Origin of the sequence: Flavobacterium arabinosi, assembly GCF_048158725.1 — a bacterium.
GTDB classification, from domain to species: Bacteria; Bacteroidota; Bacteroidia; order Flavobacteriales; family Flavobacteriaceae; genus Flavobacterium; species Flavobacterium arabinosi.
In genome coordinates this window covers 1-57,671 of the sequence record NZ_JBLNKX010000010.1, presented here as the reverse complement: position 1 = coordinate 57,671, position 57,671 = coordinate 1, and the positions used below count along the sequence as shown (strand labels likewise).

Here is a 57,671-nt window from a genome sequence, read left to right as displayed (position 1 = left end):
TGTTCCAATACCAGGCACGACACAGATGGCACACATGCTTGAAAATATTGGAGCTGAAAATATAAAATTTACGACAGCTGAACTAAAGGAATTCAATAAACAATTGGATGCTATTCAAATTTTGGGTGAACGATTACCTGCCTTTGTTCAAGCTTTTTCTGATGTGGAAGCACCGTTAAAGAAAAAACAGTAAAATTAAAAAACATCATTACACTTTAACTTTAAATTAGATCATATGAAAATAGTAATTGTGGGGCTGTTTGTAATAGCTAGTTTACAATATTCCTTTGCTCAAGAAAATAAAACAAGTACTGTCGTTACGAATTACACAGACACTGAACAGGAAATTATTCAACTCTCGAAACAAAAATGGCAGTGGATGGCCGATAAAAATGTAGACAAACTTGAACCACTCTTTGACAACAAATCCAAATTTGTCCATATGAGTGGTACTTGGAAAAAGGACGAGGAACTCGACATTATTAAAACGGGTAGAATTTGGTACAAGAATACTAAAGTCCATGATGTAGCAGTAGAAATTTTCAAAAAAACGGCAATCGTTTGGAACCGAATTACCCTAGAGGCTATAGTCCGAGGAAGTGAGGTCGTCACTGAATTTACTGTAACAGAAATCTATCAAAAACAAGGTAAAGATTGGAAATTGTTAGCTTTAACATTCAGCAGTGTTAGAGATACTCATCAGATTCAGAAATAATAATAAAAATACATAATACTAAATTTACTACTATGAAAAAATCAATCTTTGGACTACTTCTTCTTGTTTTATTTACAACTAATACTTTTTCACAAAATACTGATAAACAGGAAGTGATTCAACTTTCAAAACAAAAATGGCAGTGGATGGCCGATAAAAATGTCGATAGACTTACACCTTTGTTTGATGATAAATCTGTCTTTGTTCATATGGGAGGAAGTTGGGGAAAAACCCAAGAAATCAATGTGATTAAAAGTGGAGGAATTCATTATAAGAAAGCAGATGTTCATGAAGTGTCAGTAAACATTATCGGTAATACGGCTATACTTTTAAATAAAATTACACTATTAGCAGTAGTTGGAGGGAATGAAGTAACCAATCCGTTTATTGTAATGGAAGTATATATAAAAGACAATGATGGTTGGAAACTCGGCTCATTGTCGTTCACTAAGCTCATGACACCAGGACAATAAAAATTTGAAAAAATGAAAAAAATATGGATTGTAATTGTATTATTTTATTGTACTGCCCAGGTAAACGCGCAACAAGCGGTTTCACAAAGTTCTACAAGGCAAGTTAGTACGAATTCAGGAATTGTTCGTGGAGTAACAGAAGGAGGTATTTCTATATTCAGAGGTATTCCTTATGCGGCACCACCAGTGGGTGCAAATTGTTGGCGGCCTCCACAGCCAGTGACTGCTTGGAAGGAAGTGAAAGATGTAAGTAACTTTTGTGCTGATTGTCCGCAAGCGAGTTGGCCTCGTGGTGCCGGCATGTCGCAAAATTCATCTGAAGATTGTTTGTTTCTCAATATCTGGACACCTGCTACAGCAACAAAAAAATCAAAATTACCTGTTATGGTTTGGATTCACGGAGGCGGATTTGTAGGAGGCAGTGGTGGTGGAAATGGGTTTACAGGAGCATCATTTGCAAATCAGGATGTTATACTAGTTTCTTTTAATTATCGTTTAGGGCGTCTTGGTTTTTTTGCGTTTCCCGCTTTAAGTAAAGAAAACCCAAATGAATATAAAGGTAATTATGGCTACATGGATCAGATTGCTGCATTACAATGGGTTAAAAAAAATATCGTTGCGTTTGGAGGCGATTCCAAAAATGTAACCATTTTTGGCGAGTCAGCTGGTGGCGTATCGGTACATTCTCTTTTGACTATACCCGCAGCAAAAGGTTTATTTAAGAAAGCAATTATTGAGTCAGGGGGTGGACGAGATGGTGTACTAACGGGTCGTCCAATTGACAAAGAAAAGGCAGATATTCATTATCCAATATCGGCCGAAACTATCGGAGTTAACTTTACCAAAAGATTTAATATCGAAGGTGATAATGACGAAGTTCTCAACAAGCTAAGAGCATTAAGTACTGCTGAAATTATTGATGGCGGAGAGGAAACTGCTGGACAAGGTGGTCCTATAACGTATTCAGGACCTATACTTGATAGACGTTTGGTAACTGAGACTGCGGAGAGTTCTTACAAGACAGGAAAGCAACCAAATGTTCCTATTATTATTGGATCAAATAGTGCAGAAGTTCCTGCAGGCTTTGTTAACGCGAATTCAAAAGAGGAATTACTGTCATTGTTTGGCAACTATAAAGAGGAGGCAACTGCAGCCTACGACCCTGATGGCAATACTGATTTTGCTAAGATGTTAACCTTAGTTAATACCGATAAAGTTTGGGCAGAGCCTGCCCGCTTTACTGCTAGAGCATTTACTTCTAAATCGATACCTATCTATTTATATCTCTTCTCTTATGTACCCATCTCCATGAAAGACTGGATGCGATATGGTGCATCTCATGCCTCTGAGATTGCTTATGTATTTGATAATCTTGTGGAACGCAATGGCATTACTTTTACTGCGAAAGATAAAGAAGTAGGCAAAATAATGAATGCCTATTGGGTTAACTTTGCTAAAACGGGTAATCCAAATGGAAAGGGACTACCGCTTTGGCCGGTATATGATAGCTATAAAAATGAGGTTTTTGAGTTTAGGCAAGATGGGTCGGCAGGTAATTCTTTCGATCATAGAAAAGCAAGACTAGATGTGATAGAAAAGGCATTTGACAGCAATAAATAAAAAGAATTAGATTGCAAACTGGAAAATATAAATTAAATCACATTATAATGAAACAGAATATAATTAGATTGTGGAGTATACTTTGTTTGTTTTTGATGATCCAATCATCATTTTATGCACAAAAAAGCACGAAACAAAAACCGTTACTAATTAAAGAGCAAGGAAGTTTTGCTGTTGGAGGAACTATCATTACCAATTCTGGCACATTCGATCCCTACAAACCTACTCCCGAAGGACAAACTTTTCGTGGAGACCATGCCTATGTTTTTTATCAAATTCCTGTAAAGGCTCGTAAATATCCACTGGTGATGTGGCACGGTATAGGTCAGTTTTCTAAAACATGGGAAACCACACCCGACGGACGAGAAGGGTATCAAAATATTTTTCTCCGCAGAAACTTTCCTGTTTATGTGATTGATCAACCAAGAAGAGGTAATGCTGGAAGAAGTACTGTAGCGGCTACCATTAATCCAACTCCTGATGAACAGCAATGGTTTGATGTCTTCCGTGTAGGTGTATGGCCCAATTATTTTGAAGGTGTCCAATTTGCTCAAGATTCAAGTACACTCAATCAATACTTTCGGTCTATGACACCCAACATTGGTGCTATCGATAGTAATGTTAATTCGGATGCGGTTTCAGCATTATTCAACACAATAGGCCCTGCAATTTTGGTTACACATTCCCATTCTGGTGGTATGGGATGGCTCACTGCTGTAAAAAATAAAAACGTCAAAGCAATAGTATCTTACGAACCAGGTAGTGGATTCTTATTTCCTGAAGGTGAAGTACCATCATCTTTAACAAGTTCGGCTGGTTCCCTAGAAGCAAGTTCAGTTTCAATGAAAGAATTTATGCAACTTACTAAAATACCTATTGTTATTTATTATGGAGATAATATTCCTGAAAGTCCCTCAAAAAATCCTGGGGCTGACGGATGGAGAATACGCCTCAAAATGGCGCGTTTATGGCGAGATGCAGTCAATAAATATGGTGGAGATGTCACTGTAATACATCTACCGGAAATAGGAATTAAAGGCAATACACATTTTCCATTCTCAGATTTAAACAATGTTGATATAGCTAACCTAATGAGTCAATGGCTAAAAGAAAAGGGATTGGATAAGTAATAAGAAAATAATTATGAAGCAATTTAGAATTTTCGGTTTTAAAGTAATTGTATTAAGTTTTGCATTATTTTCCAATTACACAAAAGCACAACAGTTGGTAATTAATGACAGCTATTTAAGTATAAAGGAAAAAAGCATTATTACCATTGCATCACTAACAGCTAAAGGCGATTTAGTCCAACTAAAATCAGAGTTAAACAAAGGTCTTGAAGCGGGACTTACCGTGAATGAAGTAAAAGAAGTATTGGTTCATACCTATGCATATTGCGGTTTTCCAAGGAGTATCAGAGGATTGCAAACTTTTATGGAAGTGCTTAACGAACGAAAATCAAAAGGTATTATTGATGAACCTGGTAACGAAGCTTCTGCAATCAAAGAGGATGGCAACAAATATCAAAGGGGTAAAAAAATTTTGGAACAACTTACAAAAACGCCCCAATCGGATACCCTTACAGGATATGCAGCTTTTGCACCGGTAATAGATATTTTTTTGAAAGAACACTTATTTGCAGCTATTTTTGAAAGAGATGTTTTAACCTTCACTCAAAGAGAATTGGTTACGATTTCCGTTATCAGTGCTATTGGTGATGCTGAGCCAATGCTAAAAAGTCATTTGTTAATTTCTCTCAATCTAGGTATATCGCCTGAACAGTTAAAAGAATTTATAGGCGTTATCAAACCAATCTTAGGAAGAAAAAAGACTAAAGCTGCAAAAGAAGTTATAAACGAAGTGTTGAAAAACAGATAGGCTCAATAATTTTAAAATAAAAGAAATGAAAAAAGTATCATTAATAATCGCATTAGTAATGTCAATAGCAGCTATAGATATGTCAAATGCTCAAACTACTCAAAAGGCACATCAACAAAATCCTTATACCTTGGTATATGAGGGAGCAATTACTGAAAATGTTAAAGGGAAAGTAAACATCTATCCTGTCACCTATAAAATTAAAGAAATTACAATAGTTGCTAATGTTTACGCACCTGCTAACTTTGACTCATCAAAAAAATATCCTACTTTAGTTATTGCTCATCCTAATGGTGGTGTAAAAGAACAGGTGGCAGGTTTATATGCTCAACGTTTAGCAGAACAGGGCTATATTACTATCACAGCAGATGCAGCATATCAAGGAGGTAGCGGCGGAGAGCCTCGTAATGTAGATAAACCGGCAAACCGAATTGAAGATATACACGCAATGGCTGACTTTATTACTCAATATAAAGGTGTTGACACATCTAGACTTGGATTACTCGGAATTTGTGGCGGCGGCGGTTATTCTTTAAAGGCAGCCCAATCAGATAAACGATTTAAAGCAATAGCAACATTAAGCATGTTCAATTCGGGTGTAGTAAGACGTAACGGTTTTATGAACTCACAATTTTCAACGATCCAGGAACGATTAAAAGAAGCTTCTGATGCCCGTGCCCAAGAAGCTGGAGGAGGTAAAATTATGTATATGGGAGATACTCAGCTTACGGATAAACAAATAGCAGCACTACCGTTTGATTTATATCGTGAAGGATTTGAGTATTACGGCAAAACACATGCTCATCCAAATTCTACATTTAAATACACTAAGAGTAGTCTTATGGATTTAATGACTTTTGATGCCAGTACTAATATGGACTTAATAAACCAGCCATTATTAATGATTGCAGGAAGTAAAGCCGATACTTTTTATATGACTGACGATGCATTTAACAAAGCTACCAATACAAAAAACAAAGAATTATTTCTTATTAATGGAGCTACCCATATAGAAACCTATTGGAAACCTGATTATGTATTGCAAGCGGTTAATAAATTGGTTAATTTTTATCAAATCAATCTTTAAAGTTTAAAAAGATGAAACTTAAAAATATAGCAGGAATATTTCTTATCGGAGTGTTTGCTTTTTCTTGTAAAGCACAAAATAAAGTAACACTTTCAACAGAAACAGAATCACAAAAATCAATCATTTTCCCCAAAGGAGAAAAAATTACCAATAGTAATTTCACAGGTATAGCCTATTTACAAATGCTAATGAAAAGTGACAGTCTCAATCCAACCTCAGTAGGAAATGTAACTTTTGAACCTGGAGCTAGAACGAAATGGCACATTCATCCGGGTGGTCAAATTTTGTTGGCCACCGATGGAGTTGGATATTATCAGGAAAAAGGGCAACCTAAAAAAATACTTCGTAAAGGAGATGTAATCAAATGTCCACCAAATATTCAACATTGGCACGGTGCCAGTGTTGATACGTATTTTGTTCAAGTAGCAATAACAAATACCCAAAACGGTGTGCCTGTTTGGTTAGAAGCTGTAACAGATGAAGAGTATAAACAAGTTCAAACAAATAAATAGAAACAGAAAAAATATAGCCAAAAAACTAGTTGCAAAAGCACATACCTGGAACTTTTAGAGATAATGATGTCAGAAAAATACTTGAAATTCAAATATTTCTTATTTGGGTCAAACAAATCCTGATTTAAACTACATTCAATAATATAAAAAAGCACTGTTGAATTTTTTAGTAACTTTCTCCTTCAAAACAGATGGCTAAGAGTTTCAAATCTTCGAGTAAAGGTTCGGATTTTGAACACTAAGGTTCAAAAAAACCGATACTTTAATTAGTATCGGTTTTTTTGTTTTTATATCTATTGTAAATACTTAATTTGTCTTATTTTTATAAAAAATAGTATTTATGACTCGCTACTTCAAATCATTGTTAATCTTTTGTTCTCTTTTTTGGATTGTTTCCTGTAAATCGCAATCGGCTATTACTGTTACTGAAGATAAAAAGAGTCCAATGATTGCTGATACTACATTTGTGAATTTAAAAGAATATAGTCAGAATTTTGTCTATGATATGAAGTATGCAACTTCTGATAATTTCCTAAAAGCAAAAGTGTATGATTGTGCAGAATGCTTTTTACGGTTAAAAACGGTTAATGCACTTGTTGAAGCCAATAAAAAATTCATGAAGAAAGGCTATAAAATAAAAATTTTTGATTGTTACCGCCCTTTAGATATTCAAAAAAAAATGTGGAAAATTGTTTCTAACCCAGAATATGTGGCTAATCCTGCTAAAGGTTCTATCCATAATAGAGGAGGAGCGGTAGATATTACTCTAGTCGACAATAACGGGAAAGAATTGGATATGGGAACTTCTTTTGATTATTTTGGAATTGAAGCCAGTCACAATTATTTAAACGTATCTCAAGAAATTAAACAAAATAGGGGATTGCTAAAAAAAATAATGATCCAAAAAGGGTTTAATTCTTTTGATTCGGAATGGTGGCATTATAATTTAAAATCCGCTTTGAAAGATAGTGTTTCTAATGCCAAATGGGATTGTAACTAATTTATTCGATACAACGTATCGAATTCATGAAATACGTTTCCGGTTGGTAAATCTCATCGTTTAATTCCGATTTAAATTCTTTTTTCAGCACATAATCTTCAGTATCCGTTAAATATTTGATTCTCATCATGGAAACGGGAGAGCTTTTTAACTCTGCAAAACTATCTTTCATAAACATAAATTGACCTGAAATGATTCTATTGTCAAAGCCTTTATCATCACGAAGCATCGTTCCACAATTCTCTTGATCGATATGTAGCAATGTTATTATTTTTCCATTATTTAACTGTAAAAATAATTTTGAGTTTTTATCAAAGCAATTTGCTTTAATGAATTCTTTGCTTTTTTGGATTAACTGCACATTAAGTGTTGGCAAGCCATCTGTTAAAGCTAAGGAATAGAAAATATAACTGGAATTTCCGGCAAAATTTTTCTCGCTAATCATGTATTCCTTTGTTGCTTTGTATGTTCCTATAGAATCGGTTACGTTTACGCTATAATCACATGTTTTTTGGGCAAATAAGCTAAGGCTGAATAAGAATAGTATGCTAGTAATTATAGATTTCATTTTTATTTTATTTTGGTGCAAATTAAAACTATTTTATGATTATTTTCATCAGTCGTAAAAAAACAATATACATTTCCACCGTCTTTTATTTTCCATTTTTTTCGAATGCTTTCTACACTGTCGGGAAAATTTCGGGTTGTAATATTGGCTTTGGTATTTTCTAAATACATTTTCATTTCCGTTTTGCTGTAAGGAACTGCATTTTGAATTTCAAAAACTCTTCCCGGAAAGGAAATTAAATGATCTGAGGTGTATAAATGAGAATGTTTGTGTAATTTGTTTAGGTTGTAAAATGAACTCACTTCATCAAACCCACCTGATTTCATTATGGCACTATTGGGTTCGTACAAATATTTTTGAGGTAAACCAAAGACTGGAAATGTAGTTTGGTCGTCTAAAATAAAGTCGAATGTTTCGTTTTTATCTTTTAAAAGGTTAATTGTTTTTATGTTTACAGTTCCAGAATAGCCTTTGTGTAATTCCCATAATAGTTCTTTTACTTCATTTTCGAGCGCCACTATATGAATCGTTTTGACATTTTGTAATTCTAATAATCCTGCTGAAATATCGAGTAGAGGAGCCGTCTTTATAAGAATAGCATTCGAATTATTGAAATAAAAGTCCAGATTCTCAGGAACATTGGGCAAGCAATCTTTGAGCATGAATACTTTTCCTTTAGCATCATTTCTTCTCGAAGGATCAATATAAATCCACTCCCATTTAGTATTTAAAGTTTTTAAAGTAGCCAAACTATCTCCCGCATAGCAACTGATATTTGTAGCATTTAATAGCTCAAAATTGTGTTTGACAAGATTAGATAGTTCTGGATTGATTTCGCAATGGACAACATTTTTTATTTTTTTTGCAAAATAATAATCATCGACTCCAAAACCTCCTGTCAAATCAATTAAATTTTCACCTGAAATAATGGAGGCTTTGTAAGAAGCTGTTTTTTCGGATGAAGTTTGCTCTATTGAGATTTTACTTGGATAAATAATATATTTGGTGCTAAACCAATTAGGCAATTTATCCTTTGCTCTTGTTTTGGCTTCAATTTGGTTCAAAATAGAAATCCAATCCACAGTTGGAAATGGATTTTTTTGAAGTGCTAATTTCGAAATGGGAATGCCAATATTTTTTCCTATAAATTCTTGAATTTCAGGATTTAGAATCATTAAATCCAAAATTAAATGTCTTTAGTTAATAGTTGAATAATTTTGTTCTCGGGAAAGAATTCTTTACCAATCACTTTTATTATCGTATATAAAGGAACCGCTACTATCATTCCTAGTATTCCAAAAAGGAAACCTGCAATTAATATCACAAGAAATATTTCTAATGGATGTGAGCTTACGCTTTTTGAAAAAATGATAGGTTGAGATAAATTATTATCAATGACTTGAACAATCCAGAAACCAATTAAAACATAAATTGTAGTTGGCAAAATTTCTGATTGAAAATCATTTCCTAAATTACTCATCATCGTTAAAATTGCAGCTAATATTGAGGCTATTAATGGACCGATGTAAGGAATAATATTTAAAACTGCACATAAAAAGGCGATGATAATTGCATTAGGAGCACCAAAAATAAGTAATACAATTAGGTATAAAATAAAAACTATGAATAATTGGAGTAATAATCCAATAAAATAGCGCGACAATAAGTAATTTATTTTGTCTAAAGAATTTAAAATTTGATCTTCGTGGCTATCAGGAATTAATTTTTTAGCTCCATTTTTAAATAATAACCGGTCTTTCAAGAAGAAAAAAGTAATAAAAAGTACGGAAGCCAATCCCATTCCAAAACTACTGATTGTACCTAAAATTGCATTTATAAAATTTGGAATAAAATTAAAATTTAATTTTGAGGCATAATTACTTTCTTTGAGCATTTTGGAGGAATCAATATGATGACTTTCCAAAAATGCTGATATCTGGTTAACCAATTGAATTATGTTTTTTTCAATTTCGGCAGTGTTCAAAAGCGATAAATTTTGACCTTGTGATGAAATCAAAGGAATAAACATCATTATAAATCCAGCTATAATAAGAACAAAAATCAATAATGTTGCTATTGTTGCAAATACATGTTTGAATTTTAATCTTCTTTTGAAAAAATCTAAAATTGGATTTCCTATTAATGTAAGAATTAATGCAACTATGAGATAAATCAGCACTGATTGAATTTGATACAGAAAATAAAGAGATAAAGCGACTATAACAATAGTACTTATTGCTCTTAAAATTCCATTAGCGATAATTTTTGATGTAATCATTTATATTTTTTAGGATATAAAGATAAAAAAACTCGCTAACAAGTAGCGAGTTTTAAATTCTAAAATCTAAAAATTATATCCCAAAACCGGCTCTTGCTCCACCAGAAACAAATAAAGCAGCCATTCTTGCTTTTTGACCATTAGTGAACATATACATTCCTCGATCGTCAGTATAATCCATATAATTCATAGTCATTTCATTATGAGTTGGTAAACAAGAGCTTACAAATGGGTATGTCGGGACACTAAAGTTTGCGGTTTTATGAACAGGAGTGTCAGCAACTAAATCGTTTCCACAAGAAGCGTCTCCCCAAATGTGACGAAGATTCATCCAATGGCCAACTTCGTGAGAGGCCGTTCTTCCTAGATTGTAAGGATAACTGTTATCACTTGATAAACCAAAATAGAATGAATCAATCACGACTCCATCAGTTGCTAATGAGCCACCAGGGAATTGAGCGTATCCTAAGATTCCTCCTCCTATAATACAAGCCCAAATGTTTAAAGTTGTAGTTGGCGAAGTAGGATCGATTCCACCTCTTTTTGAATTTTTCATAACATCTCTGGTTCCCCATGAAGTTTTAGTAGTCGATTTTCTATTGATTTTTACCAACTCGAAAGTAATGCCCACATTAGCCGCTACACCAGTAAACTCAGCCGGAATATTCCTGAAATCAGAGTTTGTAGCAGTGAAATCTTTATTTAATACATCAATTTGGGATTGTATTTGAGCATCAGAGATATTTTCAGCAAGTGTTCTGTAAAGCACATTTACGACTACCGGAATTATAATTTTGCCGTTTACTGAGCGGTTTGTCAACATTGCTTTTTGTGTAAAAGCTTCAATTTGATTCATTCTTAGAATCAATGTAGGATCTGCTTTTAATTGTTCCGCTAATACCTCTTGGGAAGCACATGAACGGTGTGTAATAGCATTTCTTGAAGAGGAAGTTAATTCTGTTTGGTCATTTTGACATGAAAAAAGCATTATAAATGCGACTGCGGATAGAATAATTTTTTTCATAATAGTAGTTTTTTACGTTATAAATTATTGTTTGTCAGTTTAATAACAAGCAATTTACAATTAATATTTGGCATGTATTAATGATTTACAATAATTTTCAATACTATGATGTTACCGATTATAGGATGGGTTTTAATAAAATTTGGATTGATTTAATTTTCAAAAAAAAACTCGCTAACAAGTAGCGAGTCTTAAATTCTAAAATCTAAAAAAATTATATACCGAAACCTGCTCTAGCTCCGCCAGAAACGAATAAAGCAGTCATTCTTGCTTTTTGACCATTAGTGAACATGAACATTCCTCTATCGTCAGTATAATCCATATAGTTCATAGTCATTTCATTATGAGCCGGTAAACATGTACTTACGTATGGATATGTTGGAACACCAAAGTTTGAAGTTTTGTGAACAGGAGTGTCAGAAACTAAATCGTCTCCACAAGATGCATCACCCCAAATGTGTCTAAGGTTCATCCAGTGACCTACTTCATGACTTGCAGTTCTACCTAAATTGTAAGGGTAGCTTGCAGCACTAGATAATCCAAAATAATTGGAATCAATTACAACACCATCAGTTGCCAATGAACCACCAGGGAATTGAGCATAACCCAATATTCCTCCGCCTATTGTACAAGCCCATAAGTTAAGCGTTGTTGTAGGTGAAGTTGGATCTAATCCTCCTTGTTTTGTTTTTTTCATGGCATCTCTGGTTCCCCATGAAGTTTTAGTAGTTGATTTTCTATTGATTTTTACTAATTCAAAAGTAATACCAACATTTGCGGCAACACCAGCAAACTCAGCAGGAGTACTACTGAAATCAGGGTTTGTAGCAGTGAAATCTTTATTTAATACGTCAATTTGAGATTGTATCTGAGCGTCAGAGATATTTTCTGCTGCAGTTTTATACAATACATTGACAACTACTGGAATTACAACTTTGCCATTTACTAATTTATTAGTTAGCATTGATTTTTGTGTAAAAGCTTCAATCTGATTCATTCTTAAAGCTAATGTAGGATCAGCTGCTAATTGTTCCGCTAATACATCTTGAGAAGCGCATGAGCGGCGTGCAGTAGCATTCGTTGCTATTGATTCTGTTTGGTCATTTTGACAAGAGAATAGCATCAAGAATGCTGTTGCAGTTAAAAGAATTTTTTTCATAATAATACTGGTTTTTTGTTATAAAAAATTGATTTGGGTTAATAATAATGCAATTTTATAACAAATTATTCAGCAAAACAAATTTTTTTAAATAAAATTTACGAACCAACTATAACGATATAGTTAATATGGCTTGAATGATTATCTATTGGATTTGTTTTTACTAATAAGCTCATACAATGCAATACTTGTAGCTTTCTCGACATTCATACTGCTGTTTTCTCCAAACATATCTATGTGTGCGATCTGATTTGAAATTGCTAAAATTTCGTTTATTTCGCTGTCTATTATTAATGCAACTTTTCTAAAATTGGTAATAATACTCTTTTTAATGGTTTACTTGTATTGGTAATTTCCAGGGAGATAATTTCGTAATCATCGCGAATTAAATAATCTAATAAATCATTTGGTTTCATCAATTACACAACATGAAGATGGCTACTTCGGGAAGTTTTATTAATTTTTCTTGGATTGAGAGGAATGTTTTCCCTAAGTAGATGATTTTTTCAACAATAAAAGCCTCGCTTATCCTAAAGAGTGAACCAAAATTCTATTAAAATAAATAGGATCACTTACTAATGTAATGGGGCAATTTTTTCTCTCAAAGGGAATAGCTGCATGATTTATATTAATTATTAAAGATATAATTTATAATATTAGCACCCATTTTTAGTGCTTTTTCGCGAACATCAGCGGGATCGTTATGTACTTCAGGATCTTCCCATCCATCACCTAAGTCACATTCGAAAGTATAAAGAAGGACTAATTTGTTTTCTATAAATATTCCAAAAGCTTGTGGTCGTTTTCCATCATGCTCATGTATTTTTGGTAATCCATTAGCAAAAAGATAGGGCTTTTGAAAAATAGCATGATTTGCAGGAATTTCGACCAAATCATTATTTGGAAATATTTTTTTTATTTCTTTTCGAATGTATTGGTCCATACCATAATTATCATCAATGTGGAGAAAACCACCAGCCAACAAATAATTTCTAAGATTAATTACATCAGTATCACTAAAAACAACATTTCCGTGTCCAGTCATATGAACGAATGGATAGGAAAGTAAATCCGGACTTCCGGGTTCAACCGTTCCTGGCTTAGTTTTTATTTTAGTGTTGATGTTTGCATTGCAATATTTTATTAAATTAGGTAATGAAGTGGGATTAGCGTACCAATCTCCGCCACCACTATATTTTAATAATGCAATCTCCTGCGAAAATGAGGTGACAGAAATTAATAGCAATAAATAATATATTTTTTTCATAACTATAAATTCAGAATCATTAATTCTTACTCTTCATTAACAAAAACAACGCTATGACACGCAACAATGGCAGCAGTTTCTGTGCGTAATCTTGTATTGCCTAAAGAAACCGGAATGTAATTGGCTTCAAGTGCTGATTCGATTTCTTTTTCTGTAAAATCTCCTTCAGGACCTATTAATAGGGTAACATTTTTATTTGCTTCTAATGCAGATTTCAATGTTTTTTTATTGGTTTCCTCACAATGGGCTATAAAATTTAGACCTTCCTGTTTTTGTTTAATAAACTCTTTGAAAGATATCGCATCATTCAATTTTGGAAGAAACAATACATTAGATTGCTTCATGGCGGTCAATAAAATTTTATCAAATCTTTCTGTATTGATTACTTTTCGTTCAGAACGATCGCAAATAATAGGGGTTATTTCATGGATGCCAATTTCAGTTGCTTTCTCTAAAAACCATTCGAAGCGATCATTCATTTTAGTTGGAGCAACAGCTAAATGCAAATGAAATTTTGAAGGTGACGATTTTTCGAAAGAAATGATTTTTACCGTGCATTTATTGTCGGAAGCTAAAGTGATTTCAGTTTTAAATAAATGCCCTAAACCATTGGTTACAAATAGAATATCGCTATCTTTTTTGCGTAATACTTTAATAATATGTTTGCTTTCTTCTTTGTCAAAAGAAAAGTTCTCAGTGGTCTCGTTAATATTTGGATTGTAAAATAATTGCATAATTTAGAATTGTATTCTTGCTTTAGAAACGACAGATGAAGTTTCAAAATTTCCAGTTAAAAATTTTTGGTAACCTACAATTCCAATCATTGCAGCGTTATCCGTGGTGTACTCAAATTTAGGAACAAATGTCTTCCATCCATATTTATTTTCGGCTTCTGCCAAAGCGTTTCTTATTCCTGAATTAGCCGAAACTCCTCCGCCAATTGCTATTTGTTTTATTCCTGTTTCCTTTACGGCTAGTTTTAATTTATCCATCAGAATTTCAATAATTGTATATTGAATGGAAGCACAAATGTCATTTCGGTTTTCTTCTATAAAATTTTGATTCTCTAGTTTTTTCTTTTGAATAAAATATAAAATAGCGGTTTTTAAACCTGAAAAACTAAAATCCAATCCGGGAACTTTTGGTTTTGTAAAAGCAAAAGCTTTTGGATTCCCCAATTGAGCATATTTATCAATCAAAGGTCCACCAGGATAAGGGAGTCCGAGTATTTTTGCACTTTTATCAAAAGCTTCTCCTACGGCATCATCGGTAGTTTCACCTATAATTGTCATATCAAAGAAATCATTCACTCTCACAATTTGAGTATGTCCGCCACTTATGGTCAAAGCCAAAAAGGGAAAGGTAGGCTTTTCGAATCCTTCTTCATGGATAAAATGCGCTAAAATATGGGCGTGCATGTGATTTACTGCAATTAAAGGAATTTTTAAGGCTAATGCCAATGATTTTGCAAATGAACTTCCTACAAGAAGGGAACCCATCAATCCGGGGCCTTGGGTAAAAGCAATTGCTGACAACTGTTCTTTTTGTATATTTGCTTTTCGAAGTGCAGCATCAATAACTGGAACTATATTTTGTTGGTGTGCACGAGAGGCAAGTTCAGGAACAACACCGCCATATTGATTGTGAATCAATTGATTAGCGACTATGTTTGATAGTACTTTGTCCTTTTGTAAAACAGCTGCTGCCGTATCATCGCAAGAACTTTCGATAGCAAGAATAAAAACCTCGGGATTTTGCATAAAAAGGCACAAATTTTGAATTATATTTGACAATCCTATGTAAAAACGATTTTTTACATAAAAAGCAAAATTAAAGAATTTTTATTAAAGCTACTGTTGTTTCCAAAAGCAAAATAAAATTTTATAAAAAATTAAAACAATAAATAAGTATCAAAAAGTTTAAAAAAATAGTATTTCGTTCTTTACTTGGACTAATCCTACTTTTATTGGTGCTTGGAATAGCCCTTTCAACACCTTATGTTCAAACAAAAATTGCTCAATATTTTGTTAGAAGCATTAATAAAGATTTTGGAATCAATATTTCTATAGATGAAGTCGCAATATCGGTTTTTGGAGGTGTGAAATTCAAAAAAGTTTTAATTACAGATCATCATAGAGATACTTTAATTTATGCCAATCGAATAAAAACGACTGTTTTAGAAGGACAAAGATTATTAGATGGTGATTTGATTTTTGGCGAATTGCGTTTAGACGGATTATTATTTAATATGAAAACGTATAAAAACGAAAAAGAAACCAATCTTGATAAGTTTATTGCTGCTTTTGGAAAAGGGAAGCCATCAGGGAAGCATTTTTTGTTATCTGCTAAAGATGTTTATATAACCAATGGACATTTTATTTTGACAGATGATAATCGGGAAAATCCAAAAGATCTCGATTTTACTAAACTTAACGCTTCGGTAAGTAATTTTCAAATATACGGTCCTGATGTGACTACTATGATTAATAAAATGTCATTTTTAGACTTTCGCGGTTTGTATGTTAAAAATCTAAGCTCAAAATTCAGCTATTCAAAAAAGTACCTAAAACTGGAAAAGCTCGATTTGTTAACAAAGGAATCAACGTTGAATGGGACCGTTGTATTAAATTATAAAATTGAAGATTTCTCTAATTTTACGGATAAAGTTCAGTTTGATATCAAATTGAATTCGGCTTCCATAGCTTCAAATGATATTCGTTATTTTTATAAAGAACTAGGTAAAAACCAACATTTTTATACCAAGACCAGTATTAAAGGGACTCTTAATGATTTGAGATTTAAAAATTTAGAATTAGTTGATGATAGAAAGACACAAATCAATGGCGATATTAATTTTAAAAATCTGTTTGCCAAAAAAGGTCAAAAATTCTCCATGTATGCTAAGTTTGATAAGTTAACCTCTACCTACGAGAATTTGGTAGTCATATTGCCTAATATTTTAGGAAATAAACTACCTACCTCTTTAAAAAAATTAGGTAGATTTTCAGCTTCAGGAACTTCAAGCGTTTCAACTACTGCGGTTGAAGCTGATTTTTCTATGATTACCGCATTAGGGAAAGTAACTTCTAACTTAATAATACAAAATATTGATGTAATTGACAAAGCTTCTTATGTAGGTAATGTTATTTTAGAGAATTTTGATGTCGGTACTTTATTCGAAAGAAAAGACGTTGGAAGAGTAAGTATGAATATTGATGTTGATGGAAAAGGGTTTAAACAAAAATATTTAGATACTGCCATTAAAGGGGACATAAGCAAAATAGAGTATAATAATTATACCTACACAAATGTTGTTGTAAATGGTACTTTTAAAATGCCAAATTACAAAGGTCAAGTCTCTGTAAATGACCCCAATTTGAGTATGACTTTTGACGGTTTATTGGATTTAAGTAAAAAAGACAGCCGATATGATTTTCATATTAACGTTGAAAATGCAGATTTATCTAAATTAAAGTTAGTAAAAGATTCTGTTTCTGTTTTTAAAGGTGATGTTGTGGTTCAGGCTTCAGGAAATAATATAGAAAATTTTCAGGGAAATGTTTATATCAATAAAACCTCTTATCAAAATGCAAAGGGAACTTATAATTTTGATGATTTTGCCATAAGTTCAACTTTTGACCAAAATAGAGTACGAACTATAACAGTGAATTCTCCTGATATAGTGCAGGGAGAGATTGTTGGTAAATATGAATTCAGTCAGTTGAAAAACATGATTACCAATTCTTTGGGAAGTCTTTATACGAATTACAAACCTGCTAAGGTAAAAAAAGGACAGTTTTTTAAATTTGATTTTACGATCTATAATAAAATCATTGAAATATTTTATCCCGAAATTTCTATTGGATCAAATACTATTGTTAAAGGAAATATTAACTCGGATAACCAAGAATTCAAACTCAATTTTAATTCTCCTAAAATCATTGCTTCGGATAATACTTTTGATAATATCAGAATTTCGGTTGATAATAAAAATCCACTTTATAATGCTTATATTGAATTAGATAGTATAAAAACTAAATATTATAAAATTCGAGATTTTAGTTTGATAAATGTAACTATGAAAGATACCTTATACTTTCGTTCTGAATTTAAAGGAGGAGTAAAAGGAGAGGATTATTATAATTTAAATTTATATCATACCATAAATGCAGCCAATAAAAATGTTGTTGGAATCAGTAAATCAGAGATTAAGTTTAAGGATTATCTGTGGTTTTTGAATGCAAAAGACACACCTGATAACCAAATTGTTTTTGATAAAGCGTTTAAAAACTTCAATATTGATAATATAATATTGTCTCACGAAGATCAGGAAATTTCACTAATGGGGGATTTAAAAGACACTTCCTATAAAGATTTAAAGCTGACTTTTAAAGATGTCGATTTAAACAAAATTACGCCAGATAACAACAAATTTGTTTTTAATGGAAATATAAATGGGGAAGTAAATTATAAGCAAAATATAAATGTTTATCAGCCAACGGCATCAATAGTAATTGATCATTTAAATTTGAATAAAACGGATTTAGGTATTTTGAATTTTAATATTGAAGGAGATGAAAGCTTCAAAAAGTTTACAATAAATTCCAATATCGAAAATGAAAATTTAGAATCCTTTAATGCCGACGGAAGTTTTGAAATCGTAAATAAGGAAACAATTTTAGATTTAAAACTAAAATTCGAGAAATTCAATCTGGGAACATTGAGCTCATTAGGTGGTGAAGTTTTATCGAATATCAGAGGATTTGTATCTGGGAATTCAACGATTCAGGGAAATCTTAAAAAACCTGAAATCAATGGGCGTCTTTTTGTTGATAATGCAGGATTGACTGTTCCGTATTTGAATGTGGATTATGAATTAAAAGACAAGACAATCATTGATTTGGCTGATGAAAAGTTTTTGTTTAGAAATAATACATTAACGGATACCAAATACGGCACAAAAGGAACTTTGAATGGAAGTATCGAACATAGAAATTTTTCCGATTGGAAATTAGATTTAAGTATTAATTCGAAAAGACTTTTAGCTTTAGACACAAAAGACAGTGATGATGCCGCTTATTATGGTACTGCTTTTATAGATGGTACCGCAACAATAAAGGGACCTACTAATTCTTTATTTATAAAAGTGGATGCGAAATCAGAAAAAGGAACCGCAATAAAAATACCTATTAATAATGCCGCGAGTGTAAGTGATAATAAATTCATTCATTTTGTTACTCCTAAAGAAAAATATAATATCGAAAAAGGAATTTTTGAGAATACCAGAAATTATAACGGACTCGAATTAGAGTTTGATTTTGATATTACCCCAAATGCGGAAGTGGAAGTTATTTTAGATAGAAATACAGGACACGGAATGAAAGGAAAAGGTTTTGGATCCTTATTATTTAAGATAAACACATTGGGTAAATTTAATATGTGGGGAGATTTCCAGGCTTATGAAGGAACCTATAACTTTAAATATGGTGGATTAATCGATAAAAAGTTTGCTGTCAAAAAAGGAGGTTCCATTTCTTGGGAAGGAAATCCTATGAAAGCGCAATTAAATTTAGAGGCTGTGTATAAAACTGCAGCAAATCCTGCAGTTTTATTAGAAAACTCTTCGTTTAATACTAAAGTTCCTGTGGAAGTTATTATAGGTCTCCGCGGTGATTTAACGAGTCCTGAACCCGATTTTAATATAGAATTCCCAACGGTTAGTAATGTTTTAAAATCAGAAATTCAATACAAGTTGAATGATAAGGATGTTAGGCAAACCCAGGCTTTGTATTTATTATCATCAGGTGGTTTTTTAAGTCCTGAAGGAGTAAACCAATCTGACTTTTCTGGTAGTTTATTTGAAACAGCAACAAGCTTATTAGGTGGGATAATTCAAACGGATAATGAGAAATTCAAAGTGGGAATTAATTTTGTTTCTGCAGATAAAAGAATAGGAAGAGAAACGGATGGAAGATTTGTAGCTACGATTTCATCAAAAATTAATGAAAGGATTACGATTAATGGTAAAGTAGGGGTTCCTTTTGGAGGAATAAATGAATCAGCTATTGTAGGCGATTTAGAAGTCCTTTATAGAGTTAATGAGGATGGAACGATGAACTTACGTCTTTTCAATAAAGAGAATGACATTAATTATATAGGTCAGGGGATAGGGTATACGCAAGGTTTAGGAGTTTCTTATGAGGTCGATTTTGATACTTTTAAAGAACTGGTAAATAAAATATTTAAGAAACATCATCTGGAGAGAGACGTTATAACAAACAGTGAAGATCAAGATTCTAATTTATCACCGGATTATATTAATTTTTCGAAACCCAAAAAACCTTCTACAGAAAAGCAAAAAACAAATAGGGAAGCTATAATTCCTAAAGAGGATTAATACTTGTGTTATTTAATGTTTTTAAATACTTGATTATAAAGATGTAATATATGTTTTAGCTTTATAATTATTTCGTAATTTTCGGGGATCAATCACGATATTACTTTTAACTAAAATTAGTATTACTCAATAGTTATTACTAATTATAAAAAAGAATAAAAATCTTATTAATTGTTAATTATCAAATAATTATTGATTTTTTTTTAATTTTGTTAAATAAAATAGGTTTTATTTTGGTTTTTTAAAAACTTATTAACGAAAACGTTTGAATTTAGAGCCCTTTACTAATTTAAAAAAAATGCAGCTTTAAAAGTGCTTAATGTTTGCTAATTTTACACTTTAATACTTAAATAATGCCAAAAACAATAAAAAAGGTTGGTGTTCTAACCTCAGGTGGAGATTCACCAGGAATGAATGCAGCAATACGATCAGTTGTTCGAACATGTGCTTATCATAACATAGAATGCATAGGAATATACAGAGGATATCAAGGAATGATTGAAGGTGACTTCAAAGAAATGGGACCTCGTAGTGTAAACAACATTGTAAATAAAGGAGGGACGATTTTAAAATCGGCTCGTTCATCAGAATTTAGGACTCCTGAAGGTAGAAAAAAAGCCCATGAACATCTAGTGAAAGCTGGAATTGACGCTTTAGTTGTAATAGGAGGAGATGGAACTTTTACCGGAGGTCTGTTATTTAATAGTGAATTTAACTTTCCAGTTATGGGAATTCCAGGTACTATTGATAATGATATTTTTGGTACAAGCCATACTTTAGGATATGATACCGCATTAAATACTGTAGTAGATGTAATTGATAAAATTAGAGATACTGCAAGTTCTCATAACCGTTTATTCTTTGTAGAGGTAATGGGAAGAGATGCTGGTCATATTGCTTTAAATGCAGGAATTGGAGCTGGAGCTGAAGAAATTTTAATACCGGAAGAAGACTTAGGATTGGAAAGATTATTAGAATCATTACAAAAAAGTAAAGCTTCAGGTAAATCATCCAGTATCGTAGTTATTGCAGAAGGTGATAAAATAGGTAAAAACGTATTCGAATTAAAAGATTATGTTGAAGCTAATTTACCGGAGTATGATGTAAGAGTTTCTGTTCTGGGTCACATGCAGCGTGGTGGTTCACCATCATGTTTTGATAGGGTTTTGGCCAGTAGATTAGGAGTAAAAGCTGTAGAATCATTATTGGAAGGAAAATCAAGTTATATGGTTGGTTTACAAAGTGATAAAGTTGCCTTGACGCCATTAGAACAAGCCATAAAAGGTAAAACAGAAATTGATAGAGAGTTATTAAGAGTTTCTGATATAATGTCAACATAGATTAGTTGATGTTTATTATAGGAAATCAGACTTTATATAAATAAAATAAATACAAACAAAAATTAAAATAAAATGTCAAAAGTAAAATTAGGAATAAACGGTTTTGGAAGAATTGGAAGAATTGTATTCAGAGAGTCTTTCAACAGAGATAATGTAGAAGTAGTAGCTATCAACGATTTATTAGATGTTGATCATTTAGCTTACTTATTAAAATATGATTCAGTTCACGGTCGTTTCAATGGAACTGTTGAAGTAAAAGAAGGAAAACTTTTTGTAAACGGAAAAAACATCCGTATTACTGCTGAAAGAAATCCTGCAGACTTAAAATGGAATGAAGTTGATGTTGATGTAGTTGCTGAATGTACCGGTTTCTTTACCACTATTGAAACTGCAAACGAGCACATCAAAGGTGGTGCTAAAAAAGTAATTATTTCAGCTCCTTCTGCTGATGCTCCAATGTTTGTAATGGGAGTAAACCATGAGGAAGCTTTAGCAACTGATATGGTTGTTTCTAATGCATCTTGTACTACTAACTGTTTAGCTCCATTAGCTAAAGTTATTAATGATAACTTTGGAATTGTTGAAGCGTTGATGACTACTGTTCATGCAACAACTTCAACTCAAATGACTACTGATGGTCCTTCTAGAAAAGACTGGAGAGGTGGACGTGCTGCTTCATGTAATATCATCCCATCTTCTACAGGTGCTGCTAAAGCAGTAGGAAAAGTTATTCCTTCATTGAACGGAAAATTAACAGGTATGTCAATGCGTGTTCCTACAACTGATGTTTCTGTAGTTGATTTAACTGTAAAAGTTGAAAAAGAAACTACTTACGAAGAAATTATGGCTGTGTTGAAAAATGCTTCTGAAACTACAATGAAAGGTATCTTAGGATATACTGAAGATTTAGTTGTTTCTCAGGATTTCGTTTCTGATTCAAGAACATCTATCATTGATGCTAATGCTGGAATTGGATTGAACTCTACTTTCTTCAAAATCATCTCTTGGTATGATAATGAATATGGTTATTCTAGCAAATTAATTGATTTATCAGTTCACATTGCAGGTTTAAAATAATTCTTTATATTTACAAATCCCGTTATACTATATTTAACGGGATTTTATTTTTTGTTCACTTTTTTAAATGCAAATTTTATACTGCAAGCATTTTAAATTAGAAAAACGAAATCCAAAAAACCAAAAAAACCAAAAAAAATGAGATTATTAGTTGATAGTGGTTCTACCAAAGCCGATTGGATTGCGATAGATGATGCCGGAAAAGTATTGTTTACAACACAAACACTAGGATTAAATCCAGAAATTCTAGAAGGAGATGAAATTATTGAACGATTAAATGATCGTTTTGATATTTTACAAAATAAAAAAGAAGCCACACATTTATTTTTTTATGGTGCAGGTTGTGGAACCGAAAGAATGAAAGTTTCACTTTCGCAAATTTTTCAAACTTATTTTCCTAATGCAATTATTGTAGTTGAAGAGGATACTTATGCTGCAGTTTATGCTACAACGCCTAAAGGTGAAAAAGCGATTGTCAGTATATTAGGAACTGGATCTAACTGTAGTTATTTTGATGGAAAAGAATTGCATCAAAAAGTACAATCATTGGGTTATATAGTGATGGATGATTGCAGTGGTAATGTTTTTGGAAAAGAATTAATAAGAAAATATTATTTCAATAAAATGCCAAAAGAATTGGCAGTAGAATTTGAAAAAGAATACGATTTAGATCCTGACTCCGTTAAAAGCAAATTATATAAAGAACCAAATCCAAATGCTTATCTAGCAACATTTGCAAAGTTCTTAATTCAGCATAAAGAGACTGAATTTTGTAGAAAAATAATTTTCAAAGGAATGAAATCTTTTGTGAAAAATTATATTAAACAATATGATAATTGCAAAGAAGTACCTGTTCATTTTGTAGGTTCAATTGCATTTTATTTGAAAGATGAACTGCAAGAGACTTTCGATAAATATGAATTGAAATTAGGTAACGTACTAAGAAGACCAATTGATGGACTTATTGCGTATCATATAGCAAATAAATAATTTATGGAAATTGCAATTATTGCACATGATGGTAAAAAAGCTGATTTAGTTCAGTTTTTAGAAAAAAACAAAGCTGTTTTACAAGAAGAAAAAATAAGGTTAATTGCAACTGGAACAACTGGAGGTAAAGCTGAAAATTCAGGTTTCAAAGTAATAAAAATGCTTTCAGGTCCTCTAGGAGGTGATGCTCAAATTGCAGCCAGAGTTGCTGAAGGTAAAACTCAAATGGTTTTCTTTTTTAAAGATCCATTGTCAAGTCATGCTCATGAAGCTGATATCAATATGCTAATTCGTGTTTGTGATGTACATAATGTGCCATTGGCAACAAATGAGGCAACGGCACAATTACTGCTAAATGCTATAGTATTGCAATCATAGAAATTTCTATATTTACATTTTTTGGTAAACAAGCCACTTGAACCGTTTCACGAGCTGGAGCGGTTTTTTCGTTAAAATAAGAACCGTAAACGGTATTTATTTTTCCAAAATCATTCATGTCCATTATGAATATTGTAGTTTTTACTACGTTTTCAAATGTCATTCCTGCAGCTTCTAAAACTGCTTTCATGTTTTGCATGACTTGTTCGGTTTCGGTTTCAATAGTAGCGGTAACTAATTCTCCTGTAGCTGGATTTATTGCAATTTGGCCGGATGTGTACAGCGTATTTCCTTTAAGAACAGCTTGGTTGTATGGGCCAATTGGTGCAGGAGCATTTTCGGTTAAAATTATCTTTTTCATAAAAATGGATACATTAATTTATTGTTTGAACGTCAATATAAAATTGTTTAATCTTCTTAAATGGACTATTAAATAGAATGAAGCTGTGAATATTCAGTTTATTCAAGAATGATTAACTAGTAATTATCTATTTGTATTACTTCGTTTATCCCATTTTATATCACTTAATACACCAGATTTTATCCCAATGAAAAAGCCCCAATTGGCATTTGACCCAAAAGGTGTCCAATTGAAATCCATTCTCCAGCTTAATAAATCTCTTTCAAAACGAAGCTGGGTAAATGTAACTCCATTTTGTACAAAATCATAACCTGTTGATACGCCTGCTTTCCATTTAGGAGTTATATCTGCATTTGCAGAGATCATTATGGAATTACCAATAATCTTCTTTTCTCTATTGTTATTTCCGTAAGTGAGTGAATAGGCAAACGTCATGTCCCAAGGTAGTTCAGATTTGAAAAATTCAGAAATTTTATCTTGACCTTCATCAGTTTCATCAAATTGACTTTTTCGGCTATCGTTTAAATCAGTATTTGTTCCAAATAGATCATCTTCCCGACCACCATTTCTTTCGCTTTGAACGTTTTTATCTTTAGTTTTATCTTTTTCTTTGCTTGAAATAGCATAATTTAAAGTCATATTTGCACTTGTCATTCTAAATAGACTTCCGCCATTATCAATATTATAAACATTAATTCTGGCACCTGAATTATCAATTGCATAAGGATCTAAAGTAGCTCCAAAATTTACATTCATTTTGTTTTCAAAAAGTTGGGTTCCTCCGCTTACTCTTACTGGTGACCAAGCAAGGGACGTTTTGCCATCAGCATTTAGATTATAGCTGGTTGAAAGGTTTAAATTGTTTAGTAGCATTATCTTTTTTGGTTCCACCTTAGTACTGTCCTTATCAGTAACTTTAGCTTCAAAAGTATTGCTTAAATCAAAACCTAAGTTATTTGAATTTGATATGCCTGGTGCTCCAAAAATCCCAGCTTCAAATCGAGAATATTGTTTTGTCATGGTCCCTGTTGCATCTGAGGCATAGGTATCATAATATTTTTCAAAACTTGGAGTATAACCATACGAAACAGATGGACGCATCACGTGTCGAATCGATTTTATTTTTTTGTCGTCTCCAAAATTAAATGTTCCGTATATAGTAGTCCCTAAACTTGATGACATTGAGTACGTTCTGAAGGCATCAAAACCATTTACGATATTATCAACAACTTTGCTTTGGTCGTTATCATAACTTCTTTTAATCGTTTTTGTGTACCAAACTTCTTTATAATTGAAAGAGGAGGAAGCACTGAAATATTTGAATAATTTAAAATTAGTACTTAACGGAATAGTGTGTTCAATACCATTTTTCGCATCTCTGAACATTTGAGGTTTAAAAAATAAAGAGTCATTGGTAACGATACTGTTTCTGCCGTTTAAATTATATTGTAGATTGATATTTTTAAAGAACCCTTTTTTGAGACCGTCTTTCCCAACAAAAGGATATATACGATCCACACTTAATTGCAGTGTTGGTAAAGTCATATTGATTTCTTCAGTTTGAGTATTTTGAGAATGTGTTGCAGTCAATGACATTCTTACTTGCGGTACTGAATTGAATGTTTTACTATAAGAAATCGACGAACTTAATGTATTATTAAGATTAGAACCTACATTGGCCTGATTTATAGATTGCCTAAAATATTTACTGCTTCCAAGATTTACCGAAGCAGAAAAACTAGAGTTTGGGGTTGATTTAGTATCTTTAGAATGAGACCATTGGATATTGTAAATTTTCTGTTTGGAGTAATCAGGATATCCTCTTTCGCTTGAGATTAAATTTTCAAATCTTACATTTATGTTACCACGATATTTATACCGTTTGGCATAACTTGATTCAAAGCGCAGTCCATAACTACCATTAGTATAATAATCTCCTAAAGCGGTTAAATCATAATTATCACTCAGTGCAAAATAATAACCTCCATTTTGTAAAGAAAAACCTCTTGTATTAGAATCATTGTAACTAGGTAAAATCAATCCAGATATGCTGGTTTCTTTACTCATTGGAAAAAAAGCAAAAGGCAAAGCTATTGGTGTTGGGACATTCGCAATAACCATATTGGTTAGACCTGTAATGACTTTTTTGCCAGGAATAAATTTCACTTTGCTGGTTTGGAAATAGTATTCCGGATTATCTACATTTGTTGATGTCGTAAATCGAGCACCTTTGAGGAAATAAACAGAATCGTTTTCTTTTTTAGTAATAGCTGCTTTTACTTTAAATTCTCCCTGATCCGATCTGGAATTCCAGATTAAAGCCTTTTTTGTTTTAAAATTAAAACGAATCGAGTCCGGTTCAACCACATTTGCGCCTTGTTTAAAATTAGGATATTGTGTATATGCTCCCGTAGAATCTTTTATTCGACCAGCATAGACTTCGTTTTTTTCATAATCCATGACGATTATCCCTGATGTCAATTCTATATCTTGATAGTAAAGCTCCGCTTTATCGTATAAAGTAATGAGTTTTTTCTTCTGATCTATTTTCACATATTTTTCAGCCCTGTATTTTACTTTACCGTCAAGAAATGCTTTTTTTTGCTTGATGCTGTCTTTTTTTATCGAATCGGTCGATTTTTTTATAATTTCAGTCGATTTTCCAGCATTGTTAGTAACGGTTTTAGGGTTATCTATTTGTTTTTTAGTAGGTATAGCTGTCGTTTTTTTTGTTATATCTTGAGAATATAATTTACCAGTTCCTATTGTTAGGAAAATTGATAATAAAACGATATTAAATAAGTTTGTATGCAAAGGTTTAAATGCTATTTTTGTAAAATTATGGCCTGTTTTTTGACATGTCAAACTTACATATTATTTTTTTGCAAAAATAATCAAATAAAGAATTTATAGCCGTAGTGTTTTAATTAAAATTAACTTTTAGATTTATGCATATTTCATATAAAATAAAAACAACATTTACACTTCTTCTGACGATAGTTTCTTTTACCACCTACAGTCAATCCAATATATTTAAAGTAACGTTAGATGCGGGTCATGGTGCTCATGATTTTGGAGCTGTTTATAATGGACATGTTGAAAAAAATATAGCTTTGGCAGTTGTATTGAAGGTTGGAAGGATTTTAGAAGCAATGCCTAAAATGGATGTGATTTATACACGAAGAACGGATGTTTTTATTGATTTAGTAGAAAGGGCCAACATTGCAAACCGTGCCGACGCTAATATTTTTGTTTCTATACATTGTAATGCTAATAGAAATACTGCAGCTGATGGCACCGAAACGTATGTAATGGGTATGACAAAAGTAGCTTCAAACCTAGAAGCTGCTAAAAAAGAGAATTCCGTTATTACTTTAGAAAAAGATTACAAGCAAAAATATGAAGGTTTTGATCCAAATTCTCCTGAAACGATGATAGGAATGACTTTGATGCAAGAGGAGTATTTAGATAACAGTATTTCACTTGCAAGTAAAGTTGAAGATGCATTTGAGGGTTTGGGAAAAAAAATAAGAGGCGGAGGAGTAAAACAAGCGCCTTATATGGTGCTGCACAAAGCGTATATGCCTAGAGTATTAATTGAAATGGGGTTTATTTCTAATTTTACTGAAGGAAATCTTTTAGACTCAGAAGTAGGTCAGAATGATATTGCCAGAGCCATAGCTGATGCAATCGTAAGTTATAGAAGGGATTATTACGGAAATGGAGAAACGGAGATGATTGACGTAAGACCATCACAAAAAATTATTGAGAAACCTATAAGAGATACATCATCTCCATCAAAAACAAAAATAAATTTCAATTCCAGCGAACTTAAAAAACCAACAAAAAGCAATGACAGTTCCGCTACTTTATTCAAGGTACAACTTTCTGCAAGTGTAAGGAAAGTGGAATTAGCTCCTAAAAACTTTAAAGGATTAAAAAATATATCTGTAGATTATGATAACAGAGTTTACAAATATATGTATGGAGAAACTTCAGATTATGATGAGGCCAAAAAACAATTACAAGAAGCTAAAGAGAAAGGATATGATTCTGCATTTCTAATTGCATTTAAAAATGGAGAAAAAATTAGTATTCAAGAAGCTTTAAAATAATAACTACAAGTTAAAATATTTTATATTAATTTTGCAAAAAAAAAATACATTTTGAAAATAACGAGAGAAATTAAAACTGCTATATTAGTTATTGCATCTATTTTATTATTCATTTGGGGATATAGTTTTTTAAAAGGAAGAGATCTTTTTACAAATTACAAAACATTTTATGTTGAATATAAAAGTGTAGAAGGTTTAGCTGCATCGGCTCCTGTAACTTTAAATGGCTTAGTAATAGGTAAAGTAAGCAGCATTACAATAAACGAAAATACAGGTAATTTAATGGTTGAATTGCAATTAAAAACGGACTTTCCTATTTCTAAATCAAGTACCGCTTCTATTTATGAGCCAGGATTCATTGGCGGAAAACAAATTGCAATTATTCCGAATTTTAATGATAAAACGCTAGCTGTTGATGGACAAAAATTACAGGGAGATACAAGATTAGGACTTACCGATAAAGTAGGCGATCAATTAGCTCCTCTTCAGGAAAAATTAGAAAAGATAATGACTAATACTGATAAATTGATATCAGGAATTAACAATGTTTTGGATAACAATGGTCAAGAGAATTTGAAAGTTAGCTTAGCGGAGTTGAGCAAGACTATCGAGCAATTTCATAAAGCTACTGTAAGTGTTAATACTTTGTTAGATGACAATAAAGTTCAAATACAAGGAGCTGTGAAGAATTTTAATAAAATCACGGGTGATTTTTCTAAAATATCTGATTCATTGAATAAAGCAGATTTAGGAAAAACTGTTAAAAATCTAAATAAAACGTTAGCAAGAGTTGATGGTATTATGATCGGTTTAGAATCAGGAAAAGGTTCTGTGGGTAAATTATTACACGATGAGGCTTTCTACGAAAATATCAAAGCAACAACAAAAGAATTAGAATTATTATTGCAAGATATAAGACTAGCTCCTACAAGATATGTTAATGTTTCTTTATTTGGAAAGAAAAATAAACCTTACGTTGCTCCAAAAAATGATACGATAGTAAAAGAAAAAAACTAGCAATATGAGCTATTTAGACAATATATTATTTGCCATAATATTAGCTATCGGTTTTGGTTATTTTTATATGAATATAAAAAAAATCATTCGAAACATAAATCTTGGTGCAGCAGTAAACCGTAAAGACAATGCAAAAGTGCGTTGGAAAAATATGGCTATGATTGCTCTCGGACAATCTAAAATGGTAAAAAGGCCTGTTGCAGGAGTACTTCATATTATTGTTTACGTAGGATTTATAATTATCAATATAGAGTTATTGGAAATAATTATTGATGGGCTTCTTGGTACACATAGAGTTTTTGCTTTTTTAGGAACTGCTTATAATGTATTGATTGCTTCATTTGAAATATTGGCTCTTTTAGTTTTAGTTGCTGTTTTTACTTTTTGGATCAGAAGAAATATAATCAAATTAAAACGATTTTCAAGTTCAGATTTAGAGGGTTCTCCTAAAAAAGATGCTAATTATATTCTTTATTTTGAAGTTGTTTTGATGACATTGTTTTTATTAATGAATGCTTCTGATTTACACTTACAAAATATACCTGGTGGTTTTTCTCATTTTATCAAAGCAGGCTCATTTCCTGTAAGTCAATTTATTGCACCATTGTTTAATGGAATGTCAAATGAGTTAGTAATGCTTCTTACACAAATATTTTGGTGGTTGCATATTACGGGTATTTTGATTTTTATGAACTATCTGTATTTTTCAAAACACTTACATATATTATTGGCTTTTCCAAACACCTATTTTGCAAATTTAAACCCACAAGGTCAATTTGATAATTTAGAATCAGTTACTAAAGAAGTGAAGATGATGATGGATCCTAAAGCTGATCCATTTGCGGCAGCACCCGTTAACGAAAACGAAGTTCCAGCTAAATTTGGAGCCAGTGATGTTCAGGATTTAAATTGGGTACAATTATTGAACGCTTATACGTGTACTGAATGTGGTCGTTGTACATCATCGTGTCCTGCCAATATAACAGGAAAAAAATTGTCTCCTCGTAAAATAATGATGGATACGAGGGATAGACTGGAAGAAGTAGGAAGAAATATAGATGCTAATAAAGGTATTTTTGTTCCAGATAATAAAACATTATTGAATGATTATATTACACCTGAAGAACTTTGGGCATGTACTTCATGTAATGCATGTGTAGAGGAATGTCCGGTAAGCATAAGCCCTCTTTCTATTATTATTGATATGAGACGCTATTTAGTAATGGAAAAAAGTGCAGCACCAATGCCAATAAACGCAATGATGACCAATATAGAAAATAATGGAGCGCCTTGGCAATACAATCAGCAAGACCGTTTGAATTGGAAAAATGAATAGTTGTTTAACTGATAAACCGAATAAACAAATTACCGCTTACGCGAATAATCAAATCAACGAATAATCAAATCAACGTTTAAGCGAATAACCGAATCAACAAAATATTATGTCAGAAAGTTTGGTAGTGCCGACTATGGCCGAAATGTTAGCTCAAGGTAAACAACCAGAAGTCTTGTTTTGGGTAGGTTGTGCAGGAAGTTTTGATGATAGAGCAAAAAAAATAACTAAGGCATTTGTACGAATTTTAAATCGTGCAAATGTTTCTTTTGCAGTTCTTGGTACTGAAGAAAGTTGTACTGGCGATCCTGCAAAAAGAGCTGGAAATGAGTTTTTGTTCCAAATGCAGGCGATGATGAATATTGAAGTTCTCAATGGATATGAAGCAAAGAAAATTGTTACTGCTTGTCCGCATTGTTTTAATACGCTTAAAAATGAGTATCCTGAATTAGGTGGAAAATACGAAGTGGTTCATCATACGGAGTTTTTAAAATCTTTGTTAGATCATGGAAGATTAACTATTGAAGGAGGACAATTCAAAGGAAAACGAATTACTTTTCACGACCCTTGCTATTTAGGGAGGGCAAATAATGTTTACGAAGCTCCAAGAGATTTAATTCTTAAATTGGATGCCGAATTAGTGGAAATGAAACGTTCTAAAGCCAATGGATTATGCTGCGGTGCTGGTGGTGCACAAATGTTTAAAGATGCTGAACCTGGAAACAAGGAAATAAACGTTGAGAGAACTGAAGAAGCGTTAGAAACAAAACCAGAAATTATTGCTGCAGGTTGTCCTTTTTGTAATACTATGATGACTGATGGTATAAAGAATAAAGAAAAGGAAAGCGATGTAAAAGTTATGGACATTGCCGAATTAATTGCTAACGCCCAAGATTTGTAATAAAGTATTGATTCAATATTTATTATTTTTCATTTAAATCTATAGTTCATAATTTATAATTAAATATCATGTACGTTCCATTTGAAAATTTACCCGAAGAATCCAAAATCTGGATTTATCAATCGAACAGAAAGTTTTCGGACGCCGAATTTTCTGAAATAGAAACTGCCTTGCAATCCTTTCTTGAAGGTTGGGCTGCACATGGTACCAGTTTAGAATCATCATACCAATTAAAATACAACCGATTTATTATTATTGCAGTAGATCAGGATGTTCAGGCCGCAACGGGTTGTTCTATAGATTCTTCTGTAGAATTTATCCAAAGTTTAGAACAAAAATATAATGTCGATTTATTGGATAAAATGAATGTGACTTTTAAATTAGGGGAACATATTGCTCACAAGCCTTTGATTGATTTTAAGAAAATGGTAAAAGATAAAGCCGTTACTGAAAACACAATTGTTTTCAATAATTTGGTTAATAATATAGAAGAATATAATGAATCTTGGGAAGTTCCAGCCATGGATAGCTGGCATAGTCGCTTTTTTTAAAAAATAGTTCAATGAAAAAAATAGACATAAGAATTGTTTTATTTTATGTCCTATTTCTTTTTGTTGCCGCTAGTTGTGTTGGTACAAAAATTAATAAGCCTAAAGTAATTCTAACGAACATTCCGTCCGTAACAGAAAATCTTGACAGTAAAAGTCCAAGCAATATTCCGACGCTTTTTCAAATATCACCCGAAGGTAATAAATGGGTAGATAGTGTTTACAATGCAATGAATCTAGACGAAAGAATAGGACAATTATTTATGGTTGCCGCTTATTCTAACAAAGATACCGTACATTTCAACGCTATTGATAAACTGATAAAGGAAAACAAAATTGGAGGATTAATCTTCTTTCAAGGAGGTCCGGTCCGTCAAGCAAATCTTACCAATCGTTTTCAAGCCAAGTCCAAAATTCCATTATTTATTGGTAATGATGCGGAATGGGGTTTAAATATGCGATTGGATTCAACGGCTAGATATCCATGGAATATGACTCTTGGAGCCATCCAAGACATGAAATTGATAGAAAAAGTTGGTGTTCAAATGGGACAACAAAGTAAGCGATTGGGTTTACAATTTAACTTCGCCCCAGTACTTGATATTAATACTAATCCGAGAAATCCAATTATAGGTTTTCGCTCTTTTGGAGAGGATAAATACAAGGTTACTGAAAGAGCAATCGCATTAATGAAAGGAGTGCAAAGCCAAGGAGTGTTTTCTACAGGAAAGCATTTCCCCGGTCATGGCGATACAGAGACGGATTCTCATAAAGGATTACCAACAATTAATGCCACCAAGGAAAGATTAGAACAGGTTGAGTTTTATCCTTATAAAAAAATGTTTCATGAAGGACTTTCTTCAGTTATGGTGGCACATTTGAATGTACCAAGCTTAGAATCCAGACCTAATTATCCGTCATCGATTTCCTATAATGTGGTAACGAATATTCTTCAAAAAGAATTGGGATTCAAAGGACTTATTTTTACGGATGCCTTGAATATGAAAGCCATTAGTAATGCTAGTATGCCCAGCGAAATTAATTTTGAAGCATTTATGGCTGGAAATGATGTATTATTATTTCCTGAAGATGTTCCGTCAGCAATTGAAAAATTTAAAATTGGGTATTCTGCCAATTTAATAAGTGAAGAAAGATTGGCTTTTTCGGTGAAGAAAATATTAAAATTCAAATATAAAGCGGGTTTGAATTCTTTTAAACCTATTGAAACGGCTAATTTGTTCAAAGATTTAAATTCGGCTGAAAATGAAGCTTTAGAGTATGAGTTGTATGAAAATGCAGTTACAGTTTTAAAAAATACAGCTTCTGTTTTACCTATTAAAAATTTGGATAAGCAAAAAATAGCTTATATAAAAATAGGAGATGATACTAACAGTTCTTTTATTTCTACTCTAAAAAAATATGCGGAAGTAACTGTCATAGCCGATACTAACCTGGACAGCTTACAAGTGAAATTGAAACCGTTTACAACTGTAATTATTGGATATCACAAATCTGATGTCGCTTTTAAAAATGGGGAATTAAATTCGGATGAATTGTTTAAAATCCATTCTTTAGCACGTAATAATAATGTCATTCTGGATATTTTTGCTAAACCCTATTCCTTATTACCGATTACCTATTTTGATGATATCGAAGGATTGGTTGTTTCCTATCAAAATAGTGATATTGCACAAGTGGTTTCCGCCGAATTAATTTTTGGAGCCATTGAAGCCAAAGGGAAATTACCGGTGTCCATAAATACAAATTTCAAAGTTAATGACGGCTTAGCAACTGAAAAATTGAACCGATTGGGATTTACGACTCCAGAAAATGTAGGCATGAATTCTAACATTTTATCAAAAATTGATTTGATTGCAAAAAAAGCGATTAGCGCTAGAATGACTCCTGGAATTCAGGTTCTTGTCGCAAGAAATGGAAAAGTAATTTATCAAAAATCATTCGGCTACCACACTTACAATAATGATTTGAAGGTTTTGGATTCAGATATTTATGATGTTGCATCATTAACAAAGATTCTGGCTACTTTACCAAATGTGATGCAACAATATGATCAGCAAAAAATTAATATGGAAACGACATTGGGAACGATGTCACCAATTTTTAAAAATACAAATAAACAGGATATTCGTTTCAAGGAATTATTGTCACATTATGCTGGACTTGTAGCCGGGATTCCATTTTATAAAGCGACAACGGATAAGACAAAATTCCCTTCTGAAAGATATTTTAGAAAAGTATCTGAGGAGCAGTTCTCTAAAAAAATGGGAGATAGTCTTTTTATAAGAAATGATTTTCATGACACGATAATGAAAATGATTGTTAAAAGTAAATTGTCATTAAAAAAAGAATACACTTACAGTGATCTTACTTTCATGATTCTTAAGGATTATTTAGAAAATACAACGGGTAAAAAACTAGATGATTTAATTCAAGAGAATTTCTATCAATCGCTCGGAATGAATAATTCGACTTTTAATCCATTGAATAAGTTTGATAAAAACAGAATTCCTCCAACAGAAACGGACACTTATTTCCGTCGTCAAATTTTGCAGGGTTATGTCAATGATTTATCGGCTGCCTTAGAAGGAGGTGTTTCAGGACATGCTGGTGTTTTTTCTAATGCAATGGATGTGGCTAAAATAATGGAACTCTATTTGCAAAAAGGAAATTACGGGAATCACCAGTATTTTTCCGAAAAAACATTCAATGATTTCAATACCTGTTATTTTTGTGCTGCGGGGAATAGGAGAGGTATTGGTTTTGATAAACCTCAATTGGGCGCTGCGGGTCCTACATGCGGTTGTGCTTCAATGACAAGTTTTGGACATACCGGTTATACAGGTACGATGGCTTGGGCTGATCCTGAAACACAAATTGTTTATGTGTTTTTGTCCAATAGAACTTTTCCGGTTGCAGCAGAAAATAGATTATCTAAAGAAAATATTCGGGAAGATATTCAGAAAGTAATTTACGAGTCTATTGTTAAATAATGATTATAGCTATATTTGCATCTAGATGAGAATAGTCAACTTCATATTATCAATTTACTTCATTATACTTTCCTTTATGCCTTGCGTAAACATAGAGTATAATTATAATTCTAATAGTGGAATAACTATTCGTGAACACGAACAAAAGCAGGATAATCATCAAGAAATTTGTTCGCCTTTTTGTATTTGTTCTTGTTGTGGCCAACAAATTGTATTTCACGGCAGTAATTCTTTTTTAATCCCTATACAGCCTGTTTCTCAAGCAGGTAAAGAAACAACGTTTTATGTTCGAAAGTTTGTTTCTGACTTCAATGGAACTATTTGGCAACCGCCAAAAGTAAGTAATGTAATATAGTTTTTTCCATGAAATCATTCAATTATGAATTGATTCCATAATCTATTATTTCAGTCACTTAATTATAATTTACAAATGCAAAAAATAATAATGCTACTTCTGTTAGCAGCTAATTTTGGCGTAATCTACAGCCAAGAAATTCCAAAAGATAGTATAAAACAAAAGGAAGAGGAACTCGATGAAGTAATTATACAATCGACAAGAACCAGTCGGACCATCGTAAATACGCCCACAAGAATAGAAACAATTGATGTCGAAGAGTTGGACGAAAAAGCCAATATGAGACCAGCCAATGTGAGTATGGTTTTACACGAAAGTACTGGCTTACAAGTGCAACAAACATCGGCTACAAGCGGTAATGCGAGTATTAGGGTGCAAGGTTTAGACGGACGATATACGCAATTACTCAAAGACGGGTATCCAAATTTCGGTAATTTTGCCAGTGGATTAAGTATTTTAGAAATTCCGCCATTGGATCTAAAACAAGTAGAAGTCATAAAAGGACCAGCCTCAACACTCTATGGCGGTGGAGCCATTGCCGGTGCTATTAATTTTATTTCTAAAACCCCAAAAGAGGAGGCAGAATATAATTTTATTTTGAACCAATCTAATATTGGGCAAACCAATGTGGGAATCTATGCATCGCAACGAAAAGGGAAATTTGGTTATGCAATCTTAGGTTTGGTAAATTTTCAAAAACTATATGATGTTGATAATGATGATTTTTCGGAAATTCCAAAATCCAATAATTTCACAATTAATCCGCGCTTTTTTTATTATCCAAACCAAAGCACCAGTTTGATGATTGGCAATAGTTTTACCAAGGGAAACATGAAAGGAGGCGATATACAAGCAATAAAAGGTAATCCAGACGCTGATCACGCTTATTTTGAGCAAAACGAAACGATAAGAAATACGACTACTCTTGAATTTGATAAGAAATTTGAAAATAAAAATAGTTTCAAGTTCAAACAAAGTTTAAGCTTTTTTGACAGAAAAATCAATATTCCCAATTATCAATTTTCGGGGTTTAACACGAATGCATTTTCCGATGCTTCCTATCTTTGGAACAAAGAGAAACATACGATTATTGGTGGCATGAATTTATTATACGACAATTTCAAACAAAAAAACAGTTCGATTTTAGATGCCAAATCATTTACCACAGGTGTTTATATTCAAGACACTTGGGATATTAGCGAAAAAATAAAATTAGAAAATGGGTTGCGCATTGACAATGTAACTTATTCCAATATAAATTTTTCAAAAAACCAGATGTTTTTTCTGCCGAAAATAGCAGCACTGTTCAAAATTGATGCGAAATGGTCTTCTAGAATTGGTGGTGGATTTGGGTACAAAATTCCAACTATTTTTACCGAAAAAACGGAAGAAAACCAATACCAAAATGTTTTAGCTTTGAATAATGTAAAAGCAGAGCGAAGCATAGGGGGAACGGTAGATGTTAATTATAAAAGTTCAATTTCTGAAGATTTGTTGTTTAGTATTAATCAAATGTTTTTTGGTACCCGGATTAATAAACCTATGATTTTAGAAAAAGAAGGAGCTAATTTGTTTTTTATTAATGCATCACAGCCAATTATCAGTAAAGGATTTGAAACTAATGTGAAATTTATTTTTAAAGAAGATTTCAAACTTTTTGCCGGTTATACTTTTACAGATGCTAAAGCAAAATACTTAACAGTAAATCAATTTTTGCCTTTGTTACCAAAAAACAAATTGAATCTGGCTTTAATTTATGAGAAAGAAAACAATTTTAAATTTGGGTTAGAAGGCTATTTCACGGATAAACAATTTCTTTCTAATAGCACGCAAACACCTAGTTTTTGGGAATTTGGTTTTATGGCTGAAAAAACGCTGTGGAAACATTTTTCATTCTTCGTCAATTTTGAAAACTTTACGGATGTGAAACAAAGTAACTATAAAAGAGTAGTAAACGAACCACATAATAATCCTACTTTTGATGAAATTTGGACTCATACAGAAGGGTTTGTATTTAATGGCGGGGTAAAAATAAAATTATAAAAAAAAAACATTTCCTAAAATGCGGAAAATATACTGTTTATTATTGTTTTTTTTATGGATAGCTTTTGGGAATGCCCAAAATATAGATATAAATATTCTGCGTGATATTAACGGCAGTAGAAATAGGAATCTAGATCCCACTTTTAAGTTCGTTACTAATACTGCGGTTCCGTTTAGTGTTGCAGCTCCTATTATTATTTATTCAGTAGGATTGATAAAGAAAGACAGCACAATCAAAAAGCAGGCGATTTTTATTGGGGAAACGTTTCTGGTTTCAGCATTTATAACGACCGCTTTAAAACATACCGTAAAAAGACAGAGACCATTTGACACGTATTCAGATATTGATAAAGAGACTTCCGCACCAGGGTATTCATTTCCTTCGGGGCATACTTCATTAGCTTTTGCAACAGCAACATCATTGAGTATGGCGTATCCTAAATGGTATGTTATTGCACCCTCTTTTGTATGGGCGGGTGCAGTAGGATATTCAAGAATGCATTTAGGAGTCCATTATCCCAGTGACGTTTTGGCTGGAGCAATCATAGGAAGTGGTTCCGCTTATCTAACATATAAAGCTAATAAATGGCTTAATAAGAAAAGGTCTAAAAAAGATAGATAAATTGCGATTAGTAATGAAATTATCATTTAAAAGCGATATAAAATGAAAAGATTTAATTACATAACAAAAACAGTCTGGGTATTATCATTGGTAAGTTTGTTTACTGACATGGCAAGTGAAATGCTTTATCCTATAATGCCTATTTACCTTAAAACGATAGGTTTTTCAATTGTGTTAATTGGTGTTTTAGAAGGATTTGCTGAAGCTTTGGCTGGATTGAGCAAAGGATATTTCGGAAAATTATCTGATAATTCTGGAAAACGGGTTCCCTTTGTACAACTGGGTTATAGTTTAAGTGCTGTTTCAAAACCAATGATGGCTGTATTTGTTTTCCCACTTTGGATATTTTTTGCTAGAGCCATTGATCGTTTCGGAAAAGGAATTCGTACCGGGGCGAGGGACGCTATTTTATCAGATGAAGCTACAGCAGAATCCAAGGGAAAAATTTTTGGATTTCATAGATCGATGGATACTTTGGGAGCTGTTTTAGGACCAGTTATCGCTTTAATTTATCTGTATTTTTATCCACAACAATACAAAACTCTTTTTTATATCGCTTTCATTCCAGGTTTACTTGCTGTATTTGCCTCCTTTTTGATCAAAGACAAAGCAAAAATCCATCCAATCGAAAAAAAGCCTACCTCCTTTTTCTCGTTTCTTAATTATTGGAAAACAAGTCCGGAACAATATCGAAAAGTAGTAGTCGGATTATTGGCATTTACATTATTTAATAGTTCTGATATTTTTTTGTTATTAAAAGCGAAACAAGCGGGTCTTGATGATACAAACGTAATTGGAATTTATATTTTTTATAATTTAGTATATGCGCTTTCTGCATTTCCAATAGGTATTTTAGCAGATAAAATAGGTTTAAAAAAGATGTTCATATTTGGATTATCTTTATTTGCCATTGTCTATTTTGGAATGGCTTTCAGTAAAAGTATTTATGCGATTGCGCTGTTCTTTTTTATTTATGGAGTTTATGCGGCCGCAACCGAAGGAGTTTCAAAAGCATGGATTAGCAATATTTCCGATAAAAAAGATACCGCCACAGCAATTGGCACCTATTCCGGATTTCAAAGTATTTGTACATTAATAGCAAGTTCCTTTGCAGGATTGATTTGGTATCAATTTGGAGCCAATACAACATTTATTACTTCAGCCGCAATCACACTTTTGGTTATTATTTACTTCTCTTTTTTTATAAAAGATAAAATTATTAAAAATGGCACACCAACATAAACAGGAAGCTGACGACAAAGAATCGTGTTGCACTTCAGAAGAAAAAATAGGTATTAAAACGAGCGAAGATGCCGGATGTTGTTCTTCTCATAATGAGTCAGAAAGTCATTCTGATCATGATCATGACCACGATCATTCCAATGGAAGTGATAGTGTTTTTAAAATGTTTTTACCTTCAATACTAAGTTTACTGTTACTACTAACAGCGATTGTATTTGATAATTATTTCCATCAAACCTGGTTTGTTGGTTGGGTTAGGATTGCGTGGTTTTGTGTTGCTTATATTCCAGTAGGTTTGCCAGTGTTAAAAGAAGCTTTTGAAAGTATACGCAAGGGCGCTATTTTTTCAGAATTTTTTCTAATGTGCATTGCTACACTTGGCGCTTTTGGAATTGGCCAATATGCTGAAGGCGTTGCCGTAATGTTGTTTTATTCTATTGGTGAATTATTCCAAATGTTAGCTGTAAAAAGAGCTAAATCAAGCATCAAGGCATTATTGGACCAAAGACCGGATTCAGCAAATGTTATTGAAGGCCTCGAAACTATTTCTAAAAAAGCTTCGGATATTACGATTGGTGAAATCATTCAATTAAAGCAGGGTGAAAAATTAGCTTTGGATGGGAAACTATTTTCAGAGCATGCCACTTTCAACACAGCGGCATTAACGGGAGAAAGCAAACCTAATACAAAATCAAAAGGCGAAATGGTTCTTGCCGGAATGATTAATCTGAATGCTGTCGCTGAAGTCGAAGTTACAGCCATTTTTACCGATAGTAAATTATCCAGAATTCTTGAAATGGTTCAGGAAGCCACCGCAAAAAAAGCGACAACCGAACTATTTATTAGAAAATTCGCCAAAATTTACACTCCAATAGTTGTTTTTCTGGCCATCGGAATTTGCTTGCTTCCTATGTTATTTGTGGAGAATTATGTGTTCAAAGATTGGTTGTACAGAGCATTAATTTTCTTAGTCATTTCTTGTCCTTGTGCATTGGTAATTTCTATTCCATTGGGTTATTTTGGTGGAATTGGCGCTGCAAGTAAAAATGGAATTTTAATTAAAGGGTCTACTTTTTTGGATATTTTAGCAGCTATTCAAGTTGTGGTTATGGATAAAACTGGAACACTGACCAAAGGTGTTTTTAAAGTCCAAAAAGTTGTAGCTATTGGAATTTCGGAAACTGATTTGGTGAAATATACAGCCGCAATTGAAACCAAATCGACACATCCTGTCGGTTCAGCGATAATTGAATATGCGAAAGATATTGTGAAAGACACTATAGTTACTGAGGTCAATGAAATTGCAGGTCATGGAATGAAAGGACTGGTTGATGGAAAAGAGATTTTAGTAGGAAGTACTAAATTGATGAAAAAATTCAACATTAGTTATGACGCTGAAATTGATACTATTCCATTTACAATTATAGTTGTTGCCCTCAATCAAAAATATGCGGGCTATTTTATCATTGCTGATGAAATTAAAGAAGATGCAAAAGAAGCCATTCAGAGCTTACACAAATTAAAAATCAAAACGATAATGCTTTCTGGTGATAATCAGGCAATAGTTTCGCTTGTCGCAAAAGAGTTGAATATTGACCAAGCTTTTGGGGAGTTATTGCCTGAAAACAAAGTTCAAAAAGTTTCAGTACTAAAAGAACAGCATTTAAAAATAGCATTTGTTGGAGATGGCGTAAATGATGCGCCAGTGATCGCTTTGGCCGATGTGGGAATCGCAATGGGCGGTTTAGGAAGTGATGCTGCCATTGAAACTGCAGATGTCGTTATTCAAAATGACCAACCAACAAAGATTTTTAAAGCAATACATATTGGAAAAAAGACAAAACAAATCGTCTGGCAAAATATTGGTTTAGCTTTTTCAGTAAAACTCATCGTTTTGATAATGGGTGCAGGAGGATTAGCCACCATGTGGGAAGCCGTTTTTGCAGATGTTGGTGTGGCTTTATTAGCCATTTTAAATGCTGTAAGAATCCAAAGAATGAAATTTTAAGGATAAAACTATTTAACTTAAATTTCCATAAAACCCATTCCTATTTTTATTAATTTCGTTTCATTAAAATACATACATGAAAATTGCAATAGTTTGTTATCCTACCTTTGGAGGAAGTGGTGTTGTCGCTACAGAATTAGGTCTTGAATTGGCACGACGTGGTCACGAAATACATTTTATAACCTACAGTCAGCCTGTACGTTTAGCGCTTTTAAATCCAAATGTGCATTACCACGAAGTGAATGTCCCTGAATATCCATTGTTTCATTATCAACCGTATGAATTGGCTTTGTCAAGCAAATTGGTCGACATGGTGAAACTTTATAAAATTGAATTAATGCATGTGCATTATGCCATTCCTCATGCTTATGCGGGTTATATGGCAAAACAAATGCTAAAAGATGAAGGAATTAATATTCCAATGGTGACTACACTCCACGGAACCGATATTACTTTAGTTGGAAATCATCCCTTTTATAAACCTGCAGTAACCTTCAGTATTAATAAATCTGATTTTGTTACTTCAGTTTCCCAAAGTTTAAAAGATGATACCCTTAAATTATTTAATATAAAAAATGAAATTGAGGTTATTCCAAACTTTATCGAATTGGATAAAAACGTAAATGATCCCAGTATTGCTTGTCATCGTTCTGTAATGGCAAAAGAGAATGAGCGGATAATAACTCATATCAGTAATTTTAGAAAAGTAAAACGAATTCCTGATGTCATTAAAATATTTTATAATATTCAAAAAGAAATTCCAGCTAAATTGATGATGGTAGGTGATGGTCCGGAAAAAGAAAAAGCGGAATATCTATGCCAAGAATTAGGAATTCAGGATAAAGTTATCTTTTTTGGGAATAGCAATGAAATCGATAAAATATTAAGTTATACAGATTTATTCTTGCTGCCATCTGAAACTGAAAGTTTTGGTCTTGCCGCTCTTGAAGCAATGGCTTGGTCAGTTCCTGTAATTTCTAGTAATTCAGGAGGTTTATCAGAAGTTAATTTTGATGATATTTCTGGTTATTTGAGTGATGTAGGTAATACTGATGAAATGGCTGTGAATGCACTGAAAATTTTGAAAGATGATACTACTCTGAATAAATTTAAAGAGAATGCTCTTTCGATTGCTAAAAAGTTTGATATTAAAAACATCTTACCTTTATATGAAAACTTATATAAAAAAGCAATAAATAAATATTTATAGGTTACTTTTCAAATAGATTCTTAATCTGATACATTAAAAAAATAAAAAATGAAAAAAATCCCTGCATTATTTGTTGCTGTATTATTATTTTCATGTGGCGCTTCTTCCACAAAAAGCTCAGATAAAAAACCTTTATTTGAAGTCTTAACCCAACAAAATGATGGTGGAGCAAGTATTCGCTTTTTTGAAATTCTTTCGGAGCCAAATGAAATTAAAATGTTGCAGAATGATGAAAATCTAAAAAATAAAATTAGCCCAAATGATATTCAGAATTCTAATTTTATTATTTTGAATATGGGAGAAAAAATATCTGGAGGATACAAAATAGGAATTGATACTGTTGTAGAAACAGATAAAAACATAATTATAACTGTGAAGGAAACAATACCTGAACCCGGTGGCATGGTAACTCAAGCTTTTACAAATCCTTTTTGTGTAGTTAAGATAAATTCTAAAAAAGAAATCATTATTAAATAAAAAAATGCCACTATTTCTAGTGGCATTTTTAAATATATGTAGTACTAAATATTAGAATTGGTATCTAAGACCTAATGCAATATCTGAACCGTAATTGTTTTCGTAATATCCATTTCCTCCAAACTCAGGTCTGAAATCTAATGAAATTAACAAAGGGATATCAAAGTTATATTCAATTCCAATATCTCCCGCTGCAAATGCAAACGTATCATTATAAGAAGTATTGTTATTATCATAACTGTAACTACCTAATCCTCCACCAACACCTGCATACCAGTTGAAACCTCCGTCAATGTTCCATACCCATTGGTACAAAGCTGCTAGTTTCACTGCATTGTCATCATAACCATTGTTGTTATAATTATTTCTATTTCTCCAACCTAAATCAAGTTCAAGTCTATTGTTGCTTCCTAATGCTCTTTGGTAAGAAAGTTCTCCACCAAAACCATTATTGCCTCCTAAACGTAAACCTAGCGCGTTTTTTGAAATGTCTTGTGCCTGTGTGGTAAATGCTAATCCCATTAACATAATAGCCGATAAAATAATTTTTTTCATAAGTTGAGTATTTGTTTTTGCAATATTACAGTCTTAAAGGTATTATAAATTTATAGAATTTTTATGAAAAGTTATAAAATTCACACTTTTAGATTGTACTATTTTAATGACGATAATTAAATTTAAAATATTTTGTTTAAAAAAAGGTAACTACTTGGCTACTTAAAAATGGACTCAATTTGAAGATGTTTCCAATAAATGGTTTTTAATATGAATTCAAAGCTAATAAATACGCATTGTTTTTTTAAAGTTTATCCTGAAATCTCTGGATAAGCTTTTAAACTTTAAACTAAAATAGTACTTTTGTTCAAAACTTAATATAATGGCAGGAAATAGCTACGGAACACTATTTAGAATAACAACTTTTGGAGAATCACACGGAGAAGCTTTAGGCGGAATAATCGATGGTTGTCCTTCAGGAATAGCAATAGATCTAGAAGCAATTCAATTTGAAATGTCAAGAAGAAAGCCAGGTCAATCGGCTATTGTTACCCAAAGAAAAGAACCAGATGATGTACAATTCCTATCTGGAATTTTTGAAGGTAAAACCACAGGAACACCTATCGGTTTCATAATTCCCAATACCAATCAAAAATCAGATGATTACTCTCATATAAAAGATAATTACAGACCAAGTCATGCGGATTATGTATATGAAAAAAAATACGGAGTACGTGATTATCGCGGTGGTGGACGTAGCTCTGCTCGTGAAACCGCAAGTAGGGTAGTAGCGGGAGCAATTGCAAAACAAATGTTACCCGAAATCAAGATTAATGCCTACGTTTCTTCTGTAGGTCCTATATTTTTGGAAAAACCATACCAGGAATTAGATTTTTCAAAAACCGAAAGTAATCCTGTTCGCTGTCCTGATGAAGCATCAGCAATAATCATGGAGGAATACATACGCGATATTCGCAAACAAGGGGATACCGTAGGTGGAACTGTAAGTTGTGTGATTCAAAATGTGCCTATTGGTTTAGGAGAGCCTGTTTTTGATAAGCTTCATGCTGAACTTGGTAAAGCAATGTTATCTATCAATGCTGTAAAGGGTTTTGAATTTGGAAGCGGATTTGAAGGTGTCAAAATGAAAGGAAGCGAACACAATGATTTATACAATCCTGATGGAACAACTAAAACCAATCTTTCAGGCGGAATTCAAGGTGGAATAAGTAATGGAATGGATATCTATTTCCGTGTGGCTTTCAAACCTGTGGCAACAATTATGCAAAAACAAGAATCATTAGACAATAAAGGGAATATTACTGAAATGACAGGAAAAGGACGTCATGATCCTTGCGTAGTTCCTCGTGCAGTTCCTATTGTAGAAGCTATGGCAGCTATAGTGTTAGCTGATTTTTATTTGATTAATAAAACCTATTTAAAATAGAATTGCATACTCAGTATTTTGACGAGCTAAATACGGAGCCATAACCTTGAAATCAATTTGCTAATTTAATGAACACAACTACAACCAAGAAACCATCATTTTTTTCAGGCTTAACCGGCCAAATTCTAATAGCAATGCTTTTAGGCGCCGTTTTAGGAATCGTTATTCATAATTCAATTTCTGCAGAAGCAGCCCAATCATTTAGTAATAAGATAAAAATGCTGGCTACAGTTTTTATTAGATTGGTTCAAATGATAATTTCCCCATTGGTATTTACAACTCTTGTAGTAGGAATTGCTAAATTAGGGGATATCAAAGCGGTAGGAAGAATTGGAGGTAAAGCATTAGGTTGGTTTTTTTCAGCGTCTTTTATATCCTTATTATTAGGGATGTTTTTTGTAAACTTACTGGAGCCAGGAGTTGGACTTAATTTATCAAATGTTGATTTGGCTTCTGTTTCAGAAGTAACAGCAAAAACTCAAAACATATCTTTCGAAAACTTTATCGAGCATATTGTTCCTAAAAGTATTTTTGAGGCGATGGCAACTAATGAGATTTTGCAAATTGTTATTTTTTCCATTTTTTTCGGATTAGCAGCAGCATCTTTAGGAGATTATGTAAAACCAGTTATAAATGCATTAGACAAAACATCTCATATTGTTTTAAAAATGGTAAACTACGTAATGAAGTTTGCTCCAATAGGTGTTTTTGGTGCTATTGCAGGCGTATTTGCAGTAAGAGATTTTCAGGAATTAGCAATTACATATTTCAAATTCTTTGGCTCTTTCTTAATAGGAATTTCGTCAATTTGGATTGTATTAATACTAATAGGATATATTTTTCTTAAAAGAAGAATGACAGTTTTGCTTAAAAGAATTGTAGGTCCTTTAATCATTGCCTTTGGTACAACAAGCAGTGAAGCCGTTTTTCCTAAACTTACGGAAGAATTAGAACGTTTTGGAGTAAAAGATAGAATTGTTTCTTTCATGTTGCCATTAGGGTATTCTTTTAATTTAGACGGGAGTATGATGTACATGACATTTGCCAGTATTTTTATAGCACAGGCTTATGGAGTTCATTTAGATTTGGGGACACAAATGACAATGCTTTTGGTATTGATGCTTACCAGTAAGGGAATTGCAGGTGTACCAAGAGCAAGTTTAGTGGTAGTAGCGGCAACTTGCGGAATGTTTAAAATTCCTATTGAAGGAATTGCTTTAATTTTACCAATAGATCATTTTTGTGACATGTTTCGTAGTGCAACTAATGTTTTGGGGAATGCATTAGCTACATCAGTTGTAGGACAATGGGAAAGTGAAGATGAAAATGAAACTGCACTAGAAGAATAACTAAATTTAATTTTTATAAAACCAAAAAACCTATTTGATTTTTTCAAATAGGTTTTTTTATTTAAAATTATTTACTCAAGTTCAGATCGACTATAACTTTTCCTTTTTTTAATATTTTATTTTGGAAAACTATAATTTTTATAAAAATTTGTGTTTTATAATATTATAAACAAAGACAGTACTTTTCTTATTAATATATTTGTATATTTGGCTTAAGTATAGCAACATATGTATCAAATCAGAATCGTTTTATTACTATTAATATTAAATTTTTTTAATATTAATTGTTATTCTTTAACTCCAACTCCTTCAAAAAAAGAAATTACAAAATTAACAAAACAAGCTTCTAAATACTTGCGGAATTCTAATTTTGAAAAATCATTAATAACTTCAAGACGTGCTTTACATCAAGCTATAAATACTAAGGATGATAATCTAATTGCCATTTCCTATAATACAATTGGGGCAAATTATGAAAAATTATCAGAATATAGTAAAGCCATCTTTTTTTATAAAAAAGCGTTGGCTTATGCTAATAAAACTTCGAACGACACTATAAAAGCCTGGATTAATAATAATTTAGGAAATATATATAGTTTTGAAAAAAAGCAATACAAACTAGGAATTAATTATTATAAAAATTCATTAGAGCATAGCAGAAAAATTTCCGATTCAAGTGAGATTGTTTTAACAAAATTGAACATCACATGGGCTTATTTTGATATTGGCCTTTTTGATGAAGGTTTTTCGTATTTAAAATTTATCAATAAATACCATAAAAAGTATGGAAATGAGACAACGATTGTTGCCTTAAATATGCTCAACGGAATGTACTATGGTTTTAAAGGAAATCATGAAAAAGCTACAGCATCATTTTTAAATGCTATAAAATTAGGGAATAAAGGAATTGAGAAATCAGATTTGTCATTTACGCATCAGGAATATTCTAAGTATTTATTAAATAATGGTGAATACAAAAAAGCATACGAAAATCTAGCAATTTATAATAAAATTACAGAGGAACTCAATAATAAAGAGATACTTAGGAAGGCTAATATGGCCGGCATTAATCTCGAATTAGACGAATATAAAAGAGAGATTGATAAAATTGAAACCGAGAAAGATTTACAATATCAAAGTTTGAAGAAATCTAGAACTATTGTCATATTGTTCATTGTTGTATTGTGTTTCTTATTAATCCTGCTTTATACTTTGTTTAAAAATAATAATTTTAAGAAAAAAACAAATAAAGAACTGTCTCTTGCCAATGACAAATTGGTTATTGCCAAAGAAAAAGCAGAAGAAGCATCCATACTCAAATCACAATTTGTTTCTACTATCACTCATGAATTGAGAACACCTTTATATGGAGTGGTTGGAATTACTAATATGTTATTAGATGAACATAAAGAATTAGCAAACAGCCCACACCTGAGTTCTCTAAAGTTTTCAGCAAGATATTTATTGTCACTTGTAAATGATGTTCTTCAAATTAATAAAATTGAAGAAAACAGAATTGTTCTTGAAAATATGACGTTCAATATTTCGGATGAGATAAACATGATTAAAAACTCATTGTCATTCATCGCTAAGAATAATAATAATTTTATCATTGTCAATATTGATTCGGCAATTCCAGAATATTTGATTGGAGATAAGCTAAGACTTTCTCAAATAGTGATAAATTTAGTAAGTAACGCGCTAAAATTCACCAAAAATGGAGAGGTATTTATTGATGTGAATTTAGTGAAAGTAACTAATAAGTCCCATTCTATAGAGTTTAAGATAAAGGATACTGGGGTAGGAATTGCAATAGAAGATCAGGATAAGGTTTTTGAAAAATTTGTTCAAGTTGGAAGAAAAGAAGTAGATTATCAAGGTACAGGTTTAGGATTATCTATCGTGAAGCGTTTATTAGGTTTATTTGGGAGTGATATTACGCTTGAAAGTACAATTGGTGTTGGAACTGTATTTACATTTACAATTGCTTTTGAATTTGATCCGGAGAAAACCAATGAAATAATATATAACATCCCAGTTGATTTATCTTCGAATAAAAAATTGAAAGTTTTAGTGGTCGAAGACAATAAAATCAACCAAATTGTTACTGAAAAAATTCTCAAAAAAAATAATTATACTTGTACTCTGGTAGATGATGGCTATAAGGCTATCAAAATTCTTGAAGAGGAGAATTTTGATATTATTTTAATGGACATCAATATGCCTTTAATAAATGGTTTTGAAACTTCAAGAAGAATCCGATCTAAAGGGATTGAAACTCCTATTATTGCATTAACAGCATTTGATAAAGAAGAAATTACTGAAGAAGCTATTTCAGCTGGAATCGATGATATTATTGTAAAACCTTTTGATTCGGCTAAGTTATTTAAAATTATCAATGTCTTGATTACAAAAAATAAGAGAAATGATTTAACAATGGTTTTTTAGTTTTGATTTAAAAGATGATTTTATCAAAATTTCATTTTGGCATTGATAATATATAAACATAAAAAAATGGAGTCTTAAAAGCTCCATTTTTTAATAACTACATCTTTTCTAAATAAAAAGTACTTCGTTTTCTTTAGAATACATTTGCAGCAATAATGGATGTGGTGTTTTTTTATTTCCCGAAGCATCAAGAGTGATTTTTATTTCAAGTTTTGGATGAGTCAGTTCGTACTCTTTATTTTGAACGTTTCTATAATCTATTAAAGATTGATTTTTTTTGAAAAAATGTTTCGACGGCTTCATAATATCACTTTTTGATGTTATTTTTAATTGTCTTCTAATGAATTTGGATTGGTAGAGAAACTAGTGCGTCAAAATTAAAATCGTTAAACCAATACTTAAAATGGCTTAACGATTTTAATCTATTGTTTAATATTAAGGATATATTAAAAAAATTATTTGATAGCAATAGTTTTGTGTTCTTTTCTCTTAGCGCCTTCTTTTTTAGCAATAACAATATGGAGAATTCCATCTTTGTAACTTGCTTCTATTTTACTTTCATCTATATATTCTGGTAAATTGAAGGATCTGAAAAAAGATTGATAACTAAATTCTTTTCGAATGTAATTATCTTTTTTTCTTGTTTCTTCTTTCTCTTCTTCTTTTTCTGAAGAAATCATCAGCATGTTGTTATCAATTTCAACTTTAAAATCTTCTTTTTTTAAACCTGGAGCAGCTAGATCAACTTCTAATTTATCTTCTGTTTCTTTTAAGTTTACAGAAGGTAAATTACTGCCAATTGTTGTAAAATTTTTATCTGCCCAATCAAAAAGATCTCTGGATACAAAATCATCAAAAAAGGTGTTCACTGACGGAAATAGGCCAGTATTAATTGAAGGGAAAGCACTGTTTCTTTTAACTAAATTTTCCATATTGTTTAATTTAAATGTTTAAATAAGTTAAATCAAATTTAATGAAATTATTTACTTTAAAAGTATAATTAATACATAAAACGTTGAAAACAAGTCTATTAACGACAAAATGCCTTTTTAACTAGAGTTAGAAAGACATTTCTTATATATTATGATTTAGTACTAAAAAAAACAACTAATACCAGCGTTTCTTATTTTGTTTTGAAACTTCAGATTTTCTGGATTTATGTGCACCAGCACTACGATTTGAATTTTTTTGAGCAGCGGCAGGAGCAGTTTCGGGACTTCCTGAATGCCAAGGATAAGGATGGTCGTTTACTGTTTGTACATCCACTTTTATTAGTTTTTGAATGTCTTTCCAATACGCATGTTCGTCTTTGCTGCAAAAAGAAATAGCAATACCTCCATTTCCGGCACGACCAGTTCTACCTATTCTATGGACATACGTTTCAGGAATGTTTGGCAGATCAAAATTGATGACAAATGGCAATTGGTCAATATCAATTCCTCTTGCAGCAATATCAGTAGCGACTAAAACGCCTACTTCTTTATTTTTGAAAGCATCCAGAACTCGTTGTCTTGCATTTTGAGATTTGTCTCCATGTATGGCTTCAGCTGCAATATTGTTTTTGCGTAATGCTTTTACAACATTATCTGCACCATGTTTGGTTCTGGAAAAAACCAATACATCGGATAGATTTTCATTTTTTATCAAATGATAAAGTAGATTTCTTTTTTCTGTTTTTTCGACAAAATAAACGCGTTGTTCTACATTTTCGGCAGTTGATGATACTGGTGAAACTGTAACTGTTGCTGGATCTGTAAGAAACATTTCGGCTAATTCTCTAATGGCAATTGGCATTGTAGCAGAGAAAAATAATGTTTGTCTATTTTTTGGAGTAAGCTTTACAATTTTCTTTACATCATTTACAAATCCCATATCAAGCATTTGATCCGCCTCGTCAAGAACCAAAGTATGTAAGTGATCTAAATCAATAAAACCTTGTTTGTGTAAATCTAGTAATCTTCCTGGCGTAGCTACCAAAATATCGACACCATTTCGTAAGGTATCCACTTGAGGATTTTGTGAAACTCCACCAAAAATGGTCAGTTGAGTCAAGTTGGTATATTTGCCATAAGTATCAAAGCTTTGTCCAATTTGAACGGCTAATTCTCGGGTTGGAGTAACTACCAAAGCACGAATTTGTTTTGCTTTTTTAGATGAACCTACAATTCTGTGTAATTGATGTATGATTGGAATAGCAAATGCGGCTGTTTTTCCTGTTCCTGTTTGTGCGCATCCTATTAAATCTCTACCGGCTAATACTAGCGGGATAGATTGTTCTTGAATAGGAGTCGGGCTGGTGTAGCCTTGTTCAAATACGGCTTTTTGTATACTTTTTGAAAGTGATAAATCTTCGAATAACATGTTTTTGGTATTAAATATCTTGTATTAAGTACATAGATAGTGAGGCAAAGATAGTATTAATATTTTTGATGACTGTTTTACGCTATTCTCGAAATAATTTCTGGAGTTGAAAAGAAGAAATTCAGCAATAAAATAGACTATTGATTATTAGATTTAATAAAATCGGTTATCAGATAGCCTATAAGTTTACCTATTAAATGATTGTTTTTGTCTTCTCCTAAATCAGGTGCACCTTCACAAATATGTAAATAGGTAGCATTTTTATTTTTTGCAAAAAAAGAAATAAATTGGCGAAGTTGTTCTACAGAGAAGCCACTCAATGTCATTGCACTGCATGCAATATTGGGGATTGCATCAAGATCAATTTCAATTCCGTAAAAATCGTCATTTATAAATTCTAAGGCTTGAGCCATTTCTTGATTGAAATCTTTTTCTTTTCGGATGTTTACACTATCATAAGTATTATAGCGCACACGGTCTTCAATTTTTTTGATGATGTCCAAAACACTTTTAGAAGTGTAATTTTCGTGCAAACCAAAAATAAAATATTTTTTTAGAAAACCTTCTTCGAAAGCATATGAAAAACCGTTACCGCTGTGACGGCCTTCTAAAATTCTAAAATCAGAATGAGCATCAAAATTTATTGCATTTACAGGTTTTCCTTTGGCAAGAGCAGCACCTTTTATATTTCCATAGGCATTATTATGTCCTCCACCGATAACTATTGGCGTTTTTCCTAATTTTATAATATTAAAAATTATATGGGAAACATCCTTATCAATTTTTTCTACTAGTTGACTTAATTTGGAACGATCGTCAATATCATTAAAGTCTAAATGTTCCACTTCTTTCATTTCTTCAGTCACGTTCAATTGTCCCAAGACAACCAGTTGACTTCCTTTGCAAAAACGATTGTGTTGAATATTAGCAATGCTTTTTATGGCACTATCCCAAGCTGATGCTGCACCGGGTCTGCCAAAATTAGCTCTTATTCCTATATCTTCAGGGATTCCTACTAAAACATATTTAGCATCGCAAGTTTTTAGAAATGCAATAGGGTCAGCCTCTTTAGGAACTGTTATCATTTTCTCACCAAATTTTATTTCACCACTTCTGTGGTTCGTGATTTTTGCAAGATCATTAATTGTAAACGGGATAATTTTTTCCATTAAAAAAAATATTTTTTTTCAAAAATAATATAATTGTGTTAACTTACGTTATTACCTAGTTATATATTGTTAAATTTGTATAAAATAAAAATTAAAATCAAATTATGGAAAATCAAAAAAGCAGTTCAAGTCTTAAAGCGGTTATAGCGGTTTTAGCAGTTTTGTTAGTGGGAAGTTTAGTGTATATTTTTAAAATGACTTCTGATGCTGATGTAGTTAAAACAGAATTAAAATCTACATTGACCGAAAAAGAATCCGTTATGAAAGATTTACAAGAATTAAAATCTACTTATGATGCTGCAATTGCGGAAAACACATCAATGTCTGATGAGTTAATTCAAGAAAGAGATAAAGTGGTAAACTTAATGTCTGATTTAAGTAAATCTAAAGGTGATGTAGCTTCTATGTCGAAATATAAAACACAATTCACTGCTTTGCAAGGGAATATGAAAGTTTTAATGGCCGAGAATGAAGGGTTGAAAAAACAAAATACAACTCTAACTACACAACGCGATAGTACGGTTGTTGTATTAGGAGAGACTAAGAAGAATGTGGAATCATTAACAGGTCAAAATGAAGAACTAGCAAAAGTTGTTGAAAAAGGTTCAAAATTAACTATTTTAAATACAAGAGGTTCAGCTTTCAAATTAAGAAGTTCTGGAAAACAAATAGAAACTGATAAAGCAAGTAGAGCAGATGCTCTTAGAGTTAGTTTTACAATTGCTGAAAATCAAATTGCACAATCAGGAGATAAAACGTATTACGTTCAAGTAATTGACAGTAAAAATAATGTGGTAGGAGACAAAAAAACAGAGACTTTTGGAGATAATACTTTAACATACAGTTTTGCAACTAATGTTACATATGAAAATAAAACGGTTAATGTTTCACAGGACCTAAAAGGAAAAAATTTCGAAAAAGGGAATTATTTTGTAAATGTTTTTGATAAAGGTGAATTAGTTTCTAAAACAAGTTTTACTTTGAAATAATATTTTAAAGCATAAAATAAAAAAGAGGAACATTTGTTCCTCTTTTTTTTATTCAAAAATTTTACCTTCTATTAGTATAGCATCAATAAGATTACTGCCAAAAGCGTAAGGTAATTGATAGTAGGAGGAGATAGGTTTCGTGATAATAAGGTTTGCTTTTTTACCAATAGTTATACTTCCATGAGTTTCTGAAATTCCCATAGCATATGCTCCATTTATTGTGGCTGCATTTATAGCTTCTTCCGGAGTCATTTTCATTTTGATACAAGCAGTGGCAACCACAAAATTCATGTTTCCTGACGGAGTAGAACCAGGATTATAATCGGTTGCTAGTGCCAATGGAAGTCCTGCGGTTATCATTTCTCGTGCAGGAGTATAAGGAATACTCAAGAAATAAGAACAGGATGGTAGAGCCACTGGCATTGTTTCCGTATTCTTTAAAGTATTAATATCTTCCGTTGTCATGACTTCTAAATGATCTACTGAAAGTGCGTTGTATTTTATTCCAGCCTGAATTCCTCCAATAGAATTAAATTGGTTGACATGAATTTTTGGCTTTAAGCCAAAGCGAATTCCAGCTTCCATGATTTGTTCCGTTTCTTCAACAGTAAAATAGCCAGTTTCGCAAAATGCGTCTATAAAATCTGCCAGTTTATTTTTGGCAATTTCAGGAAGCATTTGGTTGATGATTACATCAATATATCCTTGATAGTTTCCTTTAAATTCTAATGGGAAAGCGTGAGCACCAAGAAAAGTTGCTTTTATGGTTATGGGATAGTTTTTTGCGAGGCGTTGAATAACGCGAAGCATTTTCAACTCTCCATCAAATGTTAGTCCGTATCCTGATTTGATTTCGACTGCCCCAGTTCCTAAACGCATAATTTCTTCGAGCCGAACTTTAGATTGATTGTAGATTTCTTCTTCAGTGGATTCGTTTAGTTTTTTTGCCGAATTTAAGATTCCACCACCACGATTGGCAATTTCTTCATAAGTCAATCCATTTATTCTATCAACGAATTCTTGTTCCCTATTACCAGCATAAACAATATGGGTGTGACTGTCACACCAGGAAGGTAAAACCATTTTTCCGGTAGCATCAATAGTTTTATCAGCATTTATTTTAGGAAAATTATCCATCGGGCCAAAATCAGCAATTAAGTTGTCTTTAATTACTATAAAAGCATTTTTAATAGTAGGAAGAATAGCCATTTCAGCACCAGACACTTTTGAAATTGAAGTTTCCCGAACCTGAAGTAATTCCTTTATATTGATGATGAGTGTTGTCATTTGAAAAATTATTCTGAAACTTTTATTTCAAACATTTTATCCCAATTTTTACCAGTTACAAAAATGGTTTTAGTTTTTGGGTTGTAGGCAATTCCGTTTAAAACATCTTCCGGAGTTACATTAATTAATTTTCTTAAACCAGACATGTCCAAAATACCCTCGACTGCTCCATTTACAGGATTTACAACAGCGATAGCGTCTTTTTGCCAAACATTCGTGTAAATTCTTCCATTAATCCATTCCAATTCGTTGATAGCTTTGATTTTAGAATTCCCAGAATACACATTTATATAGTCAATCATTTTTTGGGTATTCGGATCCATTTTCCAGATTTTTTCCGTTTTATCCGTTTGATAAATGTATTTACCGTCATTGGTCATACCCCAACCTTCAATATCTTTATCATATGCAAAGGTTTTTTCTAGTTTTAAAGTTTTTGCATCATAGATAAAACCTGTTTTTTCCTGCCAAGTCAATTGATACATTTTGTCATTTAGAAAAGTAATTCCTTCTCCAAAATATTTTTTATCAAGGTCAATTTGTTTAAAAACTTTTCCAGTTTTGTAATCGTATTTTCTAAAATAAGATTTCCCATTTTGCCCAGTGCTTTCATATAAAGTATCTTTATAAAACTCTAAACCTTCGGTAAAAGATTCCTTATCGTGCGGATATGTATTGATGATTGTGTATTTCAATAATTTTGGCTGAATATTAGAAACTAATTCTACTCTTGCTGTAGCTTCTGAGTTTTCTCCTTCGTAATATACTAAGGCTTTTAGGTTTTGGTACCCTAATTTTTGGTCTTTCAATTGAAACGTTAGTTTGTCAAGTCCTTTCTTTGAAGCTATTTTTTTATCATTTACGTAATAGATAATACTGTCAATTGTTTTCGAATTTGGGTTCGAAATTCCTAATTCTATTGCTTCTTGTGGTTGATATTGCTCCTTGAATTTAGAAATATCAAAGGTAAATAAAGTATTTTCTCCTTTTTTTGTCTCGTTGCAACTTGCTAAAGTGATTCCTAATAAAATGAAAGATAGGAAGTTATAATTTCTCATAGTTTGATTTTTTGATGCACCAATATACAACGTTATTTTTATAGGTACAAAGCACTTGCAAAAATATAAAAAGTTTGTATATTTGCACCGGCAAGTCCTACACGACCAGCTCCTGCAGACTCCCCCAGGATGGGAACATAGCAAGGGTACGTGGTTGAGCGGTGCGATGTAGGTCGCTTGCCATTTTTAAATTTGAATTTATTTCAGATTCTTTTCAAAATTCACACAAATAAGTAGTCTTCCTTCGGGAGGATTTTTTTATTTTTGGACCTTTCGTACAACAAACATCATAAACATGAATAAAGTAGTTCTAATTACAGGAGGTTCTTCAGGAATAGGAAAATCTATTGGCGAGTTTTTGCATCAAAAAGGTTTTGTTGTTTATGGAACCAGTAGAAATCCGGAACGAATCTTAAATTCTGTTTTTCCTTTGGTAGCTTTAGATGTTCGTGATACGGATTCGATTCATGCGGCTGTTGCCAAAGTTATTGCTATTTCAGGAAGACTGGATGTTGTAATCAATAATGCAGGTGTTGGAATTACAGGACCGCTGGAAGAAATTCCAATGCATGAAATCAAGAATAATTTTGAGACCAATTTTTTTGGACCTATTGAAGTGATGAAAGCGGTGTTACCACAAATGCGTTCGCAAAAATCAGGATTGATTATCAATATTACTTCTATTGCTGCCTATATGGGTTTGCCATATCGAAGTGTTTATTCCGCTTCAAAAGGAGCTTTAGAACTAATTACAGAAGGGTTGCGCATGGAAGTGAAGGCGTTTGGCGTTCATATTACGAATGTGGCTCCAGGTGATTTTGCCACAAATATTGCTTCAGGACGTTTTCATGCCCCGGTTATTAAAGGTTCTGCTTATGAAAGTCCGTATGGAAATACATTAAAAACTATGGATGAACATGTAGATAGTGGTAGTAATCCAAATGAAATGGCAGAAGCGGTGTATAAAATTATTCAAACTCCGGAGCCTAAAATTCATTATAAAATAGGTGTTTTTATGCAAAAATTTTCGATTGTCTTGAAGAGAATTTTACCGGATAAAGTATATGAAAAAATGCTTATGAACCATTATAAGTTGTAATTTTGCACCGAATTTTATGAGCATGAGGGATTGCAGTGAAAATCCTTTTACTTTTTTCTTTAAAAAGTAAAAGATTATAACGGAAAGCCCGACCCGAAGTTTTTCACGAGGGTCATGCCCAAATTTTAAAAACACACAATTAAATAGATATATTATGAAGTTTTTTATTGACACGGCTAATTTAGCTCAAATTAAAGAAGCACATGCATTAGGCGTTTTGGATGGCGTTACTACAAATCCATCCTTGATGGCAAAAGAAGGAATCACAGGGAAAAATAGCATTTTGAAACATTACGTTGATATTTGTAATCTTGTTGATGGTGATGTAAGTGCCGAAGTAAATGCATTGGATTTTGACGGAATGGTTAAAGAAGGTGAAGAATTAGCTGATTTACACGATCAAATTGTAGTGAAATTGCCAATGACCAAAGAAGGTGTTATAGCTGCCAAATACTTTTCGGATAAAGGAATTAAAACCAATGTTACTTTAGTATTCTCTGCTGGTCAAGCTTTATTGGCTGCAAAAGCTGGAGCTACTTATGTTTCTCCATTTATTGGTCGTTTGGACGATATCTCTACAGACGGTTTGGCTTTGATTGAAGAAATCAGATTGATTTATGATAACTATGGTTATGAAACTCAAATTCTTGCTGCTTCAGTTCGTCACACGATGCACATTGTAAACTGTGCAAAAATTGGTGCCGATGTTATAACTGGACCACTTTCGGCTATTCACGGTTTATTGAAACACCCATTGACTGATATTGGATTGGCACAGTTTGTTGCTGATTTCGAGAAAGGAAATAAATAAAAAAGTTTTCGGTGAGCAGTTTTCAGTCTCAGTGAATGTCTAGTCCTGAAATAGTGATACAGGATTAATAAAAATAAAAATACAATTTTTAAACAGTAGTAAGCAACAGTTTACTACTGTTTTTTATTTTATAGGTTCTCATTTTAATTTGT

The 57,671-nt window shown here is 32.3% G+C and carries 50 protein-coding genes and 1 other RNA gene (1 of these 51 running past the window's edge); 34 read left to right on the top strand and 17 right to left on the bottom strand.

From position 1 onward, the window contains the following. The 9 genes from ACM55K_RS16735 to ACM55K_RS16695 form a co-directional block, all read left to right on the top strand. On the top strand, positions 1-193 hold the 3' portion of the coding sequence (locus tag ACM55K_RS16735) for an aldo/keto reductase (RefSeq protein ID WP_416851434.1). 959 nt of this gene lie to the left of the window's left edge; only the last 193 of its 1,152 coding nucleotides appear in the window; its start codon lies off the left edge, out of view; its stop codon occupies positions 191-193. 42 nt (positions 194-235) lie between these two features. Continuing rightward, positions 236-715 (top strand): nuclear transport factor 2 family protein, encoded by a 480-nt coding sequence (locus tag ACM55K_RS16730; protein WP_416851433.1) that lies wholly within the window; start codon positions 236-238, stop codon positions 713-715. 32 nt (positions 716-747) lie between these two features. Beyond that, the gene (locus ACM55K_RS16725) at positions 748-1,188 is read left to right on the top strand and encodes a nuclear transport factor 2 family protein (protein ID WP_416851432.1); all 441 of its coding nucleotides are present in this window, start codon (positions 748-750) and stop codon (positions 1,186-1,188) included. A gap of 12 nt (positions 1,189-1,200) precedes the next feature. Continuing rightward, positions 1,201-2,808, top strand: coding sequence for a carboxylesterase/lipase family protein (locus ACM55K_RS16720; RefSeq protein WP_416851431.1), 1,608 nt, complete (start codon positions 1,201-1,203; stop codon positions 2,806-2,808). Positions 2,809-2,855: 47 nt separating this feature from the next. Beyond that, positions 2,856-3,938, top strand: coding sequence for an alpha/beta hydrolase (locus ACM55K_RS16715; protein WP_416851430.1), 1,083 nt, complete (start codon positions 2,856-2,858; stop codon positions 3,936-3,938). Between the two features lie 13 nt (positions 3,939-3,951). Further along, positions 3,952-4,686, top strand: a complete 735-nt coding sequence (locus ACM55K_RS16710) for a carboxymuconolactone decarboxylase family protein (RefSeq protein ID WP_416851428.1) — start codon at positions 3,952-3,954, stop codon at positions 4,684-4,686. A 25-nt stretch (positions 4,687-4,711) separates the two neighbouring features. Beyond that, positions 4,712-5,773, top strand: a complete 1,062-nt coding sequence (locus ACM55K_RS16705) for an alpha/beta hydrolase (protein ID WP_416851427.1) — start codon at positions 4,712-4,714, stop codon at positions 5,771-5,773. An 11-nt stretch (positions 5,774-5,784) separates the two neighbouring features. Then, positions 5,785-6,285: a cupin domain-containing protein gene (locus ACM55K_RS16700; protein ID WP_416851426.1), complete on the top strand. Its 501-nt coding sequence runs from the start codon at positions 5,785-5,787 to the stop codon at positions 6,283-6,285. Between the two features lie 340 nt (positions 6,286-6,625). Next, positions 6,626-7,285 (top strand): M15 family metallopeptidase, encoded by a 660-nt coding sequence (locus ACM55K_RS16695; RefSeq protein WP_416851424.1) that lies wholly within the window; start codon positions 6,626-6,628, stop codon positions 7,283-7,285. 1 nt (position 7,286) lies between these two features. Here the strand turns inward: ACM55K_RS16695 and ACM55K_RS16690 are convergent, their stop codons facing one another. From ACM55K_RS16690 to tsaD, 8 genes are all read right to left on the bottom strand, one after another. Then, positions 7,287-7,853 carry a hypothetical protein gene (locus ACM55K_RS16690; protein WP_416851423.1) on the bottom strand — a complete coding sequence of 189 codons (567 nt, stop codon included), beginning with the start codon at positions 7,851-7,853 and terminating at the stop codon, positions 7,287-7,289. Between the two features lie 2 nt (positions 7,854-7,855). After that, positions 7,856-9,028, bottom strand: a complete 1,173-nt coding sequence (locus tag ACM55K_RS16685; RefSeq protein WP_416851422.1) for a THUMP-like domain-containing protein — start codon at positions 9,026-9,028, stop codon at positions 7,856-7,858. 11 nt (positions 9,029-9,039) lie between these two features. Beyond that, positions 9,040-10,131 carry an AI-2E family transporter gene (locus ACM55K_RS16680; protein WP_416851420.1) on the bottom strand — a complete coding sequence of 364 codons (1,092 nt, stop codon included), beginning with the start codon at positions 10,129-10,131 and terminating at the stop codon, positions 9,040-9,042. Positions 10,132-10,204: 73 nt separating this feature from the next. Then, on the bottom strand, positions 10,205-11,155 hold the full coding sequence (locus tag ACM55K_RS16675; protein ID WP_416851419.1) for a zinc metalloprotease: 951 nt from the start codon (positions 11,153-11,155) through the stop codon (positions 10,205-10,207). A gap of 214 nt (positions 11,156-11,369) precedes the next feature. Continuing rightward, positions 11,370-12,314, bottom strand: a complete 945-nt coding sequence (locus tag ACM55K_RS16670) for a zinc metalloprotease (RefSeq protein ID WP_416851417.1) — start codon at positions 12,312-12,314, stop codon at positions 11,370-11,372. Positions 12,315-12,942: 628 nt separating this feature from the next. Then, positions 12,943-13,581, bottom strand: a complete 639-nt coding sequence (locus ACM55K_RS16665) for a DUF4159 domain-containing protein (RefSeq protein ID WP_416851416.1) — start codon at positions 13,579-13,581, stop codon at positions 12,943-12,945. 26 nt (positions 13,582-13,607) lie between these two features. Then, positions 13,608-14,315 (bottom strand): 16S rRNA (uracil(1498)-N(3))-methyltransferase, encoded by a 708-nt coding sequence (locus ACM55K_RS16660; protein WP_416851414.1) that lies wholly within the window; start codon positions 14,313-14,315, stop codon positions 13,608-13,610. 3 nt (positions 14,316-14,318) lie between these two features. Continuing rightward, positions 14,319-15,341: a tRNA (adenosine(37)-N6)-threonylcarbamoyltransferase complex transferase subunit TsaD gene (gene tsaD / locus ACM55K_RS16655; protein ID WP_416851413.1), complete on the bottom strand. Its 1,023-nt coding sequence runs from the start codon at positions 15,339-15,341 to the stop codon at positions 14,319-14,321. Positions 15,342-15,550: 209 nt separating this feature from the next. Between tsaD and ACM55K_RS16650 the strand changes: the two genes are divergently transcribed. The 5 genes from ACM55K_RS16650 to ACM55K_RS16630 all read left to right on the top strand — a co-directional run bounded on the left by ACM55K_RS16650 (position 15,551) and on the right by ACM55K_RS16630 (position 23,763). Next, on the top strand, positions 15,551-19,978 hold the full coding sequence (locus tag ACM55K_RS16650; protein ID WP_416851495.1) for a translocation/assembly module TamB domain-containing protein: 4,428 nt from the start codon (positions 15,551-15,553) through the stop codon (positions 19,976-19,978). Between the two features lie 353 nt (positions 19,979-20,331). Continuing rightward, complete coding sequence (gene pfkA / locus ACM55K_RS16645) at positions 20,332-21,318, top strand: 6-phosphofructokinase (RefSeq protein WP_416851411.1); 987 nt, start codon at positions 20,332-20,334, stop codon at positions 21,316-21,318. A 72-nt stretch (positions 21,319-21,390) separates the two neighbouring features. Next, positions 21,391-22,395 (top strand): type I glyceraldehyde-3-phosphate dehydrogenase, encoded by a 1,005-nt coding sequence (gene gap / locus ACM55K_RS16640; RefSeq protein ID WP_416851410.1) that lies wholly within the window; start codon positions 21,391-21,393, stop codon positions 22,393-22,395. A 138-nt stretch (positions 22,396-22,533) separates the two neighbouring features. Further along, on the top strand, positions 22,534-23,385 hold the full coding sequence (locus tag ACM55K_RS16635) for an N-acetylglucosamine kinase (RefSeq protein WP_416851408.1): 852 nt from the start codon (positions 22,534-22,536) through the stop codon (positions 23,383-23,385). Between the two features lie 3 nt (positions 23,386-23,388). Further along, positions 23,389-23,763: a methylglyoxal synthase gene (locus tag ACM55K_RS16630; protein WP_416851407.1), complete on the top strand. Its 375-nt coding sequence runs from the start codon at positions 23,389-23,391 to the stop codon at positions 23,761-23,763. Here the strand turns inward: ACM55K_RS16630 and ACM55K_RS16625 are convergent. Further along, complete coding sequence (locus ACM55K_RS16625; protein ID WP_416851405.1) at positions 23,744-24,124, bottom strand: RidA family protein; 381 nt, start codon at positions 24,122-24,124, stop codon at positions 23,744-23,746. The genes ACM55K_RS16630 and ACM55K_RS16625 overlap by 20 nt on opposite strands. Before the next feature lie 123 nt (positions 24,125-24,247). Beyond that, positions 24,248-26,989 (bottom strand): putative LPS assembly protein LptD, encoded by a 2,742-nt coding sequence (locus tag ACM55K_RS16620; RefSeq protein ID WP_416851403.1) that lies wholly within the window; start codon positions 26,987-26,989, stop codon positions 24,248-24,250. 83 nt (positions 26,990-27,072) lie between these two features. Here ACM55K_RS16620 and ACM55K_RS16615 point away from each other — a divergent pair, with 83 nt between their 5' ends. The 13 genes from ACM55K_RS16615 to ACM55K_RS16555 all read left to right on the top strand — a co-directional run bounded on the left by ACM55K_RS16615 (position 27,073) and on the right by ACM55K_RS16555 (position 43,006). After that, on the top strand, positions 27,073-28,239 hold the full coding sequence (locus tag ACM55K_RS16615; RefSeq protein ID WP_416851401.1) for an N-acetylmuramoyl-L-alanine amidase family protein: 1,167 nt from the start codon (positions 27,073-27,075) through the stop codon (positions 28,237-28,239). A gap of 51 nt (positions 28,240-28,290) precedes the next feature. After that, the gene (locus ACM55K_RS16610) at positions 28,291-29,256 is read left to right on the top strand and encodes an MlaD family protein (RefSeq protein ID WP_416851400.1); all 966 of its coding nucleotides are present in this window, start codon (positions 28,291-28,293) and stop codon (positions 29,254-29,256) included. Between the two features lie 4 nt (positions 29,257-29,260). After that, the gene (locus tag ACM55K_RS16605) at positions 29,261-30,592 is read left to right on the top strand and encodes a 4Fe-4S dicluster domain-containing protein (RefSeq protein ID WP_416851398.1); all 1,332 of its coding nucleotides are present in this window, start codon (positions 29,261-29,263) and stop codon (positions 30,590-30,592) included. A 106-nt stretch (positions 30,593-30,698) separates the two neighbouring features. Then, a complete protein-coding gene (locus ACM55K_RS16600) occupies positions 30,699-31,490 on the top strand; it encodes a (Fe-S)-binding protein (protein ID WP_416851397.1) in 792 nt (263 codons plus the stop codon). A gap of 68 nt (positions 31,491-31,558) precedes the next feature. Beyond that, positions 31,559-32,041: an ABC transporter ATPase gene (locus ACM55K_RS16595; protein ID WP_416851396.1), complete on the top strand. Its 483-nt coding sequence runs from the start codon at positions 31,559-31,561 to the stop codon at positions 32,039-32,041. Positions 32,042-32,052: 11 nt separating this feature from the next. Continuing rightward, entirely contained in the window at positions 32,053-35,049 is a 2,997-nt protein-coding gene (locus tag ACM55K_RS16590) for a glycoside hydrolase family 3 N-terminal domain-containing protein (protein ID WP_416851394.1), read from the top strand. A gap of 25 nt (positions 35,050-35,074) precedes the next feature. Further along, the gene (locus tag ACM55K_RS16585; protein ID WP_416851392.1) at positions 35,075-35,404 is read left to right on the top strand and encodes a DUF6660 family protein; all 330 of its coding nucleotides are present in this window, start codon (positions 35,075-35,077) and stop codon (positions 35,402-35,404) included. Between the two features lie 75 nt (positions 35,405-35,479). Next, a complete protein-coding gene (locus ACM55K_RS16580; protein WP_416851390.1) occupies positions 35,480-37,447 on the top strand; it encodes a TonB-dependent receptor plug domain-containing protein in 1,968 nt (655 codons plus the stop codon). A gap of 19 nt (positions 37,448-37,466) precedes the next feature. After that, on the top strand, positions 37,467-38,069 hold the full coding sequence (locus ACM55K_RS16575; protein WP_416851388.1) for a phosphatase PAP2 family protein: 603 nt from the start codon (positions 37,467-37,469) through the stop codon (positions 38,067-38,069). Positions 38,070-38,111: 42 nt separating this feature from the next. Then, on the top strand, positions 38,112-39,311 hold the full coding sequence (locus ACM55K_RS16570; protein ID WP_416851386.1) for an MFS transporter: 1,200 nt from the start codon (positions 38,112-38,114) through the stop codon (positions 39,309-39,311). Then, a complete protein-coding gene (locus ACM55K_RS16565; protein ID WP_416851384.1) occupies positions 39,295-41,319 on the top strand; it encodes a heavy metal translocating P-type ATPase in 2,025 nt (674 codons plus the stop codon). The genes ACM55K_RS16570 and ACM55K_RS16565 overlap by 17 nt, the downstream gene beginning before the upstream one ends. Before the next feature lie 76 nt (positions 41,320-41,395). Beyond that, positions 41,396-42,529, top strand: coding sequence for an N-acetyl-alpha-D-glucosaminyl L-malate synthase BshA (gene bshA, locus ACM55K_RS16560; protein WP_416851382.1), 1,134 nt, complete (start codon positions 41,396-41,398; stop codon positions 42,527-42,529). Between the two features lie 48 nt (positions 42,530-42,577). Next, the gene (locus ACM55K_RS16555; RefSeq protein ID WP_416851380.1) at positions 42,578-43,006 is read left to right on the top strand and encodes a protease complex subunit PrcB family protein; all 429 of its coding nucleotides are present in this window, start codon (positions 42,578-42,580) and stop codon (positions 43,004-43,006) included. A 51-nt stretch (positions 43,007-43,057) separates the two neighbouring features. Here ACM55K_RS16555 and ACM55K_RS16550 read toward each other — a convergent pair whose 3' ends face one another. Further along, positions 43,058-43,561: a hypothetical protein gene (locus ACM55K_RS16550; protein ID WP_416851379.1), complete on the bottom strand. Its 504-nt coding sequence runs from the start codon at positions 43,559-43,561 to the stop codon at positions 43,058-43,060. A gap of 322 nt (positions 43,562-43,883) precedes the next feature. On the opposite strand from ACM55K_RS16550, the gene aroC reads away from it, so the two are divergent. The 3 genes from aroC to ACM55K_RS16535 all read left to right on the top strand — a co-directional run bounded on the left by aroC (position 43,884) and on the right by ACM55K_RS16535 (position 48,745). Beyond that, positions 43,884-44,948 carry a chorismate synthase gene (gene aroC / locus ACM55K_RS16545; RefSeq protein ID WP_416851377.1) on the top strand — a complete coding sequence of 355 codons (1,065 nt, stop codon included), beginning with the start codon at positions 43,884-43,886 and terminating at the stop codon, positions 44,946-44,948. 68 nt (positions 44,949-45,016) lie between these two features. Then, the gene (locus tag ACM55K_RS16540) at positions 45,017-46,297 is read left to right on the top strand and encodes a dicarboxylate/amino acid:cation symporter (RefSeq protein ID WP_416851375.1); all 1,281 of its coding nucleotides are present in this window, start codon (positions 45,017-45,019) and stop codon (positions 46,295-46,297) included. Between the two features lie 228 nt (positions 46,298-46,525). Then, entirely contained in the window at positions 46,526-48,745 is a 2,220-nt protein-coding gene (locus tag ACM55K_RS16535; RefSeq protein WP_416851373.1) for a response regulator, read from the top strand. A gap of 108 nt (positions 48,746-48,853) precedes the next feature. On the opposite strand, the gene ACM55K_RS16530 is transcribed toward ACM55K_RS16535, so the two are convergent. The 4 genes from ACM55K_RS16530 to ACM55K_RS16515 form a co-directional block, all read right to left on the bottom strand. After that, on the bottom strand, positions 48,854-49,048 hold the full coding sequence (locus tag ACM55K_RS16530) for a hypothetical protein (protein WP_416851372.1): 195 nt from the start codon (positions 49,046-49,048) through the stop codon (positions 48,854-48,856). Between the two features lie 152 nt (positions 49,049-49,200). Then, positions 49,201-49,677: an Hsp20/alpha crystallin family protein gene (locus tag ACM55K_RS16525; protein WP_416851371.1), complete on the bottom strand. Its 477-nt coding sequence runs from the start codon at positions 49,675-49,677 to the stop codon at positions 49,201-49,203. A gap of 175 nt (positions 49,678-49,852) precedes the next feature. Next, the gene (locus ACM55K_RS16520) at positions 49,853-51,106 is read right to left on the bottom strand and encodes a DEAD/DEAH box helicase (RefSeq protein WP_416851370.1); all 1,254 of its coding nucleotides are present in this window, start codon (positions 51,104-51,106) and stop codon (positions 49,853-49,855) included. 137 nt (positions 51,107-51,243) lie between these two features. Next, the gene (locus ACM55K_RS16515) at positions 51,244-52,275 is read right to left on the bottom strand and encodes a formimidoylglutamase (RefSeq protein ID WP_416851369.1); all 1,032 of its coding nucleotides are present in this window, start codon (positions 52,273-52,275) and stop codon (positions 51,244-51,246) included. A gap of 104 nt (positions 52,276-52,379) precedes the next feature. Between ACM55K_RS16515 and ACM55K_RS16510 the strand changes: the two genes are divergently transcribed. Continuing rightward, entirely contained in the window at positions 52,380-53,264 is an 885-nt protein-coding gene (locus ACM55K_RS16510; RefSeq protein WP_416851368.1) for a hypothetical protein, read from the top strand. A 48-nt stretch (positions 53,265-53,312) separates the two neighbouring features. On the opposite strand, the gene hutI is transcribed toward ACM55K_RS16510, so the two are convergent. Both hutI and ACM55K_RS16500 read right to left on the bottom strand, forming a co-directional pair. Further along, entirely contained in the window at positions 53,313-54,551 is a 1,239-nt protein-coding gene (hutI, locus tag ACM55K_RS16505; RefSeq protein WP_416851367.1) for an imidazolonepropionase, read from the bottom strand. Between the two features lie 8 nt (positions 54,552-54,559). Then, complete coding sequence (locus ACM55K_RS16500) at positions 54,560-55,609, bottom strand: glutaminyl-peptide cyclotransferase (protein WP_416851366.1); 1,050 nt, start codon at positions 55,607-55,609, stop codon at positions 54,560-54,562. 88 nt (positions 55,610-55,697) lie between these two features. On the opposite strand from ACM55K_RS16500, the gene ffs reads away from it, so the two are divergent. The 3 genes from ffs to fsa all read left to right on the top strand — a co-directional run bounded on the left by ffs (position 55,698) and on the right by fsa (position 57,519). Then, positions 55,698-55,795: signal recognition particle sRNA small type (gene ffs, locus ACM55K_RS16495), an RNA gene on the top strand. 109 nt (positions 55,796-55,904) lie between these two features. After that, positions 55,905-56,708, top strand: coding sequence for an SDR family oxidoreductase (locus ACM55K_RS16490; protein WP_416851365.1), 804 nt, complete (start codon positions 55,905-55,907; stop codon positions 56,706-56,708). 154 nt (positions 56,709-56,862) lie between these two features. After that, the gene (fsa, locus tag ACM55K_RS16485; protein ID WP_416851364.1) at positions 56,863-57,519 is read left to right on the top strand and encodes a fructose-6-phosphate aldolase; all 657 of its coding nucleotides are present in this window, start codon (positions 56,863-56,865) and stop codon (positions 57,517-57,519) included. The last annotated feature ends 152 nt before the right edge of the window (positions 57,520-57,671 follow it).

Coding starts and splice junctions, on each gene's coding strand:
- ACM55K_RS16580 (WP_416851390.1), top strand. CDS start 35,480: ATGCAAAAAATAATAATGCTACTTCTGTTAGCAGCTAATTTTGGCGTA.
- ACM55K_RS16660 (WP_416851414.1), bottom strand. CDS start 14,315: ATGCAATTATTTTACAATCCAAATATTAACGAGACCACTGAGAACTTT.
- ACM55K_RS16585 (WP_416851392.1), top strand. CDS start 35,075: ATGAGAATAGTCAACTTCATATTATCAATTTACTTCATTATACTTTCC.
- ACM55K_RS16530 (WP_416851372.1), bottom strand. CDS start 49,048: ATGAAGCCGTCGAAACATTTTTTCAAAAAAAATCAATCTTTAATAGAT.
- ACM55K_RS16710 (WP_416851428.1), top strand. CDS start 3,952: ATGAAGCAATTTAGAATTTTCGGTTTTAAAGTAATTGTATTAAGTTTT.
- ACM55K_RS16625 (WP_416851405.1), bottom strand. CDS start 24,124: ATGAAAAAGATAATTTTAACCGAAAATGCTCCTGCACCAATTGGCCCA.
- fsa (WP_416851364.1), top strand. CDS start 56,863: ATGAAGTTTTTTATTGACACGGCTAATTTAGCTCAAATTAAAGAAGCA.
- ACM55K_RS16715 (WP_416851430.1), top strand. CDS start 2,856: ATGAAACAGAATATAATTAGATTGTGGAGTATACTTTGTTTGTTTTTG.
- ACM55K_RS16695 (WP_416851424.1), top strand. CDS start 6,626: ATGACTCGCTACTTCAAATCATTGTTAATCTTTTGTTCTCTTTTTTGG.
- ACM55K_RS16615 (WP_416851401.1), top strand. CDS start 27,073: ATGCATATTTCATATAAAATAAAAACAACATTTACACTTCTTCTGACG.
- ACM55K_RS16540 (WP_416851375.1), top strand. CDS start 45,017: ATGAACACAACTACAACCAAGAAACCATCATTTTTTTCAGGCTTAACC.
- ACM55K_RS16635 (WP_416851408.1), top strand. CDS start 22,534: ATGAGATTATTAGTTGATAGTGGTTCTACCAAAGCCGATTGGATTGCG.
- hutI (WP_416851367.1), bottom strand. CDS start 54,551: ATGACAACACTCATCATCAATATAAAGGAATTACTTCAGGTTCGGGAA.
- ACM55K_RS16665 (WP_416851416.1), bottom strand. CDS start 13,581: ATGAAAAAAATATATTATTTATTGCTATTAATTTCTGTCACCTCATTT.
- ACM55K_RS16510 (WP_416851368.1), top strand. CDS start 52,380: ATGGAAAATCAAAAAAGCAGTTCAAGTCTTAAAGCGGTTATAGCGGTT.
- ACM55K_RS16500 (WP_416851366.1), bottom strand. CDS start 55,609: ATGAGAAATTATAACTTCCTATCTTTCATTTTATTAGGAATCACTTTA.
- ACM55K_RS16570 (WP_416851386.1), top strand. CDS start 38,112: ATGAAAAGATTTAATTACATAACAAAAACAGTCTGGGTATTATCATTG.
- ACM55K_RS16725 (WP_416851432.1), top strand. CDS start 748: ATGAAAAAATCAATCTTTGGACTACTTCTTCTTGTTTTATTTACAACT.
- ACM55K_RS16520 (WP_416851370.1), bottom strand. CDS start 51,106: ATGTTATTCGAAGATTTATCACTTTCAAAAAGTATACAAAAAGCCGTA.
- ACM55K_RS16680 (WP_416851420.1), bottom strand. CDS start 10,131: ATGATTACATCAAAAATTATCGCTAATGGAATTTTAAGAGCAATAAGT.
- ACM55K_RS16515 (WP_416851369.1), bottom strand. CDS start 52,275: ATGGAAAAAATTATCCCGTTTACAATTAATGATCTTGCAAAAATCACG.
- ACM55K_RS16690 (WP_416851423.1), bottom strand. CDS start 7,853: ATGAAATCTATAATTACTAGCATACTATTCTTATTCAGCCTTAGCTTA.
- ACM55K_RS16670 (WP_416851417.1), bottom strand. CDS start 12,314: ATGAAAAAAATTCTTTTAACTGCAACAGCATTCTTGATGCTATTCTCT.
- ACM55K_RS16730 (WP_416851433.1), top strand. CDS start 236: ATGAAAATAGTAATTGTGGGGCTGTTTGTAATAGCTAGTTTACAATAT.
- ACM55K_RS16525 (WP_416851371.1), bottom strand. CDS start 49,677: ATGGAAAATTTAGTTAAAAGAAACAGTGCTTTCCCTTCAATTAATACT.
- ACM55K_RS16685 (WP_416851422.1), bottom strand. CDS start 9,028: ATGATTCTAAATCCTGAAATTCAAGAATTTATAGGAAAAAATATTGGC.
- ACM55K_RS16565 (WP_416851384.1), top strand. CDS start 39,295: ATGGCACACCAACATAAACAGGAAGCTGACGACAAAGAATCGTGTTGC.
- ACM55K_RS16490 (WP_416851365.1), top strand. CDS start 55,905: ATGAATAAAGTAGTTCTAATTACAGGAGGTTCTTCAGGAATAGGAAAA.
- ACM55K_RS16535 (WP_416851373.1), top strand. CDS start 46,526: ATGTATCAAATCAGAATCGTTTTATTACTATTAATATTAAATTTTTTT.
- tsaD (WP_416851413.1), bottom strand. CDS start 15,341: ATGCAAAATCCCGAGGTTTTTATTCTTGCTATCGAAAGTTCTTGCGAT.
- ACM55K_RS16720 (WP_416851431.1), top strand. CDS start 1,201: ATGAAAAAAATATGGATTGTAATTGTATTATTTTATTGTACTGCCCAG.
- bshA (WP_416851382.1), top strand. CDS start 41,396: ATGAAAATTGCAATAGTTTGTTATCCTACCTTTGGAGGAAGTGGTGTT.
- ACM55K_RS16630 (WP_416851407.1), top strand. CDS start 23,389: ATGGAAATTGCAATTATTGCACATGATGGTAAAAAAGCTGATTTAGTT.
- ACM55K_RS16590 (WP_416851394.1), top strand. CDS start 32,053: ATGAAAAAAATAGACATAAGAATTGTTTTATTTTATGTCCTATTTCTT.
- ACM55K_RS16550 (WP_416851379.1), bottom strand. CDS start 43,561: ATGAAAAAAATTATTTTATCGGCTATTATGTTAATGGGATTAGCATTT.
- ACM55K_RS16675 (WP_416851419.1), bottom strand. CDS start 11,155: ATGAAAAAAATTATTCTATCCGCAGTCGCATTTATAATGCTTTTTTCA.
- ACM55K_RS16705 (WP_416851427.1), top strand. CDS start 4,712: ATGAAAAAAGTATCATTAATAATCGCATTAGTAATGTCAATAGCAGCT.
- ACM55K_RS16575 (WP_416851388.1), top strand. CDS start 37,467: ATGCGGAAAATATACTGTTTATTATTGTTTTTTTTATGGATAGCTTTT.
- pfkA (WP_416851411.1), top strand. CDS start 20,332: ATGCCAAAAACAATAAAAAAGGTTGGTGTTCTAACCTCAGGTGGAGAT.
- aroC (WP_416851377.1), top strand. CDS start 43,884: ATGGCAGGAAATAGCTACGGAACACTATTTAGAATAACAACTTTTGGA.
- gap (WP_416851410.1), top strand. CDS start 21,391: ATGTCAAAAGTAAAATTAGGAATAAACGGTTTTGGAAGAATTGGAAGA.
- ACM55K_RS16605 (WP_416851398.1), top strand. CDS start 29,261: ATGAGCTATTTAGACAATATATTATTTGCCATAATATTAGCTATCGGT.
- ACM55K_RS16555 (WP_416851380.1), top strand. CDS start 42,578: ATGAAAAAAATCCCTGCATTATTTGTTGCTGTATTATTATTTTCATGT.
- ACM55K_RS16600 (WP_416851397.1), top strand. CDS start 30,699: ATGTCAGAAAGTTTGGTAGTGCCGACTATGGCCGAAATGTTAGCTCAA.
- ACM55K_RS16595 (WP_416851396.1), top strand. CDS start 31,559: ATGTACGTTCCATTTGAAAATTTACCCGAAGAATCCAAAATCTGGATT.
- ACM55K_RS16700 (WP_416851426.1), top strand. CDS start 5,785: ATGAAACTTAAAAATATAGCAGGAATATTTCTTATCGGAGTGTTTGCT.